42 protein-coding genes, 1 tRNA gene and 3 pseudogenes are annotated in these 41,871 nt (G+C 42.8%); 27 read left to right on the top strand and 19 right to left on the bottom strand.

Annotation, left to right across the window (positions count from 1 at the left end; translation table 11 throughout):
• Both H6G48_RS04655 and H6G48_RS27380 read left to right on the top strand, forming a co-directional pair.
• On the top strand, positions 1 to 455 hold a 455-nt coding region (locus tag H6G48_RS04655), incomplete at its 5' end, for a vanadium-dependent haloperoxidase (RefSeq protein WP_190719564.1).
• Positions 456 to 1,019: 564 nt separating this feature from the next.
• A pseudogene (locus tag H6G48_RS27380) lies at positions 1,020 to 1,205 on the top strand (hypothetical protein).
• Positions 1,206 to 1,354: 149 nt separating this feature from the next.
• Here H6G48_RS27380 and H6G48_RS27375 read toward each other — a convergent pair.
• The 4 genes and pseudogenes from H6G48_RS27375 to H6G48_RS04625 form a co-directional block, all read right to left on the bottom strand.
• A pseudogene (locus H6G48_RS27375) lies at positions 1,355 to 2,704 on the bottom strand (RNA-guided endonuclease InsQ/TnpB family protein).
• 219 nt (positions 2,705 to 2,923) lie between these two features.
• On the bottom strand, positions 2,924 to 3,724 hold the full coding sequence (gene thiD / locus H6G48_RS04635; RefSeq protein ID WP_002756932.1) for a bifunctional hydroxymethylpyrimidine kinase/phosphomethylpyrimidine kinase: 801 nt from the start codon (positions 3,722 to 3,724) through the stop codon (positions 2,924 to 2,926).
• Between the two features lie 6 nt (positions 3,725 to 3,730).
• Positions 3,731 to 4,978 (bottom strand): cell division protein FtsZ, encoded by a 1,248-nt coding sequence (gene ftsZ, locus H6G48_RS04630; protein ID WP_002756934.1) that lies wholly within the window; start codon positions 4,976 to 4,978, stop codon positions 3,731 to 3,733.
• A gap of 192 nt (positions 4,979 to 5,170) precedes the next feature.
• The gene (locus tag H6G48_RS04625) at positions 5,171 to 5,992 is read right to left on the bottom strand and encodes a cell division protein FtsQ/DivIB (protein ID WP_190719561.1); all 822 of its coding nucleotides are present in this window, start codon (positions 5,990 to 5,992) and stop codon (positions 5,171 to 5,173) included.
• A gap of 245 nt (positions 5,993 to 6,237) precedes the next feature.
• On the opposite strand from H6G48_RS04625, the gene ctpC reads away from it, so the two are divergent.
• Positions 6,238 to 7,530 (top strand): carboxyl-terminal processing protease CtpC, encoded by a 1,293-nt coding sequence (gene ctpC, locus H6G48_RS04620; protein WP_002756940.1) that lies wholly within the window; start codon positions 6,238 to 6,240, stop codon positions 7,528 to 7,530.
• Here ctpC and H6G48_RS04615 read toward each other — a convergent pair.
• Positions 7,520 to 7,705 (bottom strand): hypothetical protein, encoded by a 186-nt coding sequence (locus tag H6G48_RS04615; RefSeq protein WP_002756942.1) that lies wholly within the window; start codon positions 7,703 to 7,705, stop codon positions 7,520 to 7,522. The two genes, ctpC and H6G48_RS04615, sit on opposite strands and share 11 nt — an antisense overlap.
• A gap of 282 nt (positions 7,706 to 7,987) precedes the next feature.
• Here H6G48_RS04615 and H6G48_RS04610 point away from each other — a divergent pair.
• Positions 7,988 to 8,060 (top strand) — tRNA-Gln (locus tag H6G48_RS04610).
• A gap of 1 nt (position 8,061) precedes the next feature.
• On the opposite strand, the gene H6G48_RS04605 is transcribed toward H6G48_RS04610, so the two are convergent.
• Together H6G48_RS04605 and H6G48_RS04600 are read right to left on the bottom strand one after the other, a co-directional pair.
• On the bottom strand, positions 8,062 to 9,111 hold the full coding sequence (locus H6G48_RS04605) for an AI-2E family transporter (protein WP_190719555.1): 1,050 nt from the start codon (positions 9,109 to 9,111) through the stop codon (positions 8,062 to 8,064).
• Positions 9,112 to 9,132: 21 nt separating this feature from the next.
• Positions 9,133 to 9,306 (bottom strand): hypothetical protein, encoded by a 174-nt coding sequence (locus H6G48_RS04600; RefSeq protein ID WP_190719552.1) that lies wholly within the window; start codon positions 9,304 to 9,306, stop codon positions 9,133 to 9,135.
• A gap of 291 nt (positions 9,307 to 9,597) precedes the next feature.
• On the opposite strand from H6G48_RS04600, the gene H6G48_RS04595 reads away from it, so the two are divergent.
• The 11 genes from H6G48_RS04595 (at position 9,598) to H6G48_RS04545 (ending at position 20,852) form a co-directional block, all read left to right on the top strand.
• Positions 9,598 to 9,999, top strand: coding sequence for an FHA domain-containing protein (locus tag H6G48_RS04595; protein WP_190719567.1), 402 nt, complete (start codon positions 9,598 to 9,600; stop codon positions 9,997 to 9,999).
• A 154-nt stretch (positions 10,000 to 10,153) separates the two neighbouring features.
• Positions 10,154 to 10,546: a DUF4278 domain-containing protein gene (locus H6G48_RS04590; RefSeq protein ID WP_147072424.1), complete on the top strand. Its 393-nt coding sequence runs from the start codon at positions 10,154 to 10,156 to the stop codon at positions 10,544 to 10,546.
• A 523-nt stretch (positions 10,547 to 11,069) separates the two neighbouring features.
• The gene (locus H6G48_RS04585; RefSeq protein ID WP_190719549.1) at positions 11,070 to 11,399 is read left to right on the top strand and encodes a hypothetical protein; all 330 of its coding nucleotides are present in this window, start codon (positions 11,070 to 11,072) and stop codon (positions 11,397 to 11,399) included.
• A 125-nt stretch (positions 11,400 to 11,524) separates the two neighbouring features.
• Positions 11,525 to 12,310 (top strand): hypothetical protein, encoded by a 786-nt coding sequence (locus tag H6G48_RS04580; protein WP_002799158.1) that lies wholly within the window; start codon positions 11,525 to 11,527, stop codon positions 12,308 to 12,310.
• Between the two features lie 194 nt (positions 12,311 to 12,504).
• Positions 12,505 to 13,545 carry a lipase family protein gene (locus H6G48_RS04575; RefSeq protein ID WP_190719546.1) on the top strand — a complete coding sequence of 347 codons (1,041 nt, stop codon included), beginning with the start codon at positions 12,505 to 12,507 and terminating at the stop codon, positions 13,543 to 13,545.
• Positions 13,546 to 13,724: 179 nt separating this feature from the next.
• Positions 13,725 to 15,149 carry a phosphatidylinositol-specific phospholipase C domain-containing protein gene (locus tag H6G48_RS04570; protein ID WP_190719543.1) on the top strand — a complete coding sequence of 475 codons (1,425 nt, stop codon included), beginning with the start codon at positions 13,725 to 13,727 and terminating at the stop codon, positions 15,147 to 15,149.
• A gap of 179 nt (positions 15,150 to 15,328) precedes the next feature.
• Positions 15,329 to 16,609: a hypothetical protein gene (locus tag H6G48_RS04565; RefSeq protein WP_052277384.1), complete on the top strand. Its 1,281-nt coding sequence runs from the start codon at positions 15,329 to 15,331 to the stop codon at positions 16,607 to 16,609.
• A gap of 123 nt (positions 16,610 to 16,732) precedes the next feature.
• On the top strand, positions 16,733 to 17,191 hold the full coding sequence (locus H6G48_RS04560; protein WP_190719540.1) for a hypothetical protein: 459 nt from the start codon (positions 16,733 to 16,735) through the stop codon (positions 17,189 to 17,191).
• Between the two features lie 130 nt (positions 17,192 to 17,321).
• Positions 17,322 to 18,587: a metal-dependent hydrolase family protein gene (locus H6G48_RS04555; RefSeq protein WP_190719536.1), complete on the top strand. Its 1,266-nt coding sequence runs from the start codon at positions 17,322 to 17,324 to the stop codon at positions 18,585 to 18,587.
• Positions 18,587 to 19,609, top strand: a complete 1,023-nt coding sequence (locus tag H6G48_RS04550) for a CobW family GTP-binding protein (protein WP_190719533.1) — start codon at positions 18,587 to 18,589, stop codon at positions 19,607 to 19,609. Before H6G48_RS04555 ends, H6G48_RS04550 begins: the two co-directional genes overlap by 1 nt.
• A gap of 247 nt (positions 19,610 to 19,856) precedes the next feature.
• On the top strand, positions 19,857 to 20,852 hold the full coding sequence (locus tag H6G48_RS04545; RefSeq protein WP_190719530.1) for a hypothetical protein: 996 nt from the start codon (positions 19,857 to 19,859) through the stop codon (positions 20,850 to 20,852).
• A 59-nt stretch (positions 20,853 to 20,911) separates the two neighbouring features.
• On the opposite strand, the gene H6G48_RS04540 is transcribed toward H6G48_RS04545, so the two are convergent.
• Positions 20,912 to 21,430 carry a DUF4276 family protein gene (locus H6G48_RS04540; RefSeq protein WP_190719527.1) on the bottom strand — a complete coding sequence of 173 codons (519 nt, stop codon included), beginning with the start codon at positions 21,428 to 21,430 and terminating at the stop codon, positions 20,912 to 20,914.
• Positions 21,430 to 22,614, bottom strand: a complete 1,185-nt coding sequence (locus H6G48_RS04535; protein WP_190719524.1) for an AAA family ATPase — start codon at positions 22,612 to 22,614, stop codon at positions 21,430 to 21,432. Before H6G48_RS04535 ends, H6G48_RS04540 begins: the two co-directional genes overlap by 1 nt.
• 239 nt (positions 22,615 to 22,853) lie before the next feature.
• Between H6G48_RS04535 and H6G48_RS04530 the strand changes: the two genes are divergently transcribed.
• A complete protein-coding gene (locus H6G48_RS04530) occupies positions 22,854 to 23,990 on the top strand; it encodes a geranylgeranyl reductase family protein (protein ID WP_190719521.1) in 1,137 nt (378 codons plus the stop codon).
• Here the strand turns inward: H6G48_RS04530 and aroB are convergent.
• Both aroB and H6G48_RS04520 read right to left on the bottom strand, forming a co-directional pair.
• Positions 23,967 to 25,067, bottom strand: a complete 1,101-nt coding sequence (gene aroB, locus H6G48_RS04525; RefSeq protein WP_190719518.1) for a 3-dehydroquinate synthase — start codon at positions 25,065 to 25,067, stop codon at positions 23,967 to 23,969. The genes H6G48_RS04530 and aroB overlap by 24 nt on opposite strands.
• A 314-nt stretch (positions 25,068 to 25,381) precedes the next feature.
• Positions 25,382 to 25,777 carry a hypothetical protein gene (locus tag H6G48_RS04520; protein ID WP_190719515.1) on the bottom strand — a complete coding sequence of 132 codons (396 nt, stop codon included), beginning with the start codon at positions 25,775 to 25,777 and terminating at the stop codon, positions 25,382 to 25,384.
• A gap of 414 nt (positions 25,778 to 26,191) precedes the next feature.
• Here H6G48_RS04520 and petN point away from each other — a divergent pair, with 414 nt between their 5' ends.
• From petN to H6G48_RS04500, 4 genes are all read left to right on the top strand, one after another.
• The gene (gene petN, locus H6G48_RS04515) at positions 26,192 to 26,281 is read left to right on the top strand and encodes a cytochrome b6-f complex subunit PetN (protein ID WP_012265708.1); all 90 of its coding nucleotides are present in this window, start codon (positions 26,192 to 26,194) and stop codon (positions 26,279 to 26,281) included.
• Between the two features lie 16 nt (positions 26,282 to 26,297).
• The gene (locus tag H6G48_RS04510) at positions 26,298 to 26,441 is read left to right on the top strand and encodes a hypothetical protein (RefSeq protein ID WP_002736416.1); all 144 of its coding nucleotides are present in this window, start codon (positions 26,298 to 26,300) and stop codon (positions 26,439 to 26,441) included.
• A gap of 42 nt (positions 26,442 to 26,483) precedes the next feature.
• Complete coding sequence (gene sbcD / locus H6G48_RS04505; protein WP_002756966.1) at positions 26,484 to 27,737, top strand: exonuclease subunit SbcD; 1,254 nt, start codon at positions 26,484 to 26,486, stop codon at positions 27,735 to 27,737.
• A gap of 102 nt (positions 27,738 to 27,839) precedes the next feature.
• The gene (locus H6G48_RS04500; RefSeq protein ID WP_190719512.1) at positions 27,840 to 29,285 is read left to right on the top strand and encodes a serine/threonine-protein kinase; all 1,446 of its coding nucleotides are present in this window, start codon (positions 27,840 to 27,842) and stop codon (positions 29,283 to 29,285) included.
• 6 nt (positions 29,286 to 29,291) lie between these two features.
• Here H6G48_RS04500 and H6G48_RS04495 read toward each other — a convergent pair whose 3' ends face one another.
• The 5 genes from H6G48_RS04495 to H6G48_RS04475 form a co-directional block, all read right to left on the bottom strand.
• A complete protein-coding gene (locus H6G48_RS04495) occupies positions 29,292 to 29,744 on the bottom strand; it encodes an ATP-binding protein (RefSeq protein WP_190719508.1) in 453 nt (150 codons plus the stop codon).
• Positions 29,731 to 30,726 (bottom strand): anti-sigma factor antagonist, encoded by a 996-nt coding sequence (locus H6G48_RS04490; protein ID WP_190719505.1) that lies wholly within the window; start codon positions 30,724 to 30,726, stop codon positions 29,731 to 29,733. The genes H6G48_RS04495 and H6G48_RS04490 overlap by 14 nt, the downstream gene beginning before the upstream one ends.
• Positions 30,727 to 30,840: 114 nt before the next feature.
• Positions 30,841 to 31,491, bottom strand: coding sequence for a DUF3318 domain-containing protein (locus H6G48_RS04485; RefSeq protein ID WP_002756971.1), 651 nt, complete (start codon positions 31,489 to 31,491; stop codon positions 30,841 to 30,843).
• 375 nt (positions 31,492 to 31,866) lie between these two features.
• Positions 31,867 to 32,496, bottom strand: a complete 630-nt coding sequence (locus tag H6G48_RS04480; protein ID WP_147069601.1) for a ribonuclease D — start codon at positions 32,494 to 32,496, stop codon at positions 31,867 to 31,869.
• 268 nt (positions 32,497 to 32,764) lie between these two features.
• Positions 32,765 to 33,754, bottom strand: coding sequence for a CAP domain-containing protein (locus H6G48_RS04475; protein WP_190719497.1), 990 nt, complete (start codon positions 33,752 to 33,754; stop codon positions 32,765 to 32,767).
• Between the two features lie 361 nt (positions 33,755 to 34,115).
• Between H6G48_RS04475 and H6G48_RS04470 the strand changes: the two genes are divergently transcribed.
• Positions 34,116 to 34,502, top strand: coding sequence for a hypothetical protein (locus H6G48_RS04470; RefSeq protein WP_190719495.1), 387 nt, complete (start codon positions 34,116 to 34,118; stop codon positions 34,500 to 34,502).
• 91 nt (positions 34,503 to 34,593) lie between these two features.
• Here H6G48_RS04470 and H6G48_RS04465 read toward each other — a convergent pair whose 3' ends face one another.
• On the bottom strand, positions 34,594 to 35,352 hold the full coding sequence (locus H6G48_RS04465) for a GAF domain-containing protein (protein ID WP_190719490.1): 759 nt from the start codon (positions 35,350 to 35,352) through the stop codon (positions 34,594 to 34,596).
• A gap of 237 nt (positions 35,353 to 35,589) precedes the next feature.
• On the opposite strand from H6G48_RS04465, the gene lnt reads away from it, so the two are divergent.
• Both lnt and H6G48_RS04455 read left to right on the top strand, forming a co-directional pair.
• Positions 35,590 to 37,116: an apolipoprotein N-acyltransferase gene (gene lnt / locus H6G48_RS04460; protein ID WP_190719487.1), complete on the top strand. Its 1,527-nt coding sequence runs from the start codon at positions 35,590 to 35,592 to the stop codon at positions 37,114 to 37,116.
• 60 nt (positions 37,117 to 37,176) lie between these two features.
• Complete coding sequence (locus H6G48_RS04455) at positions 37,177 to 37,419, top strand: hypothetical protein (protein WP_190719484.1); 243 nt, start codon at positions 37,177 to 37,179, stop codon at positions 37,417 to 37,419.
• 154 nt (positions 37,420 to 37,573) lie between these two features.
• Here the strand turns inward: H6G48_RS04455 and H6G48_RS04450 are convergent, their stop codons facing one another.
• Both H6G48_RS04450 and H6G48_RS04445 read right to left on the bottom strand, forming a co-directional pair.
• Positions 37,574 to 39,961, bottom strand: a complete 2,388-nt coding sequence (locus H6G48_RS04450; RefSeq protein ID WP_190719481.1) for an ATP-dependent Clp protease ATP-binding subunit — start codon at positions 39,959 to 39,961, stop codon at positions 37,574 to 37,576.
• 113 nt (positions 39,962 to 40,074) lie between these two features.
• Entirely contained in the window at positions 40,075 to 40,569 is a 495-nt protein-coding gene (locus tag H6G48_RS04445) for a helix-turn-helix transcriptional regulator (RefSeq protein WP_190719478.1), read from the bottom strand.
• On the opposite strand from H6G48_RS04445, the gene H6G48_RS04440 reads away from it, so the two are divergent.
• The 4 genes and pseudogenes from H6G48_RS04440 to H6G48_RS04425 all read left to right on the top strand — a co-directional run.
• Entirely contained in the window at positions 40,568 to 40,744 is a 177-nt protein-coding gene (locus H6G48_RS04440; protein WP_157221775.1) for a hypothetical protein, read from the top strand. The genes H6G48_RS04445 and H6G48_RS04440 overlap by 2 nt on opposite strands.
• The gene (locus H6G48_RS04435) at positions 40,741 to 41,025 is read left to right on the top strand and encodes a helix-turn-helix domain-containing protein (RefSeq protein WP_008206799.1); all 285 of its coding nucleotides are present in this window, start codon (positions 40,741 to 40,743) and stop codon (positions 41,023 to 41,025) included. The genes H6G48_RS04440 and H6G48_RS04435 overlap by 4 nt, the downstream gene beginning before the upstream one ends.
• Positions 41,026 to 41,054: 29 nt before the next feature.
• A pseudogene (locus H6G48_RS04430) lies at positions 41,055 to 41,234 on the top strand (DUF6883 domain-containing protein); the annotation flags it as partial.
• A gap of 71 nt (positions 41,235 to 41,305) precedes the next feature.
• A partial coding sequence (locus tag H6G48_RS04425) for an IS607 family transposase (RefSeq protein ID WP_190719475.1) occupies positions 41,306 to 41,871 on the top strand: 566 nt, incomplete at its 3' end.

The raw sequence follows: 41,871 nt of genomic DNA, 5'->3' as shown, positions 1-41,871 counted from the left end.
CATTAAATACCGCGCTGGCGGATGCGGTAATCGTCGCTTGGAAAGAGAAATACACTGAACTCCAACCTCGCCCTGATGACATAATTGCCGGAGGATTTGCGGCTAATGACGGGATAGCTGCTACTGTGGGCGATCCCAATTGGAAACCCTTGCTGTCAAATTTAATTGGGGTTAATTCGCCACCTTTCCCGGATTATATGTCAGGGCATTCTGCCATGGGGGGAGCATTTGCTGGAGTGATGACCGAATATTTTGGTGACGACTATGTGTTTAGTGCTGTCTCCCAAGAACTTCCCGGTGTCGTTCGTGATTTCGATAGCTTCCATCAAGCGGGAATGGAAGATGCCCTCAGCCGTATTTTTGGCGGGGTTCACGTCCGTGAGGCTTGTATTGATTCTTTTAACATGGGGTTAGCTGTTGGCGAGTTTGTCGCAACAAATTTCTTTCAGCCTTAATATCTGGACTTCCCCCATACAGAAATACTAAAAAATTAACAAAACCCTTACTGCAGGTCGCTTCTCAGAAAAAATTGAAAAGAGGCTACTGGGTACATTTTTCCCTTGAAAATGGCTGTACCGTTGACTGTATCTGGAGTAGAGCGATTCCGTAGAGTTGGCTGTATAGTGATCGCTAACCTGATTTTAACAGATAGTGTCATTAATCTCTAGAGTAAGGGATTCCCTCTGTAGCCATGTTTTTGCTGATTTTCTGCCCCGAAACAAGCTATAATGGTCTAAAGGTCAAATTTGAAAATTTTTGCCTCAAACCCTATCTGCGTAAGAACTTCAGGATTTTGTGTCCAGTAGTTCATTGGTATTGTATGGCTTGAACTCAGGCTCTGTAAGACTTTTAGCCATAGCTAGTATGTTTATACGGGGGAAGTCCAGTAATATCAAGTCGAGTTGAACGAACCTGCATCAGTCCCCACCCTCAGCAACGCACCAGTGGGGAAGGTGCAGGGGGCGGCAATTTGAGGACTCGATGTCCGAAAAATTGCCAACTAAATTTGGTTCTTCGGTTTGTGCTATGCAACGGACAGGATTATAAGAGATGAAACCCTTATAGAGAAGGACTTTGATGCGATTTTTGTCAATTGTTTTCGATCTAGAACGAACTAATCAATAGAACTCTTGTCAGATAAGGATTTAGTCGATTTATGCCACCCTATTGAACCATACCAAGTAACGAAGAACCGATCAAGCTAGAGGTTTAAAGACTGAGCGGGTTCCAATTATTTTTATTAATAAATATTTTACACAATTCATACCAGGTAAGCAAGAGAGCTACGCCACTACTACCGAATCATTACCCTTGACATCCTCGCCGCCGTAAAACGGACGGCGATTCCCAAACCTCACGATTTAGGTTTCTGCTTCTTTCCCTTGCGGGGTTCCGCACCTGCCTTAACAGATTTACTCTGTTCTGGTCTTATGGTCGCTCTACAGACTGACACCGCAAGCCCTGCGGCCAAAATATTTTTACTAGCGTTAATATCTCGGTCATGGTGAGTCCCACAGTCTGGACAGTCCCATTCTCGAACATTTAACGGCATTTTCAAGGGCAATATACCCGCAATTACTACACCTTTTAGAGCTAGGAAACCATCTATCTATTTCGATGTAATTTCTCCCATACCAACGGCATTTGTAGGCTAATTGTCGAGTGATTTCTCCCCAACTAACGTCAGATATTGCCTGAGATAATTTCGGGTTTTTGACCATATTCTTGACGGCTAAGTTGGCTCTTCTGGTTTCTGTGTGGAAATGAGGTCTATACTGATAGTTTATTTAACAAAATAGTCCTAAAAGTCTTTCCCAGTAAACATTTCACGATTTCATAAGCAAAAATTATCACACAAAGTCGAGAAGAGCCCTAAGTTCTCAACCACAATCGTTTGGTTTTCACGAACTAATTGAGTGGTTAGCTTATGTAAATGGTCTTTTCTGCTATCGGTGATTTGAGCGTGAATCCTTGCTACTTTGATTCTTGCTTTTTCCCGATTTTTTGACCCTTTCTGTTTTCTAGAAAGATTTTTTTGTGCTTTTCGCAGTCTCCGATAATGCTTTTTAAAATGCTTGGGATTAGATACTTTATCGCCATCGCTGGTAATCACGAGGCTACTAATTCCTAAGTCAATTCCAATGGCTTTATCTGTTACTGGTAAAGGCTTAATCGTTGGGTCATCAAATCTTATTGAAATATGCCAACGTCCAGAAGGATGTAATCTGACTGTTACTGTGCTTGGTTCACAGCTTTCTGGTATTTGTCTTGACCACCGAATAGGTAAAGGTTCTGTGCATTTAGCTAAATAGATTTGTTTGTCTTTGAACTTAAAAGCAGATTTGGTAAATTCGGCACTTCCTCCCTGATGTTTTTTCTTAAAGTTAGGATACTTAGTACGACCAGCAAAGAAATTAGTAAAAGCTGTTTGTAAATGTCTTAACCCTTGTTGTAAAGGTACACAGCTAACTTCGTTTAAAAACTCTAATTCTTCTTGTTTTTTCCAATCGGTTAGCATTGAAGAAGTTTCAGTATATCCTACTCTTTCTTGTCTTTCGTACCATGCTTGTGTTCTGAGATGGAGTGCCTTATTGTAAACCAATCTTACACAGCCCAAAGTGCGCCGCAATAGCGACTCTTGTGTTGGTGTGGGGTAAAATAGACCTCTTGCAAAAGTCTTAAGTCGATCCTTGTACAGCAACATTTTTGAAGATTATCAACTACTAATAAATAATTAACTGAAAGTCCCTCCCATTATTGTTTCTATCGTTTGTTTTCGGATTTATGCAAGAGGTCTAATCGAAACGAATAGGCTTTTTCCATGTCTCACATTTTAGCATATATTTCGTAAATGTTCTAATATTTAACAGTAAAGCCGTCGTAGAACGACGGGGTTTCAGACCCAAAATTTTCGATGAATTGACTAATTTAGGGCTTTTAAGCGGTAAAAATGGCCCACAGGACCGGTTCCTTGACCGATAGGGAGGGAATGATCGAGGGCGTTAGTAACGTAATCCTTGGCTTTTTTCACCGCTATTTTCAGGTCATCACCCAAAGCGAGGTTAGCGGCGATCGCTGCCGATAGGGTACAACCAGTCCCGTGAGTATTATTGGTTTCGACGCTTCTGGTCTTAAAAGTTTCCCATTCCTCCCCATCAAAGTAGATATCAACCCCACGCAGCCGGCCTTTCATGCCGCCACCTTTCACTAATACTGGTGTGGCCGACTTCTGGAAAATAATTTCGGCGGCCGCTTTCATCGCCTCAAAATTATTGATCTCAATGCCACTTAAAAGCTGTGCTTCGTAACGATTAGGGGTAATAATCGAAGCCAGAGGAATTAAACTATCAAAAAGACTATCTATAGCCCGATCATCAATTAATTTGGCTCCTACCCGCGAAACCATAACCGGATCCACCACTAAACTGGTTAAACGCCAGCGCTCGATCGCCTCGGCCACCGCTTCGATAATCTCGCTACTAAACAGCATTCCTGTCTTGACCGCTTGCACACCAAAATCCCCGACCACGGCATCGATTTGGGCCGTTACCATTTCTGGACTTAGGGACTCGATGCGCTCGACCCCTAGGGTATTTTGGGCGGTAACGCAGGTAAGGGCGCTGGTGCCGTGAACTCGGTGGAAGGCGAAGGTTTTCAAATCCGCTTGAATTCCCGCGCCGCCACCACTATCGGAACCGGCGATGGTGAGGGCAATGGCAGTCATAGGCGGTTAGCGATCAAAAGGACGACGACGTTGCAAGAATTCGGGGATATCTAATCCCGCCGGTTTTGGTGGTTCGGGAGTCGGGGCCGGACTGGGTGCGGGGGCATTGATCACCACCTTGCTACTGGTGGGACGAGAGGGGGAATCGCCGGAAAAACCGGTGGCAATGACGGTAATTCTGACTTCTCCCTGCATTTTCTCGTCAATTACTGCCCCGAAGATGATATTAGCGTTGGGATCCACCACTTCATAGATAATTTCGGCGGCGGCATTGACTTCGTGTAGGGTTAGATCTTGACCACCAGTGATGTTAAAGACTACGCCTTTCGCACCTTCGATCGAGGATTCCAGTAACGGCGAGGAAATAGCAGCGATCGCTCCTTCCTTAGCCCGAGATTTTCCGGAACCGATGCCGATGCCCATTAGGGCCGAACCCGCATCGGCCATCACTGCCCGCACATCGGCGAAATCCACATTCACCAGACCAGGGATAGTGATAATGTCCGAGATCCCCTGTACCCCTTGGCGCAGCACATCATCAGCGACGCGAAAAGCCTCCTGTAGGGGCGTGTCGGCGGGTATTACCTGTAATAACTGGTTATTGGGGATAATAATCAGGGTATCGACCCGACTTTGTAAACCACCCACCCCTTCATCGGCCTGATTAGTGCGACGACGACCCTCGAAGGTAAAGGGACGGGTCACAACTCCCACGGTCAAACAGCCGATTTCTTTGGCAATTTCGGCCACAATTGGAGCGGCTCCCGTTCCCGTGCCGCCGCCCATGCCGGCGGTAATAAAGACTAGATCGGTTCCTTCCAATGCTTGGGCGATTTCATCCCGAGATTCTTCCGCCGCTTTCTGTCCGATCGCTGGATTGCCGCCCGCCCCTAGGCCGCGGGTTAATTTTGTCCCGATTTGTAACCTCTGGGGGGCGGAGGAGTGGGCTAGGGCTTGGGCGTCGGTGTTAATTGCCCAAAATTCGATTCCGGTCACGCCACTGGCGATCATGCGGTTAACGGCGTTACAGCCCCCACCGCCGACCCCGATCACCTTGATCTTGGCGACATTGCTTGGCACGATGCGATTACTACGACTTTCTTCTCGGGGTGTCATCTGTGATTCATGGGGGCGAGTAAATAATACTCCAGCATTATTCTGAGAGTAATGATTATCTTCGCTCATAGCTGAACTGGCATAATCGTTACTGTTCAGATTGGGATAGGTGGGAACGATTTCATTAATCGATGTCATTGGAATTGGAACACTCTTAGTACAAGATTCTGTTATTGATTTGATGAATTAGAGATGCAATGTTAACACTATCACTAATATTATGTCGGTTCCAGTATCTACATTATCAGTTTCTGGTTCAGAAAATCATAATTTGGGGTTTTTGGCAATACATAAAGGGAATAATTGCGGTTATTTGCTGATTAATTCCAGTTAATCCCTACCAGTTGCCGTTACTTTGGCAACGATAGGGGCTGGCTGCGGTTTTAATTGTACAGTGGGAGCATCGGGATTGCTCAGGTCAATGTAGAGAATTCGCGCTAGAGGTATCTTGGATGACAATTGCCGCGATTGTACGAGAGCGGTTAATTTTTCGGGCAATCTATCTTTATAAAAACCTAAATAGACCTGTCCCAGTTCAGTTTTTAGTACAAGATTACTAGGATTGCGCCAATCGATGGCGGTAACTTGAATCGATAAGTTATCAACTAAGGGATAAATTTTTTGCCACTGTTGTTGATATTGTCGGTCGTAACCAAGCACTTCTAAGCTAGGTAATTGGGTTTTGGGCAGAGTTCGACCATAATAGTTTTGAGGAATTATCGTTCCGGTGGCATCTAAAAAGCCTTGCTGTTGATGAGAACGCCAACGGGCAACAGGTTTTCTTTCTTGAATAGAAACAATCACTTTCGGGGGTAATAATTGCCGCTCGATCTTAACGTCGGCAATAGCGGGAATAGCCGCTAATTTTTCTCGCAATTGATGGGTAGGTAATTCCCAGAGAGACAGAGGATAGCTTAATTTTAGCCAAGCACGAATCGACTCGGGCGACATTAATTCCGTGCCTTCGATTTCCACCTGTCCGGCCTTGGTAATTGTCCAATAGGGCGAAGTCATCCCCCAAGCTAATCCCGTCGCTAAACCACTAACCACCAGAAAGCGACCTAGGGCTTGCCACACCTTTGATCGCCTTTGGTGGCGCAGGTTTTGTCGTTTTTGTTCTAGGGAGAGGGAAGAAAGGATTTGATCGCTCATAGGGAAAATCCAGGACAGTTTTGCTGTTATCTTAGGTCGCAAGGTGGGCTGCTGGCAACTCGATCGCTACTCAAGTAATCAGTTTGACAAAGAAAGAGATAATAAATGTTATAACAGTAGTAGTCTACAGGCGTTCTTTTGTCTGTCTCCAGTAAACCTAAACGCTCCTTTTTGCCAAGATATTTCGACGGTCAGCCAGAAAGAGCGTTCTGGCAAGAACAGCCTAATTTATCCGAAAATTACCTATGGTTATCAACAAACGCGGACTTGTTCTCGGTGCTACAGCAGTGGTCCTGTCTACCGTCGCCGTCACGGGGGCGGGATTCCGTCTCTCTCAAAGTCAAGCTTTTTTTCAGGAAAGTCCCAAGGAAACCGTTGATGAGGTTTGGCAGATCATCAACCGCACTTATTTAGATGGCACTTTTAATCAATCGGACTGGAACGCCATCCGCAATCAGTATTTAAATCGTTCCTACAAAAATCAAGAGGAAGCATACACCGCTATCCGCGAGATGTTGAAAACTCTCAATGATCCCTATACCCGTTTTATGGATCCCAAAGAGTTTAACAATATGAAGATCGATACATCGGGAGAATTGACCGGGGTAGGGATTCAACTGACCAAAGATGAGAAAACTAAGCAGTTAGTCGTGGTTTCACCCATTGAAGACACTCCCGCTTCTAAAGCTGGTGTGCTGCCTAAAGATGTGATTATTTCTATCGATGGTAAATCTACCGAAGGCATGGAACTCGATCAAGCGGTGAGCATGATCCGCGGCAAAGTGGGGACAAGCGTTAAGATCACGATTCAACGGGGTGAGGAGAAGAAAGAATTGACTCTTACCCGGGCCAAAATTGAAATTCACCCGGTGCGCGCCCACACGGAAAACACCCCGATCGGTAAAATCGGTTATATCCGTCTTAATCAATTTAGCGCCCAAGCTAGTGGCGATATGAGTCAAGCGATTCGCGAATTGGAAACCGAAGAGGTGAAGGGTTATATTCTCGATCTGCGTTCTAACCCCGGCGGTTTACTCTACGCCAGCATCGAAATCGCTCGGATGTGGATACCTGATGGTTTAATTGTCTCTACGGTCGATCGCAAAGGGGTGACGGAACGTCAACGGGCCAACAATCAAGCTTTGACTAATAAACCGCTGGTTGTCCTCGTCGATGGGGGTTCCGCCAGTGCTAGTGAAATTCTCTCCGGAGCTTTACAGGATCATGATCGGGCGGTTATTGTCGGTACGAAAACCTTTGGTAAGGGATTAGTGCAATCGGTACGCAATCTCAGTGACGGTTCGGGATTAGCGGTGACAATTGCCAAGTATCTTACCCCCAAAGGACGCGACATCAATAAAGATGGTATTCATCCTGATGTGGAGTCGGAACTGAGCGAGGAAGATCGCAAAAATCTTCAACAGGAAAGGGATCGGGTGGGAACCTTCCAGGATCCTCAATTCAAGAAGGCTTTTGAAATCTTGGAAAAAGAAATCACTGAAGGCCAAAAAACGCCCACCAATACCGCTAAACAATAGGTTGACATTTGCCCGCTCGAATTAAACCCACCCGACGGGCGATCGCTTCTCCCCGCTCGGCAAAAAGACCCCAGTATTGACCATTGACTGGGGTTTTTCCGTTTTCTAGGGCTATAATCTGACAAATTCCGGTATTTTCTTGGACAATGTACCAGTTTTGTCGGCTATTATCCATAGATTTTTCTCCTTATACCCCAAACCCTAGGGTTGATTCATAGTAGGGTTGATTCATGAATCAACCCTACCCCACACCCCAAACCCCACACCCCACACCCCAAACCCCACACCCCACACCCCAAACCCCAAACCCCACACCCCACACCCCACACCCCACACCCCACACCCCACACCCTGCCCCCACGAAAAACTTTTTGCCGCAAGCCCTAAGTAAAAAATTTTTATAAACTTCTTGACAAAACCGGGGAGATAAATGCTAATATTAAAAAGGTCTGTGCAATGGGGATTAGCCAAGCGGTAAGGCAGCGGGTTTTGGTCCCGCCATTTCCTAGGTTCGAATCCTAGATCCCCAGTTTAGTATTTTTTATCCCCAATCGGCCAATGATCGAGAATATCCTCGATCAAAGCTTCCTTTAGCCAAATACGACCGATAAGCGTCAGGGGAACCGCCAGAAATAGCCCTAAAAAGCCAAAAATCGAGGCGAAAAACAACTGGGCCAACAGGGTAAAAGCGGGTAAGAGCTTGAGCGACCGCACTGTTAAAATCGGCAGCGGTGAATGACGGTCGAAATATTGAATTAACAGATAAATACTGCTGTAGAGCAGTAAAACCGCCCAGGGTTGCCAGGGAGCTTCCAGAAGGGCGATAGAAAAGGGTAAAATCGTGCTTAAAACTGGCCCGAGGTTGGGGATAAAGGTGAGAAATCCCGCGAGAATAGATTGGGAAAAAGCGAGGGGAATGCCGATCAGGGATAGACCCAGGCAACTGCCCAAGGTCATAATCAACATATGACAGAAAATCCCTTTCAGCCAAGCTTTTAAATCTTGATCGCACTGTTCTAGGATCGATCGTACCCTAGAACGGTAGAAAGCAGGAAATAAACGCAGAAAACAACGGTAGTAAGCGGCAGGATCGGCGAGAATCATCAAGCCCAGGGCAACAATTAGCAGTAAGCTGAGGATAATGCCGAAAGTACCGTAAAAAATGCTTAAACCCCGGCCAGCAATTTGGTTAATCAGGGGTTGTAATTGAGCGAGCAGTGTTTTAAAGTCAGGTAAGACAGTGGCCAGACTAGGATCGAGATAATCCTCAAGACTATGGACTTGTCCCCAGAGTCTTTCTATAGCTTGGGGTAATAAACTAAATAATTGGCGAAATTGTTGGACTAAAGCGGGTATAATCCCCACAAACATACCGATAATACCAATAAAGAAGCCAAAAAGAGTGATAATTAGGGCGTAGGAACGCTTGAGGTGATGACGCTGCCACCAAGTCACAGCCAAATTTAAAATCTGAGCCAGAAGAATCGCCATCAATAATAATAAGAGAATCTGTCGAATCTGCCAGAGAATCAACAGACAAAAGACTAACAGAACTAAACCGAGGCTGCTGCCAAAAGTCATGATGAGTAAGGAGAAAAATTCCTAATCAGTTATTGTCCGTCTCCAGAGGGCAAAAACCGTGAGCAGAAAAGGAGTAAAAACCAGAATTAAAGTGTTAAGAGGACTGGGAGCGATCGATAATAAAGGGGCAAGATATTTAATTCCCAGGGCAATCAAAGCCGATATCAAGATTATTTTTATAATAAAGCCGCTCATAGATCAATGTTTAGGTGACACCAGCACTATCTTATCCCTGAAGAGGTTAAAAATTGCTCAAAATGTGGAAATCATACCCCATCAGTTTTATTAATACTAGGGCGAAGGGGCTAGATTTTCTGGGGGAGGTCGGTTCTGAGGGAACGGGAAAGTGTGAGACAATGGAAAGAAAAGGCTTGGTCAATTAACTAGAGATATTCATTGCTAGGACTTAAGACTTAATGGCAAGGATGAATCTTGACAGCAAGATTTACCCTGTCCACCGCCCCTATCGTGCCGCAAATAGTCACCGTGATCACTTTAACTCTTTTACACCCCAGTCAAGCCACGCCCCTACAACATTGGCAATTTGACAATGATCAATCAACCATTCTCATCGGCAGGGCGCTGGATAATCATGTAGTTCTCTATAGTGCTGTGGTTTCGAGGCGGCACTTAGAAATCCGCCATAATGATGATCACGATGATTGGGAATTGGAAAATTTAGGGGCAAATGGGACGTTTGTCAATGGCAAACCGATCGAGAAAACCGCCGTCGTCGATGGTATGGTGGTTCGTTTAGCCACCTCTGGCCCGCAAATTCAAATTCGTCTCATCGATGAGGACGAGCAACCAAAATTAATCCTCAAACCCCTAGAGGCTCCTTTGGTGGGCGACCAAACCCAGCCAGAAAAGGATACTATCGCCAGCTAGAAAATATTAAATTTTTATAAAGTTTTTTCAATTTCCCTAACAAAATGTAAAAATAGATACAGAATAATAAATAAGATCTTTTCATTTGTTGTCCCTATATAGGGACGACAAGGGGGATTAAAGTCACTTTAAAGCATTGCAGGGAGTCGGTGATATGACGTTAGCCTATCGAGGAGTTAAGTACGAAAGGGATTCTCTCCCCTTGGAGATGAAGACTGGAGATATCGGCGGTAAATACCGAGGTCAAGACTGGAATCACCATTATCCTCGCCATATGCTCCAATTAGAACCGAAACTGCATCGTCAGTATCGTGGAGTTGCCTACAGCACCCGTCCTCATCTTGCTGGGCAAGTCACCCCAAACACTTGTCCGTTGCCCGTTGTCAAACCCCCTGTTGTTGTCCAAGAGGAAACCCTTTCTAGCATCCATCTGAACAATATTCGTCGTCGTCTGGAACGTCGTTTACAAATCGCTCAAGAGAATGGTGACGAAACCCTCGTTAATCTCTTGAAAAAAGAATCCCAAGACTTAGCCTTAAACTGCTAAATTAGCAGTTTTTTTACCACTTTCCCCCCGGTTTTGCTGGGGGGAATATTTTTGGGCGCAAAAATGCCTAAATCTTCCCCCCGCTCACTCCCAGGGCCGGCACTTTTTGATTTTAAAAAAGCCTCAAGATATTATCCAACAAGATTTTTAGATTTATGCAGCCAACCCCAATTAGATTTGGGTAAAATTTAGGCAAAAAATCTTTTTTTTCCTTGTCCAAAGTCGAAAAATGTTAAGAATTGTGTGCGATTGCCCTGTAGTCCATCCCGAAACAAGCTATAGTGCTGGAAAGGTCAAATTGGAAAAATTTGGCTTTAAACCCTATCTGCGTAAGAACTTCAGGAGTTTGCGTCCAGTAGTCTGTTAGTATTACATAACTTTAACTCAGGCTCTGTAAGACTTTTAGCTATAGCTAGTACAGATATACATAGAAGTCCAGTCATAAATTTGCCGAAAATTCCTCCCAATAGTTCCTTCAACTTTCCTACACTTTTAAAGAATTATCTTTCTTTTCTGTCTTTCGATGTTTGCTAATATCGGTGATAGTAACAAATTAATAGCTGATTTGGCGGATTCTAATGTCCTAACAAAAATCGGTCAATGGACGATAGTTTGGGGTTCTGTTATTTATGATCACGATCCCAAAAGTCAAGTCTGGGACAATATTATGTGCGTCGCTAAAGGTCAAAATCTAACAACAAATAATCCTCAATATGTAGTGGCGATTGCAGCGACAAATCCTCAGTCTGTATTTGACTGGTTACAGGAGGATGTTAATACCCACAATATGGTTCTCTGGTCTAGCACAAACCCAGAACAAGGTCATATTTCTGAGGGAACAAATACGGGATAAAAATTTTGCAAGGAATGAAAAATTCAAGCAATTTATCACTCTTATAATTCCTGACTCAGGAAATACAAAAACAGCCCAAACAACCAAGATCACCATCGGAAAATCTGAACTGGAAAATAAACACCATGAAATTAGAAGACATCATTCAACAAAACCTCGTTAAACCCATTGATTCCTTAGCAGGAGACTCCGAACTTTGCCGAGAAGTTCAGACCCGTTTGCAAGTTCTCGGATTGCTTCCTGCTAATGGTGTTGATGGCATTTATGGACCCCAAACAAAACAAGCCTTTGAGCAATTCAAACAAAAAATCAAAGAAGGCGAATTGGATACCTTGGGAGCATCTTCGGCGAAATTTTTACTAGAACTTAAAGAATTACCAGGGGGTAATAATTTAATCTCCAAAGCTCAAGCCGAATCTATCTACAGTAATGTCATTAGCGATGGACAATTAGCAGACCTCAATTCTTGCTTAAATCGCTTTGACATTAACACTCACCCCCGAATGTGTCATTTCTTAAGCCAAACTGCCCATGAAAGTGGAGGCTTGAAATGGATGAAAGAACTCGGTAGCGGTGAGGAGTATAACGGACGGAAAGACCTAGGAAATATTTATCCAGGAGATGGTCCCAAATATAAGGGAGCAGGCGTTATTCAACTAACGGGACGCAGTAACTATCAAGCTTTTGCGAATTATATTCATGATCCGAAAGTGATGGATGGAGTTGACTATGTTAGTACCACCTATCCTTTTACCAGTGGCGGTTTTTGGTGGCATAACAATAACATGAATGCTCTTTGTGATCGCGGTGCAACGGTGGAAGAAATCACCCGACGAGTCAATGGTGGTCTTAACGGACTAGCTGATCGTCAGGCTTACTACGAAAAAGCGATCAAAGTTTTTCCTGTTTAGCGATGCTTGTCCTACATTTTCCGCCAATAGCTGTTCTGGTGCTAATTTTTACACCTCTAATGATGGGGTAAATTGGGGTCAACTTAATCAAGTTAAAAAGAGCGGTCATCCCTTTTTTGTGAAATTTGTGTTGTGACCATTACCTAGATTTGTCTAAGATACGACAAATCAATTCACAGTTGGAGAAAATTTCAATGCCTACTTACGATCAACAACAAACGCTTTTCTGTCTTTCCATGTTCGCTAATATCAGTAATAGCGAGAAAGTTATTACAGATTTAGCCAATCCTACGGTTCAAGGAAAAATTGGTCAATGGACAATTCTTTGGGGTCCTGTTATTTATTATCATGATCCTAAAAATCAGAACTGGGATAATATTATGTATGTGGCAAAGGGAGAAAATGCCGAAACCAATAACCCTCAATTGGTAGTTGCGATCGCTGCTACGAATCCGAAATCAGTTTTTGACTGGTTACAGGAGGATGCTGCTACCCATAACATGGTTTCCTGGTCAACGCAATTCCCCGAACGCGGAAAAATTTCGGAAGGAACAAATACCGGAATTACTATTCTGCAAAACCTGAAAGATACCTCTAACCGCTCCCTGTTAGAATTTTTGACCCAGGAAATTCCCAGCCAATCTGACCAACCTATTGAAATCATTACCACCGGCCATAGTTTAGGTGGTGCATTATCTCCAGTAATGGCATTATGGCTGTACGAAAATCAAGCAACCTGGAACCATACTGGTAAACAAATCACCGTCAATACCCAATTTTCTGCCGGAGCAACTCCAGGGGATCAAACCTTTTCTGATTACTACGGAAATACGGAGCCAGGTCTCAATCAAAGCAGCCGAATCTGGAATAGTTTGGATATTGTTCCCCATGCTTGGAATATTGAGCAATTACAGCAGATTCCTACCTTGTATCAATCTTGTAATATTCCTAAATCTTCGAGAATTGCACTATTAGTTAATAGTCAAATTCAGAAAGTGAAAAACTGCAATTATCTCGCCTTAAATCCCAGCACTTTTGCCATGAAAGGTGAATGTGGCGTTTTTTCTCAACCGCAAACAACTCCCCTGAAGCAATTTCTGCAAGAAGCCTATTTTCAGCACATTCAAGCTTATTTCAATCTCCTAGATATTCAATGGCCGCTGACAGAAAATGTGGCTAATGCTCTCACGCTAACAGAGCAAGATTTAGATGATATTGCCACTAAGTTAAGCTAATTATTCTATCGCTAAACAGTCGGCAGTGGGAATCGGCACGACTGTAAATGGGGAGGAACAGAAAGGGCTAATATTTAAATTATTCACTTCTGACCTCTCAAGTAATTATCTTTAACTGTAACTCAATTAACGACTTGAAAAAGTCAACAATACTCATCTTCATCAAGGAGAAAATTATTATGGGTGCTGGATTTCACATACAAATTGTCAACGCTACGCCATATAACATCAATCAAGTAAAATCCCACAGTTACCAGATGGAGTGGGATCCATCTTCTCAGATTAGTCCTAATTCCTTTACTCAATTTTATGCTGAGTTTAAAGAAACAGTAGGTCATGACAGTATAGATGATGCGGGTGATGTTGAATATACCCTGGAGGAGGTAAGTAACTTTAACTTTACAATTAGTGCTAAAAAGAGTGGAGTTCACGGACTATCAACGCCTGTCCCCTCAGAAGCAGGTTATGGGGTTTTAGTTGAATGGCAAAATATTCCCAATGGTCTTTTTGTTTATCCTACTCCAGATACTACTAATACATCTGCTGTAGGATGGATTCATGATGGAGTAGTAACGATCGCCCTTGGTTATTTCCCTAGTAATACCCAAAACCCAATTAGTTCCTATCCAACCCCTAATTATGGCAGTGGCGGATTAGCAGATGATCAAAGTGTGTTACGTCCTTCCGTATTACACTGGGCTAATAATTGGATGGAATTATTTGCCCCTTGTATTCAAAACCTTTGTCTCAATGAGTTAACCCTGCCTGGTACTCACGATGCCTCAACTTATTGCGCTGGTAGTATTAGCCAATCATGGGTACAAACTCAATACCAAAACATCAATCAGCAACTTAGTCAAGGTATTCGCGCCCTTGATCTCAGGTTAATGCTTAGTAGTGGCTCAGGGGATAATCAATTTGTTATGTGTCACGGGAGTTTTGCTCTCCCCCTGACTTTAGTAGATTTTCTCAATCAAGTAACGCAATTTTTAGCTGATAATCCCCAAGAATTTGTTATTCTTGACTTACATGATTTTGAGGGAAATTGGACAAGCCAAACCTATCAAGATTTATCTAATCTGATTATCAACACTATTGGACAAGATAAATTAATTCCGCCCTCTGGTATTTCTCAACCCTTAAAAGACCTTTGGCAAACTACTGGCCGAGTTGTAGTTGGTTCTCTCGAATTTCCTGATAGTATGTCTGATTGGTTAGCACAAAATACACCCTTTTGGAGCAGTTCTATTAAACAATATTGGTGTGGTACAAGTGTAACTGTTTGGTCAGACGTGCAGAGTTATTTACAACAACAAATTGACGCTATCAACCAACCTAATAATTTTCTCTGGTCATTAATGGCTCAGTATAATTATGAAGGTGCTTATGGAGTACCAGCTAATGTGCCTAAAGAACTCTCTAGCTTTTTCGCTGGTTTAAATGGCATCAAATCTAACATTATTGCCACTGATTGGTGGAATCGTGTCAATACTAGCACTGGACAACTAGAAACCACTGTCAATAATTTTTCTGCTCTCATTAATGGAGTCCCTTTAAACATTTTAAAAGGGTATCGACGGGCAAATAACTTACCCCTATGGTAACTGCCATTAGATAGGCGATCGCCCCTAATTGAGCCTAGTTATCCTAAATCTCTGATACAGTCGGCAGTGGGAATCGGCACGACTCTAAATGGGGAGGGAAAGAAAGGGAAAATAATTAAATTATTTACTTCTGACCTCTTAAGTAATTCCCTTTAATTTCAACTCAAAAGGAGATAATCATGTCTTTTCCCTACACTCAATGTATTTCGGCAATCACTATTCCTGCTGGTGAATATAAGAACTATACTTTTGTCGTCGCTGCTTACCAAAGTGGGATCTCGGTTGGGCAATTTTCACCGAATCCAACCCCACCAAGTTATACTTTAGGGGGGGTGAGTAATCTTGATAATAATGGTGCCAGTACCACTGCTATTGAGTTTCTGCTTGATTACAGCAACACTGACTATTCACCACCTTACTATTTTGTGTACGGATCTGAAGACGAGAATATTTGGCTTAATAGCATTAATCCCGCTACTGGAGGCAGCCACTTCACAAGTAGTAATGTCACGACTCAGATCGCTTCGGAAAAACAACCCGATGCGCCAATTGCCGGACTTTTCTATTATTTCCCCGAAAGCCTTCTTTACGTGGCAGCGTCTAATGGCAACCTCTACTGGTATTCAGTCACTTGGTCTAACGGCGTGCCGAGCTTGTCTTATGTGGGTTCAAACACATCTTATAACGAAGATGGAGCGTCTGGAGCGTCCGTATCTCTGACCTTTTTCCCTGCGAACACGCTAACTAATTACGATTGTCTGTTACTCGGCGGTGTGAAAGAAGCTACGGGGGTTATCTTCAATGCTCAGAACCCATCTTCAACTCCTATCCTTTACGGTTATCACGGCGGATGTACTGCAACTGACGTTTGTAAAGGACCAAATGGCATTTACTGGGCAACCCCGGCTGGCGGTTTACACTATCAGCCCTATAGTGGTTTCAATGCCTCGTTAAGTCCTATTTGGACAGTACCCAGTGGACAGGTCATTTTATCTTTGGCCTACTCACCAAACGCCGGTAATGCAGATCCGGGAAATTATCCAGAGGGAGCAATCTTTATTGCCACGGCTCCGTCCAACCCATCTAATTCCTCTATGGGCAGTATCTGGGTTGTTGATGTCAAGAGTAATACGGCGGGCAATGCCGCCCAACAGGATGCAACCATCTCAGGGTCCCCTTGGGCGATCATTGCTGATGCCAATCTGACTTATATGTGTGCAACTGGTTCATGTGGTGTTTTCCTAAGTACCTTGGCAGCTTATAATCCAGAATCAAATATTCCTGAGAATGGAATGTTAGTACCAAATCAGGTGACTAGCGGTGTTGGGCATACCTGGATCAGTGATCTTGTTTCCGCCGCCGCGTTGGTTTTTGGCGTGGTGACAGAGGATCCCGTTGCTGTCGGTTGGGCAGTTGCAGGTATTGATGCTGGGGCAATCGATTCCAAAACGGGTTATTAAGCGAATAGGACGCTATAGTACCAGTTGGTTGGTGTGAGGAAAAAAACCAAACTTTCCTCAATCAACCTAACAATCTCTTGAATCAAAAAAACTTAATAAAATATTCAAGGAGGTCATCAATCTATGGTTTTATACCGATGCAAAGAAAGCTATACCATCACCGTCAAAGATGAGGATGGATCTTTTTTATGGAATTTTAATAACTTTCCCTGCGATTTTGTCGGAGACAGACGGGGTGAAGCCGATATGGGAGCTATTCCTTTTGAGTTTAAACCCTACAATATACCTCTAGTGGTTGCCAATGCTAGATTGTTTTCTGTCTTGGGTTTTGATGATCCCTCTTGGGTGGGAAGTCCCTTAGATATTCATCTCTGCTTTGCGGATAAGAATGGGATGCAGTCGATTACTTTAATCCCCAATAAAACGGCGGGTTTTGAAGTGATTGAAGACAGCGAACGTTGTAACATCCTTCGTCATGTCTATGATAGTCGTTCCTATTTTGAAATTTTGTTAGGGAGTACACAAGAAAACGCGGATACGGATACCATTTGGCTACATACTATGAATGTCTATCAAGACTAACCATTAAAGCGGATTCGCTAACTATCAACTTGAATTGGCTTATTCATCCAGTGGAAGTCGAGATATTAAGCGATCGCCTAGCTCAAGACTAATAAAAACGCTGAAAAAATTAACAACAGGAGAAACAACGATGACTGGTACTAATTCCACTAGCCCAAATTATGTAATCGTCACCGATCAATATTGGGATGGTTTGGCTGATAATCCCCTTGGTGCCACGGAAATTCGCGTCGAAAATGGGAATATCACTGCGATCGCTACAACAGTCGATCACAGCAACGCTCAAATTATTGAACTAAAAGGACACACCGTTACCCCTGGTTTCATTGATTGTCATGTTCATATCACCTTCTGTGAAGGGGATCCTACAATTCCAGAAAATCCTTATATGGTGACAGTGCCATTAATGACCCTTTATAGCTTAAATCCCCTGAAAATACTGTTAATGAACGGTTTTACTACTGTAAGGGAAGTGGGTTGTCCCGATCCAGAATTTATTACCGTCGATCTCAAAAAAGCGATCGCCAATGGCTGGATTATTGGACCAGATCTATTGGTAGCACCTCACCTGATTTCAGCCCAAGGAGGACATGGTGATTTTACCTCTTTAGTTGCTTTTCAGTTCAGACCAGAAAAATTTGAAGTAGCAGACGGAACAGCAGAAATTATCCGCATAGTACGGGAAGAAATTCGCTCAGGAGCAGATTGGATTAAATTCTGTGCCACAGGGGGTTTTAGCTCTCCTACGGATGATCCGAGTCAAACCACCTATTCCCAAGAGGAGATGAATATTCTGGTTAGTACCGCCAAAGATTTCGGTATTTCTGCTTGTCCTCACGCTTATGGAGGGGAAGGGGTTCAACGTGCTGTTAATGCGGGGGTACGTTCCATTGAACATGGTAATCTTGCCAGTTCCGAGACTTTGCAATTGATGGAAGAGAAAGGAGTTTATCTGGTACCAACTCAATACACTGTTTTAGAAAAAGCTCGCAATGCCAATAATCCTGAATATTGGAAAAGTCGTTCTCCTTGGCAACACGCTAAATATCAAAAATATGCCTCTCAACTGATTGCTTGTGCTGATAATTTAGCTAAAAGTAACGTTAAGATTGCTTTTGGTACTGATGCGGGAACTTTTCCTCATATAGATAACTGGAAAGAGTTTCCGGCGATGGTTCAAAATGGTATTACTCCTTTACGCGCTTTAAAAGCAGCAACTACTGTAGCGGCTGAATTATTAATGCAGCCGAATATTGGTGCGTTAGCGGTGGGGAAATTTGCTGATATTATCGCTATGCCGGGTAATCCTTTTGAGGATATTAATGTTACTGGTAACGTTGATTTTGTGATGAAACGGGGAGTCATCTATAAACAACCATCGGGAGGACAAGTATAATGGTTTTGTCATCAAATCTCTGGAAGACACCAGTAACACTGCTGACGGGTTTTTTAGGTGCGGGTAAAACTACTTTACTTAACTCCATTCTTAAGGGTAAAAGTGATCGCCGTTTCGGCATACTGGTCAATGATTTTGGTAGTCTTAATATTGATCAGATGTTAATTAAAAATAGAGACGATGATCTAATCACTCTTGAGGGAGGTTGTGTTTGTTGTAGTTTACAAAATAATCTGGTTAATTCTCTTCCCAAAATCCTATCTCTCCGTCCAGATCAGATTTTAATTGAAGCCAGTGGAATTGCTAACCCTTATACCCTGTTACAAACCCTAAAGCGTCCAGTTTTAAGTAGAATAATTCGCTTGGAAAGCATTATTACCCTAGTTGATGCGACCTATCTACCCCAAATTTGTGAACCATCTGGAAAAATTAACTATCAAGATTTGCTAATTGATCAAATTTCGGCTGCTGATATTGTGGTTCTCAATAAAATTGATTTGATTGATGAAAAAGCAGAAATTAATGCTAGTCAAATTATCCAAAAAATAGCACCTTGGGTGCGTTTGTTAAAAGGGAGTTATGGGGATGTTTCCCTAGATTTATTATTAGGATTTAGGGACTCATTTCCCGTTCGTTCTGTATCTAGTCAATTAAAATCTAATCACTCTGATAACTTTCATACTTGGAGTTATGAAAGTGTTCGCCCTTTTCAGTTATTAACCCTGGGAAAAATATTAGGGAAATTACCCGTAACTGTATGGCGAGCCAAGGGTATTTTATCTACTGTTGAACATCCCAATAGAGGAGTAATTTTGCAACAAGTGGGGCCGAGAATTACCTTAGAAATAGGCGAAGAATGGGGTAATAATCCACCCTTTACCCAATTGGTATTAATTAGCACGGAGGCAATGAATACAAAAATATTACAGCAGCAATTAGATAGCTGTTTAAGAGTAGAGGATTTTGAGGTAAATTTAAAAACTCAAACCAAAGATAATTTGATTTTAAGTAACGAAATGTAACAAATATATCACAATTATCCAGGGTCAAACGTTTTACTAATGTGACAACGAGAAAGGGGCTAGAAAGTTATCAAAAAACTGGGTTTAAAACCTCCTCCTTCTAGGGGGACTTTATGTTAGAATTTTAGTAATCTAGAAAACCCGCCCTATCCTAGAGAAAGTCCTGCAACGGGTTGACGATGAGTAAGGGGAAGCTGGAGAGATAGCCTTTTCATTCTATTAATCAATCTAAAAAGTCCCAAAAAATATGATAACTTCCACTCCAGTAAAAAAAAATGACGATGTTAACGCATTAAATGCGGATATTAGGGAAGTTTTATTAGAGGTTTTGCCGATAATTTCGCCTGAATTACAACTAGAAATCGCTAACTTAGTTCAACAGATTCATCACCTGAATTATTTGATTTATAAAAAAAGTAATAGCTGGAAAATTGGTTGGTTTATTTTTAACAATGATCCAACTAAATTGATTTTGTTATTAGAGGAAATTAAATATATATTGCTCATGGCAAAAACTAATAAAGTCGGAGTTGATGCTATTCGAGAATTCAGAATTAATCTAGAAAAGGAAATTAATAATAGTCGCTATTTTTTATGGGGACATATTTTAAATGGATTTAGTTCTATCTATTCTACAAGATCAGTCCCATTCAAAATATTTTTAGGTTTATCTATGACAACTTTTTTATCTATGATTGCCCTCAAATTTTCTGCTCAAGAAATTTACATATTTGATGATAATTTACACCAGAAACACTCTCAAGAGGAGGCACTTATTTCAAAACCATTACCTCAAGCAAACTCCCCAGTACCCATTCCTTCTAGTAGTTATTCAGAACAGTTAAAATCATCGAGTGATACGATAAATCCTAATCGGCATATATTTTATGGTTTAGTTTATGCGGCAACAGCAGGAGTGTTGGGAAGTGTTGCGAGTATTTTACTCAGAATTATCGACTTTACAGACAAAAAATATGACGACCCCCTCATTCCTCTTTTTATTGGTTTGTTTAGACCCTTAATTGGTCTAATTTTCGGTATTTTTATCTTTAGTTTAATTAGCTCAGATACGTTGATTAAAATTGATTTTATGATTACCCAGGATAAAAATTCTTCTAGTTTAATAACAAACAAAGCCCGTCAGGATTTATTTATCTTTTCCTGTGCTTTTTTAGTGGGATTTAGTGAAAGATTTGCCTCAGATTTACTTAAAAAAACTGAATCTGGATTAATTGAAAAATAATTTTATTGGCTAAATTATACGGACCTTTGCGGATTCAAGACATACAATAACAGCAGTGGTCAAAGGGATTTATTTTCAGTTAGGAAAAGATGGGGGGCAATCTGTTTAGAGTGGGTTCCTGCATAATACTCTTTCACTAGCTTTTTTAATTCTTGTTTGGCCGAGTTAAGCAGGTCCGGTTCTCTGTATTTACTTTTATTTTGTTTTTGGCCGAGACTATTTAAATTATACGCCTTTTCAACCGCTGCTAAATCTCCCAGAAACCAAGATTCTAATTCATGGCAAATAATCCGAATTAAGACTTGAGCATCACTGGCATTTTGACAAATTTGCCCTAGTTTCTTTTTGAGTTCTTGACAATCGTGGGAGTCCTGATCATGGACAATAATAAATTTGGTATTGGGACTAGATTTATTGAAAGCTTTGAGTTTTCTAGGAATAGATTTGGCTAGGTCTTGTTTGCCTTGATGACTAATACATATATAGCTGATTTCTGGGGGAATAAGTTTAGGCAAAAGTTCTTCTAACACATTTTTTATAGATGACTCTTCTAGCAAAAATACGATATCATAGTTCATTATGGTGCTACTCCTTTAAACCAGCCTTGATTCCAAAGATAGCCGGGTAAATCGCCTGCCGCTACTAAGTTTTTGAGGATTTCGCTATCGGCAGCCCTATGGATTTGGGTGATACCTTGGGATTTAATTAGCCAGAAAATACTAGCTAGTGGAACCGCGTTGATAAAATCGGGGGAGTGGCTAGAAACAAATACCTGACCCCCCTGATCGCTATAGTGGGCGAATTCTTCGGCTAGTTCTTTTAATAAAGTAGGATAAAGTTGGTTTTCTGGTTCTTCGACACAGAGTAGGGGATGAGGATTGGGATCGAATAGTAATATTAAATAAGCGAATATTTTCATAGTCCCGTCAGAAACATAGCGATCGATAAAAGGGTCTTTAAAGGCCTGATCTTGAAAACGTAAAATCAAGCGACCGTCTTCGGTTTCTTTGGCTTCCACAGAGGAAATACCCGGAACTCGTTGTTTCATTTTTTCGAGAATTTGCTGAAAAATTTTGGGATATTGTTGATAAATATATTGAGCGACTGTAGCTATATTGTCGCCAGTAGGGGATAAGTGTTCAGCATAAGATATTTCTTGACTTCCTCTAGCTTCGCTAATATGAAAGTCAGAAACGTGCCAATTTTCAATCAGAGAACGAAAGGCTGTAGCGGCTTTAAAACGTTGAAATTGTCCTAATCCTTTGATTGCTAGTATGTCGTTAGATTCTAGCTGTTGTTCTTCTCGATCGAGTTCTTTATCCGGTTTACTAAAATCTTCTTCGTTGGTGATAGCATATCCTTGGCCAAGTTGAAAATCTAAAAAATGAAAAGGTTTACCGTGTTCACCCCTTTTATAGCGAAGTATTTCGCGTTTGATAACGGGGCGATTATTGTTTTGTCCAATTATGATTTGATAAGTAACCAGACGTTCTGTATCTAAGATTTTCATGCGAAATTGCAGCTCGATTTCAATATCTTCCTGTTCTTGACCTCTAGTGATAATTTCTCTATAACCGCCGCGAATTTGTAAAGCTTGGCGAATGTTGTTTTTAAGGGCATCTCGCAGAAACCCAAAAATATCAAATAGAGTAGATTTTCCCGTGCCGTTAGCTCCAATAATCACGCAAAAAGGGGGAATATCTCTTATGTGTATATTTTTAAACATACGATAGTTTTTTATTTTAATAGAAACAATTTTCATGATATAATCGAGTCATTATAGTTTTTTTGATTATACGATTGATCAGGTGAAGATTGATCAATTAGCCAAAAAAGCCAGAGATTAGGTTCTCTGGGAAATTGGGGGGTAAATCAGCTAGAAACTAGAGAAGCAAGCTCAACAATCACAGAATCCCGTCTTAGCTTCACCAGACTCAACACAAGTTGCCCAAAATAGCGTAAATTGTCTATAAATTTGTTCAACGACTTAAATTAGTACAAATGTTTGACTGTATTATCATCGGTGCGGGACCAGCAGGAGCGACGGCGGGTTATCATCTAGCTAAAAAGGGACGATCGATCCTAATCCTCGATAAAGTTAAATTACCCCGTTATAAACCCTGTGGTGGGGGGGTATCCCCGGCAATTAAGCAGTGGTTTGATTTTGACTTTACCCCCGTGATCGAGAATACCGTCACGCAAGTACAGTTTACTTGGAAACAGGGGGATGCCGTCACCACTAAGTTAAATATGCTAGAACCGATGTGGATGGTACAAAGGGATCATTTCGATGATTTTTTAGGTCAACAGGCGATCGCAGTCGGGGCAACCATCCAAGATAACAGCGAAGTTACCCAGATCAAATTCGTCCAAGATCACTGGCAAGTTACCACATCCCAAGGAACATTTTCAGGCAAATATCTGATTGCTGCCGATGGTGTTAGGGGCAATACCAGTCGCTGGTTGGGATTACCGGCGAAAAACGAAGCGCTCGGTGCTACTCTCGAAATTACTAACGCAGGGGCTACTATTCCCCCCCAAAAAGCTTTTTTTGATTTTGGTTCCCTAAAAAATGGCTATATCTGGGCTTTTCCCAAGTCTAATGGTTACACAATTAGCGGCGCTTGTTTTAAGGGCAGCATCAAATCCGAGGAGCTAAAAAAACAACTGTTAAATTATGCCCGTCAAAAGGGCTGGAATTTAGAGGATTATCGCTATGGTGAGTATGCTTTAGCCCTTTGGAACGGAAATCAACCGCTACACGCCCAAAATGCCCTAATTACAGGGGAAGCGGCGGGGATTCTCGATCCGCTCATCGGTGAGGGTATCCGTCCGGCAATTTTGACGGGAGTTAAGGCAGCCGAAGCGATCGATCGAGCTTTAGCCGGAGATAATCGGGCTTTAGCGGGCTATAGTCGGATAATTCGGGAAGAATGGGGGGAAGATATGGCTTTAGCAGCCAAATTAGCTGGTTTATTCTATCAATTTACCCAAATCGCTTACAATGTCGCCGTTAAACGGCCGATCGCCGGTCAACTGATGGGACGTATTCTCGTGGGAGATTTAAAATACCGGGATGTTACGGAACAAGCGATGCAACAATTGAAAAAGCGTTTACTGCCCGGATTCGGTTGGTGATAACACCTCACGCACCAGGGTGGGGGTGACTCGATCGCTAATGGTGACTTGGCCGATCGCCGTTGGTAAAATAAATCTAACTTGGCCATCTTTAACCTTTTTATCGGCAGTGAGAGCATTTACCATCTCATCGGCATTTAAAGGCGGAATACGGGTTTCTAAGGCGGCTTTTTCGATTAGATCGGTTTGACGTTGATTTTCCCCGGCGGTCCACATTCCCAGTTTAACAGCGATCGCTCCTGCCGCCACCATCCCCAGGGCCACCGCTTCCCCGTGGTTAACGCTAGTATATCCCGTTAAACTTTCAATGCCGTGGGCGATCGTGTGACCATAGTTTAAGATCGCCCGCAAACCCGCTTCTTTTTCGTCTTTGCTTACCACATCTGCTTTAGCTTGGCAAGACTTTGTAATAATTGTTTGCAATAGCTCGCCATCGATCTGAGAAAAACTAGCTAAATTGTCCGAGTCTTCTAACTGTTGAAATAACTCAGCATCCCAAATTACACCGTATTTAATCACTTCTGCCATTCCTGCCCGAAATTCTCGCACGGGTAGAGTTTTAAGCACGTCAGGATCGATCAGAACTAATTTCGGTTGATAAAACGCCCCGATCAGATTTTTGCCCTGGGGATGATTGACACCAGTTTTACCCCCGATGGAAGCATCCACCATCGCTAACAGGGTGGTGGGAACTTGGACAAAATTAACGCCCCGTAACCATGTGGCTGCCGCAAATCCCGTCATATCCCCGATTACACCACCACCGAGGGCAACCATAGTCGAGGAACGTTCCAACCGGTGAGCGAGGGCGCTATCATAAACTTGGGCGATCGCATCGAGGGTTTTATAATTTTCGCCGGCGGGGATCAGATGAGTAAAAACGACAAATCCCGCTTTTTCTAGAGAATTAACGGCTATTTGCCCGTAATAGTCAAAAATTTCGGGATTAGAAACCAATAAAACCTTTTTACCTAAGTTTAACTGGCTCATTTCTCCACCGAGATTAGCTAAACTGTCCTTCTCGATCAGAATATTATAGGAGCGATCGGGTAAATTAACGGGAATACAAATAGCCATAGGGTGTGGGGTGATGTTTCAGTGATCAGTAAACAGTAAACAGTAATCAGTAAACAGTGATCAGTAAACAGTGAAAAGAAAGTGGGAAACTGCCATTTAATACTACTCACTTAATACATACTGCTCACTCGGAGCATCTCACCTTTGTAACCCCTAAATCAGGTTTTATGTCAAACTATTTTGAAAGCCTTACTAGAAACCAGTTTTAGGGACAAGTATAATTACTCACTTGCATAAATGAGATGCTCCCTGCTCACTGAAAACTTAAATCTGATGACTGATAACTGAAAACTTAAATCTGATAACTGAGTCGGTTATTGACGCAGCTTAGTCAACTCTAACAGCAGACGAGAGGATAAAAAACAGATAAAGCTCTCTCCCAGAAAGAGACTTAATTGCCCACTGTCAGCGAGCAAGTCTGTGGATAATTGTAGGGGAACTAGGCCGCGGACTAGGGCAAAAGCTGCCACTGTACCATCTTTGAGATGGGGATTATCATCGTTACGGACGACATAACGATAGGTGACACCAAAGAGAAATCCGCTAATTATCGCCCCGGATATCTTGACAAAAGCGCCAATTACTGTGAGCGATTCCCCTAACAATAGTCGATCAACAATTAAAAATAGCAGATAGGGAACCAGGAAAGCCAGCGCCGAGATACTCCCCACCTGTATGGATTCGATTCTTTCCTTGAGCGTAATTTGCACGATCGCCTCTCTAAAACGGAGTCACTGATGAAGTATTATCGAAAATTTGGGTTGAAAACCTCGCCCTTTAGGGCGACTTTATGTTAGCATTAAATTGAGTCGTTGACTTTGGGAACGCAGGAAACAAGCGACACTCCGTAATCCCTAAATCTCTAACCATCACTGGTACAAAAGCTTTCATCGTAAGTCCACATGGTAAGAGCGAAAAACAATTAAATACTGTGGGACACACAGAAATTTACGCTTGGGGAGTAGTCTTTAAGAGTGCTTGCCTTGTAGGTGTAGTCGGACTAGACATGAAACTGTAAGACCAAAATTAGCTTTGCTAGTAGCGGCAAGATTCAGCCCAAGAATCTCCGCACTTTTAGGGCGGAGAGTGTCAACTCCTAAGTAATTCGTTTAACAAAGGCAATTATGGATATTTTGACACTTGGTTGGGTTAGCATTCTCGCCCTGTTCACTTGGTCGATCGCCATGGTGGTTTGGGGTCGTAACGGTTTCTAGGTAATCTATAGATACCATGGAAACATCCTTGATTCTCAACACTCTCTTTCTAGTCGCCTTAATTCTCCTCGTTATCGTCAGTGGTGGCATTCTCTACCTGACGACTACAGAATGGCGCGATCGCCGTCGTCAAGATGGCGATAAAAAATTAGGAAAATAATCCTGAACAGGTGTACTTAATTACGCCTGTTTTTCCTTTACTATGATTAAAATACTGCACTTATCGGATATTCACATGGGGAGCGGTTTTTCCCATGGACGTTTAAATCCAAAAACGGGATTAAACACGCGTTTAGAGGATTTTATGGGCAGTTTAAGCCTCTGTATCGATCGGGCTATTGCCTCCCCTGTGGATCTAGTGCTTTTTGGGGGAGATGCCTTTCCCGATGCCACTCCTCCTCCCTTTGTTCACGAAGCTTTTGCCAGTCAATTCCGTCGTCTTGCCGATGCTAATATCCCGACGGTGTTATTAGTGGGTAATCACGATCAACATTCTCATGGTAATGGCGGTGTCAGTCTCTCCATCTATCGTACCCTAGCGGTGCCGGGGTTTATTGTTGGCGATCGCCTGACCACCCATCGCATCACCACCCGCAATGGCGATATCCAAGTCATTACTTTACCCTGGTTAACCCGGGCCACTCTCTTAACCCGTCCCGAAACCGAGGGTTTATCCTTGAGTGGGGTAAATGAATTGTTAATTAACCGTTTGGAACCGGTTTTAGAAGGAGAAATTCGCCAATTAGATACAAGTTTACCAACAGTTTTATTAGCCCATTTAATGGCCGATCGAGCTAGTTTAGGAGCAGAAAGATTTTTAGCGGTTGGTAAAGGTTTTACTGTGCCTTTATCGTTGCTAAATCGTCCACAATTCGAGTATGTTGCCCTTGGTCATGTTCACAAACACCAAAATCTTAATCCTAGCAATGATCCGCCTATTGTCTATCCAGGGAGCATCGATCGAGTGGATTTTAGCGAGGAAAAAGAAGATAAGGGCTATGTTTTAATAGAAGTGGCTAAAGGAGAGGTTAAATGGGAATTTTGTCCTTTACCCGTGCGTCCTTTCCGTTCCATCGAAGTGGATGTTTCCGAGGCAGAAAACCCCCAAAAAGAATTGCTGAAAGCTCTCAAAAAACACGATATTCAGGAAGCAGTTATCCGCTTAGTTTATAAAATTCGCAGTGAACAATTAGAACTAATCAACACCAATCAGCTTGACGAAGCGTTAAAAACTGCCCATAGTTATAGTATTCGGGCGGAATTAATTAGTCAATTAACCCGTCCCCGTTTACCGGAATTAGGGGTGGGTAATCAATTAGATCCGATGGAGGCGTTAAAAGCTTATATCGATAATAAGACAGATTTGCGCGATATTGTCGATGATATGTTAGAGGCAGCCCAGCTTTTATTAAATCAACAGCCAGAAATTTGGCTAGAGGAAGAAACCTCGATTTAGCTATCAGTTATCAGTTATCAGTTATCAGTTATCAGTTATCAGTTATCAGTTATCAGTTTACTGCTCACTGAAACATCTTCCCTATCCCTCTTTGAACTAACAATGAGTTTATGTCTTAATCCCGATTGTCTATATAACAATGATCCTACAGATAAATTCTGTCAAAAATGTCGCTTTCAATTATTACTAAAAGATCGTTATCGTGCTATAAAATTAATTGGTCAAGGAGGTTTCGGTAAAACTTTTCAAGCAATTGATGAGGATAAACCTTCTAAACCTTATTGTGTGATTAAACAATTTTTTCCTAGCGCTCAAGGTAGCAATGCTCTCAAGAAAGCGGCGGAATTATTTAAAGAAGAAGCGATTAGTTTAGATAATCTCGGTCAACACCCACAAATTCCCTCCCTCTATGCCTATTTTACCAGCAATGATGGGCGACAATATCTTGTTCAAGAATATATTGAGGGAGAAAATCTAGAACAAGAATTACAAAGCGAGGGAGTTTTCAATGAGGAAAAGATCAAACATCTTTTATTGGAAATTTTGCCAATTCTTGATTTTATCCATGCTAAAAGAGTCATTCATCGGGATATTAAACCAGCTAATATAATTAGGAGACGCAGCGATAATAAAATAATTTTAGTGGATTTTGGTGCCTCTAAATTCATGCCCATTGCTAACCTTTCCCTGACAGGAACAGTGATCGGTTCGGCGGGATATATCGCTCCAGAACAAAGTAATGGCAAAGCGATTAATAGCAGTGATTTATATAGTTTGGGAGTCACTTGTATCTATTTATTAACGGGAATATCTCCCTTTGAATTATTCGATGTGAGTGAACATGAATGGGTATGGAGACAGCACCTGATTAATAATCCTGTTAGTGTTGAATTAGGTAAAATTTTAGATAAATTAATTGAATTTGGCACCAAAAAACGTTATCAATCAGCCAGGGAAGTCCTGCAAGAGTTAGCAGTAAAATTAGCCTTCGTGATTCCGCCAAAACCCCGATCACAGAATACAATTCAAGAAACGGTTTTGCCAGCTTTTCCAGCCGCCACCAGGGAGGAAATTAACCTCAAAAGTGCCAAGGCAATTGATTACACTAATCTGCGGGATTTATTAGCGCAAGAAAAATGGCAAGAGGCAGATCAAGAAACGGCTAATCTCTTCTTAAAAGTTGCCGATCGAACTAAAGAAAAATATCTTAAGATAGAAGATATAGATAACTTTCCCTGTGAAGATTTAGCCACTATCAATCAACTCTGGTTAAAATATAGTCAGGGAAAATTCGGTATATCTGTTCAGAAAAGAATCTATGAAAGTTTGGGAGGAAGCAGCAATTATGATCAACAAAAATGGAACGCTTTTGGAACAAAAGTCGGTTGGCGAGTTAATAACAAGTGGTTATACTACGATCAAATTACTTTCTCTCTCAAAGCACCCTGGGGACATCTCCCCACCCTTGTGTGGGGTGTGGGGGGTGGGATAATTCTTTTTTCTCGTCTGGAAACCTGTGCCATGGACGGAGTTTCTAGCAGGGGATAAATTGACTTAAAAACTTTTCTGGAGAATTAAACAATTTCTCCCTTCGCCAGTGCGGATATATTGTAAAGTATCAGTAAGAGAACGCATAAAAATTAATCCTCGATCGCTTTCCATTTCCAAAGGTGCGACGGGATGTTGTTGTAGAGAATCAAGTTTTGCTTGTAGATCAAAAGATTGACCGTGGTCCCATATTCTTATTTCTAGAGAATGGGACTTTAAAGTTAATTCTAGATCGATCGGTGTAGTCGGTGGTAAATGTTGGTGAGCGTAACGGACAGCATTAGTAAATCCTTCTGCTAAAGCCACCTTACACTGCCAAAGCACCGAGTCGGGTAGAAAAGAGCGGCCGTGAGATTCAAACCATTGTAGGACTGGGATTAAAGCTGCCAATTCCGTCTGGACTTGTAGATGGAATTGGAGGGGGAAAGAAGGGGAATTTAAGACTTCAGAAGGCACCACTGTTTTTTTGAAAGAGAATCAAAATTGTTTTAAAAATCAGTTGTAGATCGTAGCCTAAACTCCAATTTTCTTGATAGCGCAAATCTAGTTGAATTACCTCTTCAAAATTACTCACCCGAGAGCGACCATTCACCTGCCATTCTCCCGTCATACCGGGTTTTACATCTAAACGTTGCCATTGGGGAACATCGTAGCGTTCCACCTCATCGGGGGTGGGAGGACGAGTGCCAACAAGACTCATTTCACCGGTGATCACATTCCAAAACTGGGGCAATTCGTCTAAACTGGTGCGACGTAAAAATTTTCCTACCCGGGTAATCCGGGGATCATTTTTATTTTTAAAAAAAGCTCCCTCCGCTTGATTAGGGATTTTATCCTTGAGTGCTTCTGCATCCACACACATGGAACGAAACTTAAGAATTTTAAATTCCTTTCCCAACCAACCGCAGCGGGTTTGACTGAAAAAAATTGGACCGGGACTGTCTAACTTAATAGCAATAGCAATGGGGACAAAAATAACCCCCGTGATTAATAAACCCACGATCCCACCAACAATGTCAAGACCGCGCTTTAACCAACTGCGAATCGAGGGATGGGTTTCCGGTAGATGGTTTTCATTGGCAGTAAAGCTCTTTTCTTGGGCTGCTAGGGGGGAGGTTTGGAAAGTGAATAATTGATCTAGTCCCGTAATCGATAAAACCCCCATCACTGGGGGATGGACGTTAGCCAGCACTAACTCGATATTTTCTGCTCTGGCCGCTTTGAGATTATGGACTAAAGCACCCACACCACTACTATCCATAAATTGAGTGGCATTCAGATCAAGAATGACTTTTTCGGGAGTGGGTGTTTGGGCGATGAGATGGTGAAACAGATCCTTGAACTGTACTGCTTCCAAGACAGTCAAGCGATCCGGCATCCGCAAAACCGGATACTCCATCGGAATGATCAGAAAACGTGTTTCAGGAATTTGGGAAGTCATCGACACAAAGAGATGGTTTGATAGATGAACAAGGCCTGATGACCCACTTAAATGTTTACTACACTTTTCCCCAAATACCAATGGGTAATGTCAGAGATTACCTGTGATCATCGGCTAACGAATCTCACCTAGGGGCGGACGGCCTTGGGTTTGGGCTTTCGCTTTGGCTGCACTCTTTCTCAGGGCATCTAAACGGGTCTCATAACGCTTACGCAGACGACGGTTGGGCGTTTGTTCAATTAGGGTTTTAAAGGCACTGCCTAGGCTCTTGTAGGCGTTGGGGAGAGAATAACCGAAACGGGTGGCCAAGGCGATCGCTTTTTCATCGGCTTCGATCGCTTCTTTGAGAATTTTATCGCCATTATTTTTGCGCCAGAGACGATAACCGGAAATCCCACATAATCCCATAGCCAAAAGCAATAATAACCCGTCCTGTACCCATAATTCCCCCACTGCACCACCTAAGCCAATAGCGAGGGCGGCCATTTCCCAGCCTTCCCGGGGAATACTATCATTTTGAATCCTGGCGACTTCATGCCAAAAGAGCAAATTACGCTGATCAATGGCTAAATTTTCCCATTTGGCTAAATCTATCTGAATTTCTACCTCATCTCTGCCAATTTCTTCACAACGGATCAGGGGGGGGTTAACCTCTGTGGAACCTTCTACCGTTACCCAACTTTGTAATTCTGGAGGTAGTAGGGTTTTTAGGCGCCGAAGTTCGCTCATTTCGGCTCGTGCAGAGGAGGCCGCATAAGATGTCATAGATTTTTTACCTATTCTCTACCAATGACGATGATTTCTATTTTCGATCATAGCGGTCTTTTTTGTGATCTTGGCAGCTTTTGGCCCTAGAGAGCATTTTCAGTGATCAGTAAACAGTGATGGAAGTGGGAAGTGGGGAAGTGGGAAGTGGGGAAGTGGGGAAGTGGGAAGAAACCATCCATAACTGGGTTTTTAAAGTTCGATTGGGAGTCAATCATACTAAGTAGGTGGGTGTTAAAAATTGTCAGATACCCCCCTTATTAAGGGGGGATTAAGGGCGGATCAGCACCCCCCTTATCAAGGGGGGATTAAGGGGGGATCAAAGACAAAATCTCTCTTCTATTTACTTATTAAATAGACTGTAACTTGTGCTGGCTAATGCTCAAATATATCTTTGTATTGCTGTAAATCTAAAGCGGTGAAGATGGGGATACAACTAAAGCATTTTTGGGCTAATTCCCATCTTTCTTCCCTTTGCATCATCACCATCAATTTATCTCGCACTGACAGTAAATAGCGCACATCGTTAGCAGCATAACTCAGTTGTTGTGGGGTGAGATTAGCGGCATTTCCCCAATCAGAACTCTGAGCGGTTTTGTCTAATTCTATGCCTTCCAATTCCTGCACGAGACTTTTTAAACCGTGACTGCTGGTATAAGTCCGAGCCAGTTTACTGGCGATTTTGGTGCAGAAAATCGGTTGAGTGGCAATGGCAAAAGTATGGGACAGTTGAGCCACATCAAAACGGGCGAAATGAAAGACTTTTTCTATCCGCTCATCCTCCATGACCTTTTTGAGATTAGGAGCCTCTGTTTGCCCCCTAAAAACCCGAATAGCGGTGACAAAACCACTGGGATCACAGAGTTGAATTAAACACAGTCGATCGCGCCCCGGTATTAATCCCATAGTTTCTGTATCTACAGCGATCGAATTAACCCCTAGATAACGGGATAATAGGTCATCGCTTAAATCTCGATCGCACACTTGAAAATTGTCTAAGTTCATATAGTTAGAAGATAGGAGACAGGAGACAGGAGACAGGAGGGAAATTTGTAATGCTTTTGCCTATCGCACGACTGCCTTTATTTCCCTGATAAGTAGTTGGACAAAAGTAAAGTTAACTGTGGGGTAAGGAGTCGGTCGTCAGTAAGAATTGCGGCAATTTACATTTCTTAAGATAGACCACAGAATTTATGTCCGACTACTTAAATGATAACTGATAACTGATGTTAAAAACTGGTAATTAAATTTAAGTATCATCGGGGGGATTTTGTCAACGCTTTTTAACAAAAAGTTGTGTAAAATAATATTCACCAACATTATTTTTAGCGATACCGATACCGGTGAGATTATAATCACCAACCATATTTTTTTGATGACCAGGACTATTAATCCAACCCTTGACGGCAACAGCAACAGGGTCAGGATATCCCTTCATAAAAGCCAAGTTTTCGCCCATTTTTTCTAAAGGGATCATCCTTTGTACTGCCTTGACTCTTCCCTCAAAACCATCATGACTAAAAGGAGCCTGTTTATTGGCCATTTTTTGACTAAATAAGCGAGCTTCATGACTAACGCGAGCATCGAGACGTAGGGGCGGTAAATTTTGAGAAATTCGGTAGCGATTAACTTGATAATTAGTATTTTGTTCGAGGGTAATAAAAAAAGATTGATTCCCGATAAGATCGTAGCTAAGGGAATTAGTAGAAACAGGAGCGGATTGACGTTTTAGAAATATTTGAGTAAAGTACAATTTTCCTTGATTATCCGTCGCTACTCCAATCCCGGTACTATCAAAATCTCCCTCCATATTTTTCCGATGACCTTGACTTTTAATCCAGCCATCCACAGCAATCATTACCTGGTCATCATAACCTTGATTAACTGCCACATTTTCCCCCACCGCTTCATAGGGAACCGAAACACCAATAGTTTGCGCTCTTTTGTCAAAATCTTGATGACTAAAAGGAACTAAACCCGCGGCCATACGTTGGCTATGTAATCTTGCCTGTTGCGAAATTGCCCGATTTAACAGTAGGGGAGATAAATTGCGAGATAGACGATAGCGATTGACCTGTTGATAGATTTTATTCTCTAAAACAAGTAAAGTTGCCGCATCTAAAGGAGAGGGAGAAGGAGCGGGAGAGAAAGATGGCACGAGTTCCGTAAAAGAGCTATAGTTTAAGGCACTACAGGCCATTAAACTTGTCGATACAAGCATCAAAATTCCTAACCGATAAGGTTTCTTAAAAAAACTTTTCATCAAAAAAATTGGGTCTGAAACCCCGCCGTTCTAGGTTGCATTTACTGTTAAATACTAGCGCATTTACAGGATATATGCCAGAATGTCATAGCATTTTTCTAAAGTAATGACAGAGATAGTGAATTTCCCTCACCCCCAGAAAGGGAGAGGAGCGGGGGTGAGGGACACGAATAAAGAAAAATGGCATAAGGCAGCTGGGAAACCCCCCCCAGGGATCGCAAGCAGAAACCCAAATGGTCAGGTTTGGAAATCACCGTCCGGCCCCGGGGGTGAGGATATCAACTTTTTGGTGCCAGGGTCAAGACTTGTTAAGATCGATCAAGCCGCTCGCTCAAATTTATCACTCCTGTGGCTCTCATTTATGGTAATCGACTTTCTGCCCTTCACTATCAATATTTCCCCGGCCTTTATTGCCGGTAGCTGTCTCTGGTCTTTAGCATTGTATCTGGGGTTAGCTGGGGTGCGAAATTGGTTTATAGAAATTTTCTATCGCTGGTTTAATTTTGCCGAGCGTTTCCTCTATACTTCCCTAGAGGAGTTTGAAAAAACTCGCGTCGCCAGAGAATCCCAAAATGCTTTTTATGCCTCTATCTTTAGTATTATTCCCTTTCTCATTCTCGGCGGTTTCTCCGATTGGTTAATCGAGATTAGTTTAGGAAAAAGTTGGCCGATTAGTGTCGGTATTCTCGCCTGTGTTGCCTGTGGTGTCTATGAATTAGGACGGCAGGACGGCAGCGGTAATCAGTAAACAACGGTCAATTAAGCTGTTAACTATCTCAATTACTCCTTAAGACGCTACTGGAGTGGCAAGTTAGTCGATTTTAACCCTTGACTAGCGCTCAATCTTTTCCTTCCAGACGATTTTTATGTTTATTAAGGGTCTTTTGTAGTAAATTCAAAACCTCATTAGCAATCTCAATAACTTGATGGGTTCCAAAACCGGCCTGAGTTAATTCTTTAAAAAAAGCCTTAGCGACAATTTTGGCTAATTTCGGGGGATAAGGAGGGACAGCGATCAAATGTTCGGACTGAATTTCTGCTATTTCTCTAGTCACTGCCATCGCCACAAAACGAGATTTTAACATCCCTTGCAAATGAAAAATTTGCAGGGATTGGGCAGCCTGTTGAGCGAATAACTGCAAGATTTCTAAATCTAATGGTTCAAAATGTTTTTTGTCTAGGGGAAAACTGAGATTAATTACTCCGATTACCTGCTCGTTTAGGATAATCGGTACGGATATAAAACTATTATTATTTGATTTTTTGGGATAAGGGGCTGCACTGGAAAATGGCGATCGAGTGATATCCTTAATTAGTAAAGGTTTTCCTGTGGCCGCTACACTGTCGGCAATAACTTGATCGAGTTTAATTATTTCTTGATCAGCCAAAGGTGATAGATCATCATAATGGGCAAAAACTTCTAGATAATCGGTAATTTCCCCTTTTGATTCCTGTGGAGAGCTTAACATAATTGAACAGTGCCGCGCTCGCAATTGATGAGCGCTCATACTAGCTATTTTCCGAAAAATATCTTCGAGATTTTCCTCGACATTCAAGACAAGAGACAGAGCCGTTAATTTGGGGTTAAAATTATCCATGTATTCAATCACTTATTCAGTCCGAGTTTAGGCTTTCAGGGTGAGGGTGACATTCCCCATATCCCTGTTTGTCTGAGTCTATAGCTTGCCATAGCATCTCATGGAAGGGCTTTTTTACTCGCTAACTGCTCTATTGTAGATGTGCTGAAAAACTTCTGTGTGTCTCTTGTGTTTTGTCTTCCCTCTAGCTACTCTGATCTAGTAGGTCAGAGGAGTTTAACCTCACTGGAGTGAAAGATGGTGCGTTTTCTCTGGGCAATTTTGGCCGGTGTGGGGATGGGGTTAACAGTAGCGCCGGTTTCTTGGTGGTTACTCGCTTGGATTTCTCTCGTCCCCCTGTGGATTGTTGTGAGATTAGCGGAAAAATCCCTAAAAAAACCGCTTTTATACGGTTTTGGTTGGGGTTTTGCCTACCATGGTCTGGCTTTATTCTGGATCACGGGAATTCACCCGATGACGTGGATGGGTGTCCCCTGGTTAGCGAGTTTGTTAATTGCCCTGTTTTGTTGGTTGTTTATCACTTTTTGGGGAACGGCGATCGTGCTAACTTGGACGTTAGTTATGTTTTATGTCAACAAAAGTGTTAATCAGTCATCTTTTCGCGATGCCCTCCTACGGGTTTTCATCGGCACTGCCCTCTGGTGTGGGTTAGAATTTCTCTGGAGTCAATCCCCTCTCTGGTGGACTACCCTTGCTTATAGCCAAAGTCCCCATAATTTATTGATTCTGCAATTGGGCAAATTATCGGGTTTTACGACGGTAACGGCGGCAATTGTAGCAGTTAATGGTTTAATCGCCGAAAGCTTGCTCCTAATCCGTCAATCGCGGCAAAATCTCGCTTTTCTCTCTTTACCCCTCCTTATTTGTTTTAGCCTCCATCTCTGGGGATGGAACACATACCATAAACCGATCGAAAAGTCAAGGGATTTAGGGATAAAAATTGGCGTCATTCAGGGCAATATTCCCAACACGATTAAACTTTCGCCCCTAGGATTTCAAAGGGCGATCGAAGGTTACACCTCTGGTTATCAAATTCTCGCTGATCGAGGAGTAGATGCCGTCTTAACTCCTGAAACCGCCTTACCCTACTATTGGGAGAACTTAGTCAATAATAGCTCGATTTATTCGGCAATTTTAGCCAAAAAAACGCCGATCTGGTTAGGTGCATTTGGCAAGGTGGACAAGGGGTATAACAATAGTCTCTTGACCATTGATGGCGAGGGACAGGTGATTAGTCGGTATGATAAAGTAATTCTCGTGCCTTTAGGCGAATACGTTCCTTTTCAGGAAATTTTGGGCGGAATTGTTGATCGCCTTTCTCCCTTGCAAGCGCATTTAATCCAGGGAAATCCTGATCAAATTATTGACAGCCCTTTCGGTAAAATAATTGTGGGCATTTGTTACGAGTCGGCTTTTTCCGAACATTTTCGCCGTCAAACTGCTAGGGGAGGCGAATTTATTATTACCGCTTCTAATAACGCCCATTATAGCCACGCCATGCCCGCTCAACACCATGCTCAGGATACCATGCGAGCGATCGAAACCGATCGATGGATGGCCCGGGCCACCAATACAGGTTATTCTGCTTTTGTCGATCCCCACGGTAATCACCTTTGGCTATCGGATTTAGATAAATATCAAATCCATAGCGAAACAATTTATCGACGGGATACGAGAACTTTATATGTGCGCTGGGGAGATTGGTTAACTAAAGTTTTAATCATTACTGCCGGACTAGCTTGGCTCTGGAGAGCTTGGGATTAAGGTGACAGTGCTATACTTTTTCCTGAATGAACTGTATAAATAACCTAAGTTTTTGATGCAATGAAAGAGCAATTTGTCAAGTGGTTGAATAGAATCTTAATATTTGATGTGTTTTTAGTAATAGCGGGCTTTCTCTGGTTTGCCCTGGCTGTTATCGGTGAATCCACGGGAATTCCCCTAGGATTTAAACTTTTTCAGCGTCTTTGGCTGCCCTTATTCAATCCTGCTATTAGTATTTTAATTGCGGGGGCGATTTTCAGCTGGGCAATTAATCAAATTCAAGAACGCTTGTCCCCTAAATAGTAGGGTTGATTCATGAATCAACCCTACCTTATCAAGGAGGGCAGGGGGGATCGAACCTAAAATCCATTTTTAATTTAATTATAACCAGCTACTTAGATGATAAAAATCGGGGTTGAAACATTTTCAACCCCGAAAAAAGCCATTTTTGAGGGGATTAACCCACTGGTTGTAACTGTAATTGCGAGAGAATATCGCTTTGCTCAGAGCGCTGATGACTAGAGACTGTCACCACAGCTTCAGCAGTTACATCTAATATCGCATGGTCTCCAGAATTGACTTTTCCCGATAACATCGCGACCGCTAAACTATCCTCTAAGCGTCGAGTTAAAGCACGACGTAAAGGCCGCGCACCGTAGCTAGGATCATAACCCTCATTGATGACCAAATCCTTAAAAGCGGCGGTAACTTCCACAGAAATGCCTTTTTCTGTCAATTGTTTGGCTAGATCCGCGATCAGAATATCGGCAATCTGGGTAACTTCTTCGCGAGTTAACTGTCGGAAAACAATGATTTCATCGAGACGGTTGAGAAATTCGGGACGGAAATATTGTTTTAACTCCTCTGTCACCCGATTAGAAATCTGTTGGTAACGGGATTGAGCAAAATCGTCAGCAATCTCGAATCCTAAGCTATTACCGCCTTTTTCGATGACTTTTGAGCCAATATTCGAGGTCATGATAATTAGGGTATTCTTAAAGTCCACCCGACGACCTTGGGAATCGGTCAAATGACCATCTTCTAACAGTTGCAGGAGAAGATTAAAAACATCGGGATGTGCTTTCTCGATTTCGTCAAACAAAACCACTCTATAGGGTTGACGACGCACTGCTTCCGTTAACTGACCGCCTTCATTGTAACCGATGTATCCGGGAGGCGCACCAATTAACTTAGAAACCGTGTGGGATTCCATAAATTCCGACATATCTAGGCGAATCATACTGGATTCCGAGCCAAAGAGCAACTTAGCTAAGGCTTTCGTTAATTCAGTTTTACCGACTCCCGTGGGACCGGCAAAAATAAACGAGGCAATCGGACGATTAGGATTCTTTAAATTTACTCGCGCTCGACGAATAGCACGAGAAACGGCATTTACTGCCTCCTGTTGGCCAATAATCCGCTCGTGCAGTTGATATTCCAGATTTAAGAGCGATTCCGACTCAGTTTCAGTTAATTGGGTAACGGGAATACCTGTCCAAGCGGCGACAATTTGGGCAATTTCCTCCGCATCCACCACTGGAATTAAAGATTCGGGGTTAATTAGGGGTGATTCTTCCCTAACCTCCGCAGGACTTGTACTTTGCAGGGAATAGCGTAGATGGGTGCGGGATCCCGCTTCATCGAGAAGATCGATCGCTTTGTCCGGTAAAAAGCGATCATTGATATAGCGCGAGGATAGATTAACGGCAGCTTCGATCGCTTTTTGATCGTATTTTACCTGATGGAAATCCTCGTAGGTGGCTTTTAAACCGCGTAAAATCTCGATCGCCTGCTCTTTAGTTGGTTCTCCCACCATAACTGGCTGAAAACGTCTTTCTAGAGCCGCATCTCGCTCAATATGCCGTTTATACTCATCGAGAGTTGTTGCCCCTAAACACTGTAACTCCCCGCGAGCTAAAGCAGGTTTAAGCAAGTTAGAAGCATCCATGGCTCCTCCCATGCTACCAGCACCCACAAGAGTGTGAATTTCATCAATAAACAGGATAATATTGCCCGATTTGCGAACTTCCTCCACAACACCCTTTAAACGTTCCTCAAAATCGCCGCGAAAACGGGTTCCCGCCAGTAAAGACCCCATATCGAGGGCAATTACCTGTTTATCCTGCAAAAGTTCGGGAATATCGCCATTATGGATGCGTTGTGCTAACCCTTCAGCGATCGCTGTTTTGCCCACCCCCGGCTCACCCAGTAAAATCGGGTTACTTTTGGTACGACGGCCTAAAATTTGGACAACTCGCTCGATTTCTGGCTCTCTACCGATTACAGGGTCAATTTTGCCATTTTTGACCTCTTGGCTTAAATTGCGACCATATTGGGCTAAAATCCCGCCTTGGGGAGCATTTTTCTGGTCTTCATAGTCACTCTTTGCCGTGAAGCGACCACTAGCGACTTTTTCCCCGGCATTTTTAATTAAAAGGCCGCGAAGTTTGATCAAATCAACACCCTGCATAATTAAAATTTTAGCGGCTAGGGATTCGGGATCGGCGGTGATAGCGAGTAATAGATGTTCAGGTGCGATCGCCTGTTCCCCTAATTGTCGAGCTTCCTGAAATGCTTGCTCGAACATCTTTTTCGCTTTCGGGGTAAAAGGGATATTAACGGGACTGTAACCGGTGCCGCGGCCGGTCATTCCTTCAATCAGGCGGCGACTTTCGTGCAGGGTAACTTTTAAATCCTTGAGAATCAAGGCTGCGGTGGCGGTGGCTTCTCCTATCAATCCTAAGAGCAAATGCTCCGTACCGACGACACTGTGACCGGTACGACGGGCTTCCTCTTGGGCGAACATCACCGCTTTGATAGCTTTCTGGTTAAAGTATTCAAACATGATCGACGGCTTCCTGGCTACTGGGCTTCACCTGTTACTGTAACGTTTTCTTTACATTAGCCGGAAGGGTGATATCCGTATCAGTAGGGTGGGTTAGGGGACAGGAGTGGGAATTATGAATTATGAATTATGAAGTGGGGTGATGGGGGAGTGGGGAGACCACTTCGTGCGCCTTGCGGGGGGAGACCACTTCGTGCGCGTTGCGGGGGGAGACCACTTCGTGCGCCTTGCGGGGGGAGATGATCGTAACGAATTTGCAGGTTCAGCCGGAAATATGGGGAAACTTGCCAATATTTCGCCAATCGAAGGGCGGTACTCCCAGTAATTTCTGGGCGACCGTTGAAGATCTCATTAATCCGATTGATGTACCATATAAGGTACGATAACTGAGAAGGTAAGGATTGAAAAGGCTGCCAGCCAAGTTTTTTCGAGCCGAAGCTGGGTCGGAGCCAGTCAAAGATTGGTGGAAAACCCTCGGCCGTGAAGATTGCCGGATTATTGGCAGCGATATCAAGGACGTAGAGTTTAGCTTTCCCATCGGCTGCCCCTGTGCCGTTCACTTTCCGGTTATCAAGACTTATGGGAGGTGCGGAGTAGGGGCAATTCATGAATTGCCCCTACGGGCAGACGCATCACGCGGGTCATCTTTTACATCAGCCGAGGGGAGATGATTCTGCCGCACGGCAACATCGGCGAAGTCCCAAAAACCCCAAAACGGGAAATCTAGTAGGGGCGAACGGCCGTTCGCCCCTACTAGCGCAAGAAGGAACAGGAAAAATATGACCGCTAACCCCCATACTGGCTCCGATTTCGATGCTTTTCTCAAAGAAGAAGGTCTTGAGGAGGACTGTAGTGCGGTGGCACTCAAACGGGTGCGGTTGCGGCAGTTGGCTGAGGAGATGAAACGGATCTCTCTGACGAAAACGGAGATGGCGGCGCGGATGCAGACCAGTCGAGCGCAACTTGACCGCCTCCTCGACCCGGAAAAGACGGGCGTTTCTCTCGATACTATCCAACGGGCGGCTTCTGTGGTGGGCCGCCAATTGCGAATCGAGTTGCTCTGAGGGAAGTCAGAAAGTTCGGAGTGCCACAGATGAAATTACCCAACGGGGAACTGGCAGAAATCTCGATGGAAAAACTGATTGGCTATTGCTTAAATCCAGAACATTCCAGAGGAAAAAATCAAGCCAGAGTCTTTCGCTCTCGTCTAGGAATAACTGCCGAGAACGCTGAGGTTTTGCGATCGCTCATCTCACAGGCTGCCCTGGAGGGGGTTAATCACAGAAACCAAAAACCTAACTAATACTATCCAAAATTACTCATGACTTATGCTATAATAGTTTTATGAGTAAGTTGACCATATCAGAAGCGGCTAAATTAAAAGGTGTAAGCGTATCGACATTAAGACGTTGGGAGTCTGAAGGTAAACTAATACCAGAAAGAACTGCTAACGGGCATCGACGTTATACCGTCTCTCAGTTGCTTGGAGTAAAAGAGAATCTTTCCTATACTGTTGGCTATTGTCGCGTTTCTAGTCATGATCAAAAGAAAGATTTAGAACGTCAAAAAGAAGTTGTCGAATTGTTTTGCGCTCAAAACGGTTGGCAAGTTGAAATTATAGACGACTTAGGTTCAGGACTTAACTACAACAAAAAAGGATTAAAGCGATTAATTCGGTTGATTGTTGATAGTAAAGTAGAGAGATTGGTCTTAACTCATAAGGATAGATTACTTAGATTTGGTAGTGAACTAATCTTTAGTCTGTGTGAGCAATTCGGAACTGAAGTTGTCATTATCAATCGAACTGAAGACAGTACATTTGAGGAGGATTTAGCGCCAGATGTCTTAGAAATTATTACGGTATTTTCCGCTAGATTGTATGGCTCTAGAAGCCATAAAAATAGAAAAAT

The sequence above is a fragment of the Microcystis flos-aquae FACHB-1344 genome (assembly GCF_014698375.1).
Classification (GTDB): Bacteria; Cyanobacteriota; Cyanobacteriia; order Cyanobacteriales; family Microcystaceae; genus Microcystis; species Microcystis aeruginosa.
This window is presented reverse-complemented; position numbering and strand designations above follow the sequence as displayed.

Coding starts and splice junctions, on each gene's coding strand:
- H6G48_RS04600 (WP_190719552.1), bottom strand. CDS start 9,306: ATGAGCGGCTTTATTATAAAAATAATCTTGATATCGGCTTTGATTGCC.
- thiD (WP_002756932.1), bottom strand. CDS start 3,724: ATGACTGCCATTGCCCTCACCATCGCCGGTTCCGATAGTGGTGGCGGC.
- H6G48_RS04535 (WP_190719524.1), bottom strand. CDS start 22,614: ATGAAAATTGTTTCTATTAAAATAAAAAACTATCGTATGTTTAAAAAT.
- H6G48_RS04580 (WP_002799158.1), top strand. CDS start 11,525: ATGAAATTAGAAGACATCATTCAACAAAACCTCGTTAAACCCATTGAT.
- petN (WP_012265708.1), top strand. CDS start 26,192: ATGGATATTTTGACACTTGGTTGGGTTAGCATTCTCGCCCTGTTCACT.
- H6G48_RS04555 (WP_190719536.1), top strand. CDS start 17,322: ATGACTGGTACTAATTCCACTAGCCCAAATTATGTAATCGTCACCGAT.
- H6G48_RS04560 (WP_190719540.1), top strand. CDS start 16,733: ATGGTTTTATACCGATGCAAAGAAAGCTATACCATCACCGTCAAAGAT.
- H6G48_RS04455 (WP_190719484.1), top strand. CDS start 37,177: ATGAAAGAGCAATTTGTCAAGTGGTTGAATAGAATCTTAATATTTGAT.
- H6G48_RS04565 (WP_052277384.1), top strand. CDS start 15,329: ATGTCTTTTCCCTACACTCAATGTATTTCGGCAATCACTATTCCTGCT.
- ftsZ (WP_002756934.1), bottom strand. CDS start 4,978: ATGACATCGATTAATGAAATCGTTCCCACCTATCCCAATCTGAACAGT.
- H6G48_RS04450 (WP_190719481.1), bottom strand. CDS start 39,961: ATGTTTGAATACTTTAACCAGAAAGCTATCAAAGCGGTGATGTTCGCC.
- H6G48_RS04500 (WP_190719512.1), top strand. CDS start 27,840: ATGAGTTTATGTCTTAATCCCGATTGTCTATATAACAATGATCCTACA.
- H6G48_RS04585 (WP_190719549.1), top strand. CDS start 11,070: ATGTTTGCTAATATCGGTGATAGTAACAAATTAATAGCTGATTTGGCG.
- lnt (WP_190719487.1), top strand. CDS start 35,590: ATGGTGCGTTTTCTCTGGGCAATTTTGGCCGGTGTGGGGATGGGGTTA.
- H6G48_RS04440 (WP_157221775.1), top strand. CDS start 40,568: ATGAATTGCCCCTACGGGCAGACGCATCACGCGGGTCATCTTTTACAT.
- H6G48_RS04480 (WP_147069601.1), bottom strand. CDS start 32,496: ATGAACTTAGACAATTTTCAAGTGTGCGATCGAGATTTAAGCGATGAC.
- H6G48_RS04605 (WP_190719555.1), bottom strand. CDS start 9,111: ATGACTTTTGGCAGCAGCCTCGGTTTAGTTCTGTTAGTCTTTTGTCTG.
- H6G48_RS04510 (WP_002736416.1), top strand. CDS start 26,298: ATGGAAACATCCTTGATTCTCAACACTCTCTTTCTAGTCGCCTTAATT.
- H6G48_RS04530 (WP_190719521.1), top strand. CDS start 22,854: ATGTTTGACTGTATTATCATCGGTGCGGGACCAGCAGGAGCGACGGCG.
- H6G48_RS04570 (WP_190719543.1), top strand. CDS start 13,725: ATGGGTGCTGGATTTCACATACAAATTGTCAACGCTACGCCATATAAC.
- H6G48_RS04625 (WP_190719561.1), bottom strand. CDS start 5,992: ATGAGCGATCAAATCCTTTCTTCCCTCTCCCTAGAACAAAAACGACAA.
- H6G48_RS04445 (WP_190719478.1), bottom strand. CDS start 40,569: ATGAATTGCCCCTACTCCGCACCTCCCATAAGTCTTGATAACCGGAAA.
- aroB (WP_190719518.1), bottom strand. CDS start 25,067: ATGGCTATTTGTATTCCCGTTAATTTACCCGATCGCTCCTATAATATT.
- H6G48_RS04435 (WP_008206799.1), top strand. CDS start 40,741: ATGACCGCTAACCCCCATACTGGCTCCGATTTCGATGCTTTTCTCAAA.
- H6G48_RS04615 (WP_002756942.1), bottom strand. CDS start 7,705: ATGGATAATAGCCGACAAAACTGGTACATTGTCCAAGAAAATACCGGA.
- H6G48_RS04545 (WP_190719530.1), top strand. CDS start 19,857: ATGATAACTTCCACTCCAGTAAAAAAAAATGACGATGTTAACGCATTA.
- H6G48_RS04575 (WP_190719546.1), top strand. CDS start 12,505: ATGCCTACTTACGATCAACAACAAACGCTTTTCTGTCTTTCCATGTTC.
- H6G48_RS04540 (WP_190719527.1), bottom strand. CDS start 21,430: ATGAACTATGATATCGTATTTTTGCTAGAAGAGTCATCTATAAAAAAT.
- sbcD (WP_002756966.1), top strand. CDS start 26,484: ATGATTAAAATACTGCACTTATCGGATATTCACATGGGGAGCGGTTTT.
- H6G48_RS04590 (WP_147072424.1), top strand. CDS start 10,154: ATGACGTTAGCCTATCGAGGAGTTAAGTACGAAAGGGATTCTCTCCCC.
- H6G48_RS04470 (WP_190719495.1), top strand. CDS start 34,116: ATGGTAATCGACTTTCTGCCCTTCACTATCAATATTTCCCCGGCCTTT.
- H6G48_RS04550 (WP_190719533.1), top strand. CDS start 18,587: ATGGTTTTGTCATCAAATCTCTGGAAGACACCAGTAACACTGCTGACG.
- H6G48_RS04485 (WP_002756971.1), bottom strand. CDS start 31,491: ATGACATCTTATGCGGCCTCCTCTGCACGAGCCGAAATGAGCGAACTT.
- ctpC (WP_002756940.1), top strand. CDS start 6,238: ATGGTTATCAACAAACGCGGACTTGTTCTCGGTGCTACAGCAGTGGTC.
- H6G48_RS04490 (WP_190719505.1), bottom strand. CDS start 30,726: ATGACTTCCCAAATTCCTGAAACACGTTTTCTGATCATTCCGATGGAG.
- H6G48_RS04475 (WP_190719497.1), bottom strand. CDS start 33,754: ATGAAAAGTTTTTTTAAGAAACCTTATCGGTTAGGAATTTTGATGCTT.
- H6G48_RS04465 (WP_190719490.1), bottom strand. CDS start 35,352: ATGGATAATTTTAACCCCAAATTAACGGCTCTGTCTCTTGTCTTGAAT.